This window comes from Streptomyces sp. NPDC014734 (assembly GCF_043083325.1).
In the GTDB taxonomy this organism is placed as follows: Bacteria; Actinomycetota; Actinomycetes; order Streptomycetales; family Streptomycetaceae; genus Streptomyces.
Map to the genome: position 1 here is coordinate 55,518 of NZ_JBIBYN010000019.1, position 54,006 is coordinate 109,523.

Below are 54,006 nucleotides of genomic sequence, written 5' to 3' on the forward strand. Positions count from 1 at the left end.
CAGGGCGCGGAACCGGTGGACGAACGCGGTCATCCGTCGCCGCCCGCGCGGAGCGCGTAACCGACGCCGCGCACCGTGTGCACGAGGCGCGGTTCACCGCCCGCCTCCGTCTTGCGGCGCAGGTACATCACGTACACGTCCAGAGAGTTGGAGCTCGGTTCGAAGTCGAAGCCCCAGACGGCCTTGAGGATCTGTTCGCGGGTCAGGACCTGGCGCGGGTGCGCCAGGAACATCTCCAGCAGGGTGAACTCGGTGCGGGTGAGTTCGACCCGGCGGCTGCCCCGGGTGACCTCGCGGGTGGCGAGGTCCATCCGCAGGTCGGCGAAGGCGAGCACGTTGTCGTCACCGGTGAGTGTGTCGGCCGTCGCGGACGCGTACGAGCTGCGGCGCAGCAGGGCCCGGATGCGGGCGAAGAGCTCGTCCAGTTCGAACGGTTTGACCAGGTAGTCGTCGGCTCCCGCGTCGAGCCCGGTGACCCGGTCGCCGACGGTGTCGCGGGCGGTGAGCATCAGGATGGGGGTGGTGGTCCCGGCGGAGCGGAGCCTGCGGGCCGCCGTCAGGCCGTCCATCCGGGGCATCTGGATGTCGAGGACGATGAGGTCGGGCGCGTACGACTCGGCCCGGGCGAGGGCGTCGAGGCCGTCGACGGCGACCTCGGTGCCGTATCCCTCGAACGCGAGGCTGCGTTGCAGCGCCTCGCGCACGGCGGGTTCGTCGTCGACGATCAGGATGCGCTGCGGATCGTCTTCGGCGGGGCTCATCGCTCTTCGTCCTCTTCTTCTCGTTCTCTTGTTCCGTACGGGTACCCGGCCGCGGGGGCGGGACACGGCGGGCGCGTCGTGCGGGCGGTCCCGAGCGGCTCGGGGCCTGCCCGCACGCGACGCTCCCCATGTTCCCAGCCTCGCACGCCCGGGGCTCGGGGCACGGGGGTGCGAGGCGACGGCCGTACGGAGAACCGCGGTCGGTGGGGTGATGGCCGGACGGGACGGGGTGATGAGACGGGCCGGTGGGGTGATGGCCGGACGGGACGGGGTGATGAGACGGGCCGGTGGGGTGATGGCCGGACGGTTCGGTGGGCCGGTTCGGTGGGCCGGGGTGCGAGTGGTTCGCGTCCGCGCTGTTGCCGGTGCGCGTGACGAGTCGTCGCCGGGGGCCGGCTACGAGCCGTTGCCCGACCGCAGGGAGTCGAGGTCGGCCTTGAGCGTGTTCACCGGGATGGCGAAGCCCAGACCCACGCTGCCCGCGTCGCCGCTGCCCGAGCCGTTGGACGAACTCGCCGAGTACATGGCGGAGTTGATGCCGATGATCTCGCCGTTCATGTTGATCAGCGCGCCGCCGGAGTTGCCCGGGTTGAGGGAGGCGTCGGTCTGGATGGCCTTGTAGGTGGTGGTGGAGTCCCCGGTGTCGCCGTTGAACTGCCGGCCGCCGAACTCGAACGGCCACTGCTCCCCGAACCCGCCCTGGCCCTGCCCCTGGCTCCGGCCCTGCCCGTTGTCGCTGTCCTTGGCGACCGTGACGTCGCGGTCGAGGGCCGAGACGATGCCGCTGGTGACGGTGCCGGTGAGTCCTTCGGGGGAGCCGATCGCCACGACCTGGTCGCCGACCGCGATGGCCGAGGAGTCGCCCAGCGTGGCCGTCTTCAGTCCGCTCGCGCCCTGGAGCTTGATGAGCGCGAGGTCCTTGTCGGCGTCGGTGCCGACGACCTCCGCGGAGTACGTCTTGCCCGTGCTGAGCGTCACCTTGATCGACGAGGCGCCGGAGATGACGTGGTTGTTGGTGACGATCTCGCCGTCGGAGGTGATGACGACGCCGGAGCCGGTGGACTCGCCCGCGTTCGAGGCGGCCTTGATCTCGACGATCATCGGCGAGACGGCCTTGGCGACACCGGCGACGGTGCCCTTGCTGCTCTGCGAGACCGTGGTGCCGGAGACGACGCCGCCGCCCACGGTGCCGGTGTCGCCGCGGGTCAGCTCGCCGACGAGAGCGGCGGTGCCGCCGCCGACCAGCGCCGCCGCGATCGCCACGGCCGCCAGCAGGGCCACCGGGCGGCGGGGCCGACGGCCGCGCGGTGCGGCCGGCTCGTCGGGCTCGTGGGGCGTGGGCAGGTAGGAGGGCGGTGGCGGGTACGACGCGTCACCGTTGCCGTACGAGGGGTACATCGGGTACTCGCCGCTCGGGCGCTGGCTCTCTGTCATGTCCAAAAGCGTCGCTGTCGAAGATGAGAGAAGCCTGAGCGCGCCCTGAGAAGCCCGGCAGAAGCTCGTATGTCCTGTATAAGCGCCGGACGGGCATCGGAGGCCGTGCGGCACCGTCACGGTCCCGGGGCTCACGCCCCGAGGCTTACGTGTCCGGGGCTCACGCCCCGAGGGCGGGCTCTCCGCAGCCGCACGAGCGCCGGACCACCAGCGCCGAGGGGAACTGCTTCAGCCGCTCCCGCCGCGACCCCGACACCCGCAACGAGTCGTCGAGCACCAGGTCCACGGCGGCCCGTGCCATCGCCGGGCGGTCCGAGGAGACCGTGGTCAGCGGCGGATCGGTCAGACCGGCTTCCTTCACGTCGTCGAATCCCGCCACCGCGAGCTCCCCGGGCACGTCGATCCGCAGCTCGCGGGCGGCCCGCAGCACCCCGATGGCCTGGTCGTCCGTGGAACAGAAGATCGCCGGCGGCCTGTCCGGTCCCGCGAGCAGCTTCAGCGCCACCTGATAGGCGTCGTAACGGTTGTACGGGGCCTGGAAGAGGCGGCCCTCCGTGGAGCGCCCCGACTCGTGCATCGCGCGGCGCCAGCCCTCGATGTGGTCGGCGACCGGGTCACCGACCACCGGGGTCGATTCCACACCGCCGAAGCAGGCCACGTACGCGTTGCCGTGCTCCAGCAGGTGCCGGGTGGCGAGCTGGGCGCCGCCGACGTCGTCCGTGACGACCGCGACGTCCTCGATCGCCTCCGGCCGCTCGTGCAGCAGCACCACTCGCGCGTCCCATGCCTCGATCTCGGCCGCGGCCCGCTCGCTGGGGCCCTGGCTGACCAGGATCAGACCGGAGACCCGCATGCCGAGGAAGGCCCGCAGATAGTGGACCTCGCGCTCGTCGCGGTAGTCGGAGTTGCCGACGAGCACCATTTTTCCGCGCTCGGCGGCGGCCTGTTCCACCGCGTGCGCCATTTCCGCGAAGAACGGCTGCCGGGCGTCCGGAACGATCATTCCTATGAGGTCGGTCCGGCGCGAGGCCATCGCCTGGGCAACCCGGTCGGGCCGATAGCCCAGTTCCTTGATCGCGGCGAGTACCCGCTCGCGCGTGGCCGGGGCGACCGGCCTCGGTCCGTTGTTGATGACATAGCTGACCACCGCGGTCGACGTACCCGCCAGTCTCGCCACATCGTCCCGCGTCACCTTGGCCACGCGCGGCAGTCTACGCGGATCGACCCACCGAGAGGCAGGCCGTACCAGGGCTCGTTCCGCGTACCCGGCCGTCGCGGGCTACTCCGAACGGGTAACGGACCCGGTGGCCGCCCCCGCCGCGCTCCGGGCACCGGTCCGCTCCCCGGCCTTCCCGGCGGCGCGTTCCGCCGTCTCGGCCCTCTCCGTTCTCTCGGCCCTTTCCGTCTTCTCCGCTCTTTCCGCCTTCTCCGCCTTCTCCGGTACGACGAAGCGGTAGCCGACGTTGCGGACCGTGCCGATCAGCGACTCGTGCTCGGGGCCGAGCTTGGCGCGCAGCCGCCGTACATGGACGTCGACCGTCCGGGTGCCGCCGAAATAGTCGTAGCCCCAGACCTCCTGGAGGAGCTGGGCGCGGGTGAACACCCGGCCCGGATGCTGGGCCAGATATTTGAGCAGTTCGAATTCCTTGAAGGTGAGGTCCAGGACCCGGCCCTTCAGTTTCGCGCTGTACGTCGCCTCGTCGACCGACAGATCGCCGTTGCGGATCTCCATCGGGGAGTCGTCGGACGTCAACTGCTGCCTGCCGGTCGCCAGCCGCAGCCGGGCCTCGACCTCGGCCGGTCCTGCCGAGTCCAGCAGCACGTCGTCGATGCCCCAGTCGGCGGTGACGGCCGCGAGTCCGCCCTCGGTCACGACGAGGAGCAGCGGGCAGCCCGGCCCGGTGGACCGCAGGAGCTGGCACAGCGACCGTACCTGCGGCAGATCGCGGCGGCCGTCGACAAGGATGACGTCGGCACCCGGGGTGTCGACGAGCGCCGGGCCCTCGGCGGGTGCCACCCGCACGCTGTGCAACAGGAGGCCGAGGGCGGGAAGCACCTCCGTCGACGGCTGGAGCGCATTCGTCAGGAGCAGCAGTGAACTCATCGACGCCCACCTGCCCGGGTCGTCGGTCGATGATCATGCACGGTTCGCTCGCCCATTACGTCGGTCCTCCTCGTTCCCTGCGAGAGGGGCACTCCCGGGCCCGGCCCGGGGGAGTATGCGGCACTTCTTCGATTGTTTGCGCGGGGTCCTGCTTCTGCCTGGTCCGGGTCCTGATCCTGGTGCGGTCTTTACAGGGGCCGACCCCGTTTCCGAGGCCGCTGAGCTTGTGGAAACGTCGCCGTAACAACGCCGGAAAAGCGCAAAAGGACCCGGGGGCTGCTCTGCCCGGATCCTCTTCCCAGCAGAATAGCCCACATGAGTTCTGTGTCCGAGGGACGATTTCCCGATTCCGCTGTTCCCTTGCTCACGCCCGGTTCTCCGCCCCTGTCCGGTCCGGGGCCGGGGTCCGGTTCCTCGCGCGCCTCCCTGCTGACCGACGACGCTGTCCGGATCGAGGCGGCGCACGAACCGCGCACGGCGGCGGACGGCGCGGCGGTGGACAGTGGTGTGGCGGACGGTACGGCGATCGTGATCGCGCACGGCTTCACCGGTTCGCTCGACCGGCCCGCGCTGCGGCGTGCGGCAGGCGTGCTGGGGCGGCACGCGGCCGTGATCACCTTTTCGTTCCGGGGACACGGCGGGTCCGGCGGCCGGTCGACGGTGGGCGATCGCGAGGTGCTGGACCTGGCCGCCGCGGTGCGGTGGGCGCGGGTGCTGGGGTATCGCCGGGTGGTGACCGTCGGGTTCTCGATGGGCGGCTCCGTGGTGCTGCGGAACGGGGCACTGCATGCCGCGGGAGCGGGCGACGGGGGAGCGGAGGGCGGAGCCGCGGCGCACGCGGACGCGGTGGTGGCGGTGAGTTCCCCCGCCCGCTGGTACTACCGGGGCACGGCCCCGATGCGCCGCCTGCACTGGATGGTCACCCGGCCCACCGGGCGGTTGGTCGGGCGTTACGGATTCGGCACCCGCATCGACCGGGACGACTGGAACCCCGTGCCGCTCGCGCCGTTCGAGGCGGCCGGGCTGATCGCCCCGGTCCCGCTGCTGATCGTGCACGGGGACCGGGACCCGTACTTCCCGCTGGACCATCCGCGGATGCTGGCCGAAGCGGCGGGCGACGGTGCCGAACTGTGGCTGGAGCACGGCATGGGCCATGCCGAGAACGCCGCCGACGAGGACCTGCTCACCCGCATCGGGGGCTGGGCGGTGCGGTGATTCATGATGGGCAGCTGACGCGAGACGAGAGGAGCGCCGCCATGCCTGTGGGAACGATTCGCTACTGGGCCGCCGCCAAGGCAGCAGCCGGGATCGCGGAGGAGCCGTACACGGCCGCGACCCTGGCCGAGGCCCTCGACGCGGTGCGCGAGCGGCACCCCGGCGAGCTCACCCGAGTGCTGCGGAGGTGCTCGTTCCTCATCGACGGAGACCCCGTGGGGGGTCGTGGGCATGAGACCGTACGCCTTGCCGAGGGCGGCACGGTCGAGGTGCTCCCGCCGTTCGCAGGAGGGTGAACCCCAGAACATGAGCAGCAACGATCAGCAGCATCCGTACGGCCGGACCCCGGGCGAGGGGTACGGGCAGGGGTACGGGCCGGGGTACGACGCCCCGTCGCACGGCCAGGAGCCCCAGCAGGCGCAGCCCTACGGCCGGCAGCCCCAGCCCCAGCCGTACGGAAACCAGCAGCCGTACGGAAACCAGCAGGTGCACGGAGACCAGTCGTACGGGAACCAGCCGTACGGACAGCCGCAGCCCCAGGCGCACGGAAACCAGCAGGCGTACGGAGACCAGTCGTACGGGAGCCGGCTGCCGTACGACGCCGGGGCCCTCGGCGCCCACGGACAGCAGGCTTACGGCGGTCAGTCCTACGGTGCCCCGACGCCCGGCCCGTACGGCCGGGACCGGGCCCCTGCGGCGAACGCCGGGCAGGCGTGGCCGATGGGGCAGGCGCAGACGTACGAGCCCGCCGAACCGTCCGGCCCCGGACACGGGCAGGGCCCCCACGACCCCGAGGTCGCCCAGACCTGGGAGGGCCAGACCTGGGACACCCAGTACCAGCCGGTCCTTCGACGGCCCGCCGGACAGGGCGACCAGAGCGATCAGGGCGATCAGGGCGCGGTGGCCGGGCCGGTACCGGTACCGGGGGCCGTTCCTGCCGCCGCCGAGACCGCGTACCTGCCGCCGTACGTCCAGCCGCACCCGCCGGGTGCCACCGGTTCCCACCCGCTGCCCCCCGAGGTCCCGGCGGGACCCGCCGGGACGGCGCCCACCGGGTTGGCGTCCACCGGATCGGTGGCGTCGTCCGGCGTGTCCCCGGCCGTCCCCGCGCCCTCGCCGGACACCGACGGATACGGCGCGCCCACCACCCTGGGCAACAGCCGCGTCACCGATGCCCAGCGCGCCCGCGCCGAGGGCCGTTCGCCGATCATCCCGCCGGGCATCCAGCCCGCGGGCATCACCGCCGTACTCGGGCTGCTGCTCGCCCTCGGCGCCTCGGTCGGCCCGTACGCCCTGCTCGTACCGGTGGTGCTGCTCCAGGCCGTGACCGCGGCCGGATGGTTCAGGCTGAACGGCATGTGGCCCGCCCGGCAGGGCATCGCGCTCGCGTTCGCCGGTGGGCTCGTCGCCGATGTCGCGCTGCTCGCCGCCGGCCGGGAGAACGGCCCGGCCGCGCTGCTCGGCGCCCTCGGCGTGTGGGTGCTGCTCACCGTGGTCCTCCAGCTCCGCAGCCGCGCGGACGCGGACGAGCGGATGTACGGGCTGATGGCCACCGTCGTCTCGGCCGCCCTCTCGGTCCTGGCCGCCGGGCATCTCGCGGCGGTGCCGGACGCGGTGACGGTGGGCGGGGTGGCGGTCGCGGCTGCCGCGGTCGTCCGCGCGCTGCCGTTGCCGGGGCCGGTGTCGGTCGTGGTGGCGCTGCTCGCCGCCACGGGCGCCGGGGCCGGGGCCGGGGCGCTCACCGACCTCGGAGCGCAGGGAGCGCTGCTGGGCCTGGGAGCGGGCGTGTGCGCGTTGATCGGGCTGCGGGCCGCGAGCTACGACTATCCCTCGCGGTTCGTCCACATGACGGCCGGTGTGGCGCTGCCGCTGACCGCCGCGGCCCCCGCCGTCTACCTGATCGGCCGTCTGCTTTCCCGCGGTTGAGCCGATCGGCGGTCAGCCGCCTGCCCGGTACTTCTCCAGGTCCCCGATCGGGGAGGCGGGGTACCAGGTGCACCAGTGAGGGGCGGGGCTGCGGTCGGGGGCGGGGTGCCGGGGTGGGAACGGGCGTGGTGGAAGTGGACCAGGGTGTCCCCGGCACGCCCCGGGACTCCCGTCTTTCCGGGATGTCCGCCTTTCCGGGACTCCCACCCTTCCGGGACGTCCGCCTTCGGGAACCGGAATCGGGAACCGAAAGGGGCGTCCGCTCGTCGATCAACCAGGGTGGGCCGCGTGCACAGCGGACGCGCGGGCGCCGTGTTCCGGTTGGGGCTCCGGCCGGACGGCAGGGGGGGGAAGAACGGGCATGCGCGCACTGCGGGTACTCCTGGTCGTCGTGGTGGTTCTCGGCGGGCTGTTCGTCGCCGTCGACCGGGCGGCGGTGTACTTCGCCGAGTCGGAGGTCGAGGGGCGGATCCGGGTCGAGGGCGCCTCGATCGGCTCCACGGACGTCTCCATCAAGGGTTTCCCGTTCCTGACCCAGCTCGCCGGTTCGCAGGTCGACGAGGTCGATGTCGAGCTCAGCGGCATCGAGACCGAGGCGGGCGGTCGCAGGCTCCGGATCAGCCGGATGAACGCCGCGCTGCACGAGATCAGGCTGACCAGCGGCTATACCGGCGCCACCGCGGCCCGCGCCGACGGCACCGCCGTCATCTCGTACGAGGACCTGACCAAGGCGGCGAGCGACGGGGTCGCCGTCGAGTACGGCGGCAACGGCAAGGTGAAGGTGACCGGGACCGTCGACGTCCTCGGGCAGCCGATCTCGCGCAGCGTGCTCTCCACCGTCACCCTGGTCGGCGGCCACACGCTCAAGGTGCACGCCGACAAGGTGCCGGGCGGGGGCATACCCGGGCTGGAGGGCCTGGTGCGCCGGAAGACCGACTTCCAACAGGAGGTCGGTGGCCTGCCCAGCGGGCTGAAGCTGCAGAAGATCCAGCCGACCGCCGAGGGCGTGGAGATCGCGGTGACGGGAACGGACGTAGAGCTCGCCGGCTGAGAGCCCTCTCGGAGAATCCCGGCCGGACAAGTCCCGGCCGTACAGTCCCGGCCGGTGAGTCCTGGTCGGAGAGTTCAGGCCGGTGAGTCCTGTCGGGCCGCTTCGCGGGGCTCACGGAGGCCGGGTCCGGCGTCCCGGCCCACCCTGCCGATCACATGTTGAGACGTTCGTGTCCGCTCCGCAGATGAGAGGCGTGCGCCGAGGCGACGCGAGCGGCGCGCGGGGCGCCGGGGCCCCCTCGTCATCCCATATCGCGGACGAAAGCATCTCAATATACGACACGACGGTGACACGGCCGTCCGCACGTCCCTACGATCGGTCCCATGCAGTGCTCCATTGGCGGTCTCCCTCAGCGGGGACGGGCGGATCTCACGAAGCGGCGGGCAGTGGACCTGTGCCGCGTCGCCGCCATGCTCTGTCGCACTGTCTGAGCGGGAGCCCTTCGGTACCCCGCGCCTTCCCGGCCCTTCGACCGGTTTCAGGGCCCCTGTCCCATCGCCTTTGCACGTGCGCCGCACCCTGCGCCGCCGTACATCCGCAGCACGCACCTCTCGCATCATCTCGCCGCAGACTGCCCCGGAGGAGAACAGAATGAGCCGCAGCGACGTCCTGGTAGACGCCGACTGGGTCGAGGCCCACCTCGATGACCCGAAGGTCGCTCTCGTCGAGGTCGACGAGGACACCTCGGCGTACGAGAAGAACCACATCCGGAACGCGATCCGGATCGACTGGACCAAGGACCTCCAGGACCCGGTACGCCGTGACTTCATCGACCGGGCCGGCTTCGAGAAGCTGCTGTCCGAGAAGGGCATCGGCAACGACACCACCGTCGTCCTCTACGGCGGCAACAACAACTGGTTCGCGTCCTACGCGTTCTGGTACTTCAAGCTCTACGGCCACCAGGACGTCCGGCTGCTCGACGGCGGCCGCAAGAAGTGGGAGCTCGACTCCCGCGACCTGGTCGACGGCGACCAGATCCCGTCCCGCCCGGCCACCGAGTACAAGGCCCAGCCGCAGGACGAGACGATCCGCGCCTACCGCGACGACGTCGTGAACGCGATCGGCAACCAGAACCTCGTCGACGTGCGTTCGCCCGACGAGTTCAGCGGCAAGCTGCTCGCCCCGGCGCACCTCCCGCAGGAGCAGTCCCAGCGCCCCGGCCACGTGCCGAGCGCCCGCAACATCCCGTGGTCCAAGAACGCCAACGACGACGGCACCTTCAAGTCGGATGAGGAGCTCAAGGCCCTCTACGAGGCGGAGCAGGTCGACCTGTCGAAGGACACCATCGCCTACTGCCGCATCGGCGAGCGTTCCGCGCTCACCTGGTTCGTGCTGCACGAGCTCCTCGGCCAGGAGAACGTCAAGAACTACGACGGTTCGTGGACCGAGTACGGCTCCCTCGTGGGTGTGCCGATCGAGCTCGGCGCCGCCAAGTAGTCGCGAGACTCCGCACGACCCGGAACAGCACCACCCCCGACGCAGAAGGACAGAAGACCATGTGTGGAGCAAAGGCCGGCGGCCCCGACGCCTCGACGATCAAGCCCGGTGAGACGACCATCCAGGGCAGCGTGACCCGTGACGGCGAGCCCGTCACCGGATACGTGCGCCTGCTGGACTCGACCGGCGAATTCACCGCGGAGGTTCCGACCTCGGCGACCGGGCAGTTCCGCTTCTACGCGGCCGAGGGCACGTGGACGGTGCGCGCCCTGGTTCCGGGTGGCAGCGCCGATCGCACGGTCGTGGCGAGCACCGGTGGCCTCTCCGAGGTCGCCATCGCCGTCTGAGACACGGACGGACGACGCACGCGGCCGGGGCCGACCCGGCGAAACGCACCGTACCGGCCGAACGGCCGTACGTACCGGCCGAAGGGCCGTACCCCAGGGGTTGGACGCTTCTGGCACGGGTACGGCCCTTCGAGCCGTTCGCGCGGGCGGGAATCGGGCCTACGCTGGAGGCATGTACGCCCGACGCCGTCGCGGCTATTTCCTGATGATGGGCGTGTGCATCGTCCTCTTCGTCTCGGCCTGGGCCTTTGTGAGGCTGTGGTCGATGCCCGCCGCGATAGCGATGTGCGTCGTGGCGATGGTCATCCCGCCCGTCGCGGCCATGGTCGCCAATCGACGGGGGCCGGAGGACCGCTGGTGGGACGATCCGTCCGGCGACCCGCAGTCGGACGAGTGGTGGGACGAACTCGACGGCAAGAAGCGGCACTGAGGCGCCGGAGGAGCCGGGCCGGACCGCGGTGGCGACCGTCGGGCAGGTGGCGGCCGTCGGTCAGGTGCGGTCGGTCCATCCGGTTCGGTGAGGCCGAGGGCCCCGGGCACACGTCAGTAGACGAGGGCCTGCACGTCGTCGGCCATGATCTCGCTGACGAACACCTGGGCTCCCGCGATCCGCACGCCCTCCAGGACGTCCTGCTCGGTGATGTCGCGGCGGGCCGCGCACTGCGTGCAGAGGGTGATCAGACCGGCCGCCCGGATCGAATCGATAAGGTCCGGCAGCGGCGCCGCGTGCGGCAGTTCGAACTCCGCGGCACGACCCGGCAGCGCGAACCACGAGGACTCCCCGGTCAGCCAGAGCGAGACCTCCACCCCGCTGGCGACGGCGACCGCTGCCACCGTGAACGCCTGCGAGCAGCGCTCGGGCGAGTCGGCACCGGCAGTCACCTTGATCACGAGCTTCTTCGACATGGCTCGAACTGTAATCGCCGGACGGGCCGGACGGGCCGGACCTCCGGGCCGCCGCCCGCCCACCGGCGGGGCACGCGCGGCGCGCACGCGTTCACTGCGGTCGCCGGTCGCCGGTCGCCGGTCGCCGGTCGCCCGGGACCCTCCGTCCGTCCCGGGCCGTCGCCGCCCGCCTCCGGCTGCCGCGGGCGGCCCCGCCGCACAATCCCCCCGCCGCACAAGCCCCGGACCGGCGCGCCGAGGGCCAACCCATTAGGCTGGAGCCCGGCGCCGTACCGCTGCCACACCGCTCGCTCCAAGGAGTTCTCGTGCTTGAGGCTTTCTTCTCCGCCCTGCTGGTCCTGGTCTGCGTCGGCGTTCTCGCCTTCGCCGGCTTGACCGTGAAGAAGCTGTACCAGGGCCAGCGCTGACCGCCACGGCATCTGCGAAATCCGCGAACCACCCGCCCCCTCCCTCACAGATCGACTGAGCCGCTCATGATCGAGATCCCGTCCGACCTCAATCCGGACCTCGTCCCGCTGGCCTTCCTCCTCGGCAACTGGGCGGGCGCGGGCGTCTCCGACTTCCCCGGCGCCGAGAAGTGCAACTTCGGCCAGGAGGTCTCCTTCCGTCACGACGGGCGGGACTTCCTGGAGTACACCTCGCACACCTGGGTGCTGGACTCCGAGGGCGCGAAGGTAAGGCCGCTGGAGTCCGAGACCGGCTACTGGCGCATCGACAAGGACCGCAAGGTCGAGGTCGTCATGGTTCGCGACCAGGGCGTCATCGAGATCTGGTACGGCGAGCTGGCCGATCAGAAGCCCCAGATCGACCTGGTGACCGACGCGGTGGCGCGGACCGCGGCGTCCGGCCCGTACAGCGGGGGCAAGCGGCTCTACGGCTACGTGAACAGCGACCTGATGTGGGTCGGCGAGAAGGCCACCCCCGAGGTGGAACTGCGCCCGTACATGTCGGCCCACCTGAAGAAGGTCGTCACCCCCGAAGAGGTCGAGGCGATGGCGAAGAGTCTCGGCGACCTGCCGGACGACGGCATCGCCTTCTTCAAGTAGCCCGCGTCCGACGTCGGCCCGCACCCGGTCATCGCGGCCCGCACCCCGGTCATCCGGCCCGGGGCATCCGGTCATGTGGTCAGGGGCATCCGGCCCGTCCGGCGGATCGTTCGTGCGGCCCGTCCGGCGGTCTTCCCGTTCGACGGAGGGCAAGTGGTCCGCCCGGACCTACACTGAGCGTGTGGTGAGCACCGACTGGAAGACCGATCTCCGGAAGCGCGGCTACCGGCTGACGCCGCAACGGCAGCTTGTCCTGGAGGCCGTCGACACACTCGAACACGCGACGCCCGACGACATCCTCTCCGAGGTGCGCAGGACGGCGTCCGGGGTGAACATCTCCACCGTCTACCGGACGCTGGAACTCCTGGAGGAGCTGGGGCTGGTCAGCCATGCCCACCTCGGGCACGGGGCGCCGACGTACCACCTGGCCGATCGCCACCACCACATCCACCTGGTCTGCCGTGACTGCACGAACGTCATCGAGGCCGATGTCGCCGTCGTCGCCGACTTCACCGCGAAGCTCCGCGACGATTTCGGGTTCGACACCGACATGAAGCACTTCGCGATCTTCGGCCGATGTGCCGACTGCACGGCGAAAGCCGCTTCCGGGAACGTGGGCCGGACGGAGTCCGACGGCACGGCACCGGAGGGCGGCGCGGCCGGTTCCACGGCGTAGAGGCGCGACGGACCGTCTCCGGGCGGACGGGCCACGCCCCGGCGCCCATGCTTCCGGCGCCCATGCTTCCGGCGCCCCGGAATCGCAGGCACCGGTCCGCCCTGTCCGCTCCCGGTCGAAGGCCATCCGACGGGCCCCGAGCCGCGTCGTACGCTGGTCGCATGAAGAGCCCCCTGCTGTCCCTGCCCGGCGCCGTCCCCGCCGAGGGCCGCGACGAAGGTGTCGCCGCGCACTACGGCGACCTGTTCCGCGAGCAGCGCGCCCTCGCCGACGGTTCCGGCCTCGTCGACCTCTCGCACCGCGCCGTCGTCACCGTCACCGGCGACGACCGGCTTGCCTGGCTGCACCTGCTGCTCACCCAGCACGTCAGCGAACTCGCCCCGGGGCAGGCCACCGAGGCGCTGATCCTCACCTCGCACGGGCACGTCGAGCACGCCCTCTACCTCGTCGACGACGGCAGGACCGTGTGGATGCACGCCGAGCCGGGCACGCAGGACGACCTGGTCGCCTACCTGGAGTCCATGAAGTTCTTCTACCGGGTCGAGGTCGCCGACCGCACGGAGGACTTCGCGGTGGTGCACCTGCCCGCCGGTTCCATCGCCGAGGCCCCGGAAGGGGTGACGGTACGGGAGACGGCGTACGGCCGGGACCTCTTCCTGCCCCGCGCCGACCTGGAGAAGTACGCGGCAGGGCACGGCCCCCTGGCCGGTGTCCTGGCGTACGAGGCGCTGCGCGTCGAGTCCCACCGCCCGCGCCTCGGTTTCGAGACCGACCACCGCACCATTCCGCACGAGGTGGGCTGGATCGGCACCGCCGTCCACCTCCAGAAGGGCTGCTACCGGGGGCAGGAGACCGTGGCGCGGGTGCAGAACCTGGGCAAGCCGCCGCGGCGACTGGTCTTCCTGCACCTCGACGGCAGCGAGGTCGTGCTGCCCGGACACGGCACCCCGGTACGGCTCGCCGCCGATGGTGCCGAGGGCCGGCAGCTCGGCTTCATCACGACGTCCGCCCGCCACCACGAGCTGGGGCCGATCGCGCTGGCCCTGGTGAAGCGGAACGTCGCGGTGGACGCGGAACTGCTCGCGGGCGACACGGCCGCCGCGCAGGAGACGATCGTGGAGCCGTAACACCCGGCCGCCATGGGCCGGGCCAAGCCCGTTTCCGGGGCGGGCGTCTCGTGCGCGCGGTCCGGGGCCGTTCCCGTTCCCGGGCCCCGGACCGGTCGGCGGCTCAGACCTCGACGATCACGGTGAACGGGCCGTGGTTCGTGAGCGAGACCCGCATCTCGGCCCCGAACCGGCCCGTCTCCACCCGGGCCCCGAGCGCCCGCAGTTGGGCCACCACCTCATCGACCAGCGGCTCGGCGACCGGGCCGGGCGCCGCCGCGTTCCAGGTGGGCCTGCGCCCCTTCCGGGCATCCCCGTAGAGGGTGAACTGCGAGATCACCAGAAGCGGTGCGTTCACGTCGGAGCAGGACTTCTCGCCCTCTAGAATGCGGACCGACCAGAGCTTCCGGGCGAGCTGGGCCGCCTTCTCCGGAGTGTCGTCGTGGGTGACTCCGACCAGCACACACAGCCCCTCGCCGACGATCTCGCCGACCACCTCGGGACCGCCCGTCGCGCTCGCTCCGTCGGCCACCGTCACGCTCGCGCCGTCCACCCGCTGTACCACTGCACGCATACAGACCAACCTAACCCGGCCAACCCGCCTTGGGCTGAACGGGTACAGAGCGGCCACACCGGCCCACCCAAGTGGCACCATGCTCGGAAGGCGGTGCGCCGACGCACCGGTCGAGGGGATGGACACAAGCATGAGCACCTATGGAACCGGACGGTCCCCCGGTGCCGTGCCGGTCACATGTACCGGCAGTGGCACCAGCGGCACCAGCGGCAACTCCAGCACCAGCACCATGCGCCCACCCGTTCAGCGAACCGGTCACGGAGGGGCCGACGGCCCGCACGCGGAGGCGCGGCCCGAACTCGCCGGTCTGCGACTGGAGGAGCTGCGTACACTGCGCCGCGACTCGCAGCGCGACGAGGCCGACCTCAGTTATGTGCGGCGACTGGTCCAGGGACGGATCGACATCCTGCGGGCCGAGCTGGCCCGGCGGCTGGACCCGGAGACACCGGTGGTGGACCGGCTCTCGGAGATCCTCGCCGACACCCCGTCCCGGCACCGTTCCTCCGCCCGGCACGTCACGCTCACCACACCGCGCAGCGACGAGTACCGGCGACTGGCGGCCGAGACGCTCGCCGAGGTCGAACTCTCCGACCTCGACGCCCGCACGGACGAAGAGCTGCGCACCGCGATGGGACGCCTGGTCGGCTATGAGCAGCAGGTCTCCCTGCGGCGTCACCAGTTGCAGCGCACCGCCGACGATTGCGGGGCCGAGATCGCCCGCAGGTACCGTGACGGTGAAGCACAAGTCGACGACCTGCTCGCCTGAAGCGATCCTTCCGGGGGCGGGTCCGCGTCCACTCCCGGAAGGCCACCATGACCCCCAGCGCCGCCGACGCCCCCTCCGCCACAGCGCCCGTCCACCCCGTACTCGCCGAGGTCGTACGGTCCGGCTTCGTGGAGGGCGGTCACCGCGGTTCCCTGGTCGTCCTGGCCGCCGACGGCAGTGTGGAGCGGATCCTGGGCGATCCGGCGGCTCCGGTCTTCCCGCGTTCCTCGAACAAGCCGATGCAGGCCGCGGCCGTGCTGCGGGCCGGACTCGACCTGTCCGGGGAGCGGCTGGCGCTGGCCGCCGCGAGCCACTCCGGCGAGGGCTTCCACCTCGACCTCGTCCGCACGATGCTCGCCGAGCACGGGCTGACGCCCGGCGATCTGCGGACCCCGCCCGATCTGCCGCTGGACCCGGTCGAGGCGGAGGCGTACCTCGCCGCCGGTCACGTCCGGGAGCGGATCACCATGAACTGCTCCGGCAAGCACGCGGCGATGCTCGCGGCCTGCGCGCCGAACGGCTGGGACCGGGATTCCTACCTCGCCCCGTCGCACCCGCTCCAGGAGCTGGTCCACCAGGTGGTGGAGGAGACGGCCGGCGAGCCGGTCGCGGCGGTCGGCACCGACGGCTGCGGGGCGCCGCTGATGGCGATCAGCCTGGTGGGTCTGGCGCGGGCCTTCCGGTCGTTCGTGCTGGCCGAGCCCGGAACGGCGGAGCGCCGGGTCGCGGACGCGATGCGGGCCCACCCCGAGTACGTGGCCGGGACGCGCCGCCCCGACACCTGGCTGATGCGGGAGGTGCCGGGCACGCTCTCCAAGATGGGCGCGGAGGCGGTGCAGGCGGTGGCGCTGCCGGACGGCCGGGCACTCGCCTTCAAGATCGACGACGGTGCCGGGCGGGCACTGGGTCCGGTGCTGGCCCGGTCGCTGCGACTGCTCGGCGTCGACACTCCGGTGGTCGACCGGATCGGCCGCGCGCCGCTGCTGGGCGGCGGGGACGAGGTCGGCGAGATCCGCGCGGCGTTCTGAGAGGTCGCACCGGCGGCGGCGTGCTTCCGGCACCGGTTCCGGAACCGGCGCCGGACCGGGAACCGGAACCGGGACCGGTGCCGGAGCGGGAGCTGGGACCGGTGCCGGATCGGGAGCCGGAGAGGGTGCCGGGAAGCACACCGTCGCCGCCGCCGGATCGGGTCGAAAACCCTGCGACATCTCGTGTGCGTACTCCTTAGCGTGGGGCGCATGCCCCTCGACCTTCGTACGCTCACCGCATCCGACTATCCCGACTGGCTGCGCGCCGTCAACACCGGCTTCCTGCGCCCCCCGACAGTGACGGAACAGGGGGTCGCCAACCGACTCCCGCACACCGACCTGACACGGACGCGCGGTGTGTTCGATGAGGGGCGCTGCGTCGCCACGTTCCGCTCGTTCGCACAGGAACTCACGACCGTCGGTGGGGCGAGCGTGCCGGCCGACGCGGTCACCAACGTCACCGTCTCGCCCACGCACCGGCGTCGTGGCCTGCTCAACCGGATGATCGCCGACGACCTGGCGGAGGCGAAGGAGCGCGGCGAGGTGGTCTCCACACTGATCGCCGCCGAGTATCCGATCTACGGGCGGTACGGGTTCGGACCTGCCGCGTGGACCACCGAGTGGGAGATCGACGTGCCGCGGGCGGGCCTCGACCCGCGTCGGTCGGGCCCCTCGGAATGGGGCGGGGGCCGGATCGACCTGGTGAGCGGTGCGGACGTGCGCAAACTGGGCCCGGCCATCCACGACTGGCTGCGCGCCCGGCAGCCCGGAGTGGTCAACCGCGACGCGCGCTGGTGGGAGGTGAACACCGGCGAGAACCGCCCCGACCCCGGTGCGTGGACGGAACCCTTCTACGCGATGTACACCGACGCGGACGGCGCGCCCACCGGGCTGATCGTGTACCGCGCCGACGAGCACTGGGGCGATGCCAAGCAACCGCTGAACCGTGCCACGGTGGTCGGCCACATCGCCATGACCCCGGCCGCGGAGCGTGCGCTCTGGCACTTCGTCTGCTCGATCGACTGGATCACCACGGTCCGCACCGGCCATCGCGCCCCCGACGACCTGCTGCCCCTCTTCCTCCCGGACCCGCGGGCGGCCCGCGTCGTGACCCAGGCGGACTGGCTGTGGGTACGTGTGCTGGACGTCGTGCGTGCCCTGGAGGCCCGCACCTACCCGGTGCCCGGCACGCTCGTCCTGGACATCCGCGACGACGCGGGCCTGGCCGGCGGCCGCTACCGTCTGGACGCCTCAGCGTCCGGCGCGAGCTGCGCACCCACCACGCGGAGCGCCGACATCGCCCTGGACGTACGGGAGGTGGGGACGCTCTACCTGGGTGACGAATCACCGGCCCGACTGGCCGCCCTGGGCCGGATCGAGGAGCTGACGCCGGGGGCGGTGGCTCTGGCGGAGGGAATGTTCCGGGCCACGCGGCGCGCCTGGTGCCCGGACATGTTCTGACGCCGGGATGTCCCGGCGGCCGGGACGTGAAGTCCGCTCGGGGCCGGAGCGTACGCTTCATGGTCATGAGCGGAGAGATTCCCGGTCCCGGGACCGGCCCCGGGACTCCGGCACGAGCGACGCGTACGGAAGACGCGACGCGTACGGAAGACGCGACACATGCGGTGCAGGCGGGGCATCCGGCGTGGGAAGGCCGTCCGGCGGCCGAGGGCCGTCCGGCACACGCGTCCGATGCGCCGATGAGCCTGCGCGAGCGGAAGAAGCAGCTGACGTACCAGGCGGTCTCCGACATCGCGATCGCGCTGTTCGTGGAGCGGGGCTTCGACAAGGTCTCGGTCGCGGAGATCGCGGCCGCCGCCGACATCTCGAAGCCGACGCTGTTCCGGTATTTCCCGACCAAGGAGGACTTGGCGCTGCACAGGTTCGCCGACCACGAGGACGAGTCGGCCCGGGTGGTCGCCGCCCGTGCCGACGACGAATCCCCGCTGGACGCGCTGCACCGCCACTTCCTCGACGGCCTGGCCCGGCGTGACCCGATTACCGGGCTGTGCGACGTGCCGGGGGTGCTGGCGTTCATGCGGATGCTGTACGGGACCCCGTCCCTGGCGGCTCGTATGGTCGCCTACCAGAACCGTTCCGAGTCGGCGCTCACCCGCGCGCTCGGCGGCCGGACGCGGGACAGACTGGCCGCGGGCCAGATCGTCGCCGTACTGCGCATCCTGGCCATCGAGAACTGGCGGCGGATCGACACGGGCGCGAGCGCCGACCAGGCGTACGAGGGTGCGGTCGAGGCCGCCGAGGTCGCCTTCGCGCAACTGCGGTCGGGGATCGCCGGATGAGCACCGCCGGATGAGCACCGCCGGATGAGCACCGGAGGATGAGCACCGGAGGATGCGAGCCGGAGGATGCGAGCCGGCGGATGCGAGCCGATGAATGCGAGCCGGCGGATGGTGACCGTCGGAGCAGCGGGGCCGAGGCCGGGGACGCGCTCGTCTCCGTGACGGTGCGGTGGTTCAGGCCCGGACGTCCGTGCCGTGCAGCACCGCTTCGGCGATCGCCCGTACCCGGTCGCGCGTGATGCCCGTGCGCTGCTCCATGGCGAGAGGGTGATCGGTGGGCTCCAGCTCGATGCGGGGCCGTCGGCCGATCGAGCGGGTGTGGACGTTCGTCCTGAGGTTGGTCGTGCGGGGCGAGTACAGCCCCAACTCGGTGCTCAGCCACCCGAAGTACGGCTGCTCCGACTCGCGGCCGGGAGTCTCCCAGACATCGAGGGCGCGGGTGAAGTTCGTCCGGCTGAGCGAGACCCATACGCCCCAGGAGAAGGGCTCGTCGCTGCCGAGGACGGGTATCTCGATCAGGCCCTTGACGAAGTAGTGCTCGTTCCTGACGACGCACTGGTCCGAGGAGAGCATGCTGTCGGAATCGCTCTCCAGGCCCGCGTCCCAGACGTCGGGCGCCATGGTCGAGTACCCCATCGGGAGTTCCGTGTGGTGTTCACCGCAGGAGGAGCAGGTGTAGCCGGGGTCGATAGCCATGGGCGGGATCCTAGTGCGGTGACCGGGAAGGTCTGCCGGGAAGTTCGTCGCCGCCGGTGCGGTGCGCCGCGGGGCGGAGCGTCGTCGGCGTACCGGACGTGCGCGGATGATGTGACGAGGCGGCGAGGCGGCGAGGTGCCGTGCGGTGCCGTGCGGTGCCGTACCCTGCCGGGCGTCGCGGGCCGGTGAATTCCCCCGGCCTCAGCACTGGTGCCGCGACGGGCGACGCCCGCCCCGTCGCCGACGTGCGCCCGGGACGGCCCTCAGACGGAGTGACCGAGAACGTCCTCGCGCACGGCCGCCCACTCCAGCGAGTGGCGGATGCCCTCGGCCAGCGAGTGGCGGGGCTCCCATCCCAGAACGCGCCGCGCCCGTTCGCTCCTGGTGTAGGCCCCCGCCACATCGCCCGGCCGAGCCGGTGCGTCGACAGCGGGCACGGGGGCGTCGACGACGCTGTTGAACACGTCGAGGAGCTCGCGCACGGTGGTGCCCGTGCCGGTGCCCACGTTGACGACGGCGGAGGAGGCCGCGCTCCCGGTCCCCGTTCCCGTTCCCGTTCCCGTTCCCGTTTCCGTTCCCGTTTCTGGGAGGAGGGTGTCGAAGGCGGCGAGGGCGGCCACGTGCGCGGTGGCCAGGTCCCAGACGTGGATGTAGTCGCGGATCCCGGACCCGTCGCGGGTGGGGTAGTCGGTCCCGGTGACCCGGAACGGCACCCCTTCCTCCCACGCCTGGATCATCTTGCCCAGCGCGTGACTCGGGCGCCGAAGCTGGAGCCCGGTGCGCATGCGCGGGTCCGCGCCGACCGGGTTGAAGTAGCGCAGGGAGAGCACGCGCAGCGGGCGGGCGGCAGCGATGTCGGCGAACATCGCCTCGCACACCGCCTTGGTGCGTGCGTACGGGCTCTGCGGCGCGATGGGGGAGTCCTCGTCGACCGTCAGGTCGGTGTCCGCGCCGTAGATGGAGGCGGAGGAGCTGAAGATCAGGCGGGTGCTGCCGTTGCGCAGCAGGTGTTCGGCGAATTCCAGGCTCTTCGCCACGTTCGCCCGGTAGTACCCGACCGGATCCGCCACCGAGTCCGGTACCACGATCAGGGCCGCGCAGTGCACGACGGCGTCGATGTCCGGGTGCTCGGCGAAGATCCGGTCGATGAGGGGACCGTCGGCGATGTCGCCCTCGTAGAACTCCCGTCCCGCCGCGAACTCGCGCCTTCCGGTGACCAGGCTGTCGAGGACGACCGGGGTGATGCCCGCGTCCGAGCAGGCGGACGCCACCGTGCTGCCGATGTATCCCGCGCCCCCGGCGATCAGAACCTTCATGCGCGTCTTCCTCTCCATGGCTTTCCGTGCCCCGTGCGGGCCGTCCCGCGGACCGTGTCGTCCACCGCCCGACGGCTCCCGGCCCGTGAATGTGACGAGGCCCGGGAGCATATCCAGCTCCCGGGCCTCTGCGTGCCACCCATTTGCGCACACCGGCGGCGTTTAAGGGTCGCGGATCAGTCTGATACCGAGTGTTCTGCCTTTGAACTACCGCGCCATGTGAGAGGCGCAGAGGGGACTTGAACCCCCATCCATCGGTGATCGTCCGCGCCCGGTCGATCCGGCGTTCGGCGGCGAATACTGAGACTGGAGCGAGAATCTGAGATTGAGGGGCCGCCTCTGCCATTGGGCCACCCCGGCCTGTAGTGCCGGGGGAGGGACTCGAACCCCCACCTGATACCCCGTGTTCAGCTTCAACTTCAGTTTCAGCTTGCGCTTTCGCGCACCCTCCCCGCTCAAAAGGAGGGAGATCCGGAGGCTACCCGAACAGGTAGCCGAACACCGCGTCGCCGACCCGCTGGTCGGTGACCTCGACGCCGTTGGCCTCCTCGCGGGCGAACTTGACGGCCTGCTGGAGCTTCTCGACCCGGTCGAGGAGCTCGTTCACCCGCCGGGCCGGCAGTGCGCCGGAGAACTTCACGGTCGTCCAGTACCCGACCGGGATGTCCTCGTAGTACACCTCGACCTGCGCCGGGTGCTTGTCCGTGGCCTCCGCCTTCACATGGTTGCGCGGCACCTTCCTGGTGCGGATCGTGCGCACCGGGTCGGTCTTCCACGAGTCCGTCGAGGCGTCGAGGTTCCACGACTCCGAGGCGTCGAGCACCGGAAGCTTCCGCACGAAGGTGTGCAGGTCGGTGAGTTGCTTCTCAAGAAAGAGCAGGTACGGCACCGGCACCTGCGGCAGCAGCACCGTTCCGTCGACGACGACATCGGCGGCGGCCGAACGGTTCGCCCAGTCCTTCGTCGCCGTGACGTCGAACAGCCGCGTCAGCGTCGCCGCCGTCGTGCGCAGTACGTCCTCCGCCTTCACCTGCACCCGGGTGGACTCGGGCGGCAACTGCTCGCCCTCCTCGTCCTTGGGCTGGTACGTGCGGGAGATCCCGGCGAGCAGCGCAGGCTTCTGCACCTCGTGATGGGCCTGGGTCAACTCCTGGAGAGACTTGGACTTGACGCCCTTCTCCACGGCGATTATCTGATTCAGCTTCGGCACACGAGGAAACTAACAATGTTTCGATAAGGCGCACATCAGGTTTTCCCGCTCCCGGCGGGAGAACCGTGCAGGCTTCACGCAGCCGTGCGTTCCTCCCGCCGGAGCTCCGTGACGTCGGCGACGACGCAGCTGATGTTGTCGGGGCCGCCGAAGCCGTTCGCGAGGTCGACGAGTTCGCGGACCGCCTGTTCGGGTTCCGCCGTCTCACGGAGCACCCGATGGATCTCCTCGGCCGGAACGACGGTCGACAGGCCGTCGGAGCAGAGCAGGTACCGGTCCGCGCCGCGGACGTCCTGGAGGCGCATGTCGGGGGTGGCGTCGGCCCCTCGTCCCAGGGCCCGCACCAGCAGGGACCGCTGGGGGTGGGAGGCGACTTCCTCCGGGTCGATGCGTCCTTCGTCGACCATCGACTGCGCCAGGGTGTGATCGTGGGTGATCTGGAACAGTTCGCCGTCGCGCAGGAGATGGACGCGGGAGTCGCCGATGTGGACGAGGGCCAGTTGCGATCCGGTCCAGAGCATCGCGGTGAGGGTCGTCCCGGCCGTCTCGGATGAGGTGTCGATGGCCCCGGTGGCGTCGTGCACCGCTTGCCGAGCCTGCTCCACGGCGTCCTCAAGGACGTTGAGGAGATTGCCCGCCGGGACGCTGTCGGTTTCGAGGTGCCTGAGCGCGTCGACGGCGGCCGCACTCGCGGGTGCTCCCCGGCCGCCGTAGCCGTCGGCGACGGCGAGCAGACGGGAACCGGCGTAGGCGGTGTCCTGGTTGCTCTCGCGGACCAGGCCCGTGTCGGACAGGGCGGCGTAACGGATTCCCAGGGGAGTGGTGGCAGGGGGCATGACGGGGTCCTTTCGGGACAGATGGTCGATGAGGAACGCGGCAAGGTCGCGTCGTGCTGCGGTGCCGGCCTCGACGCGGGCCCAGAACGCGCGGATCTCCCGCGCCGCGTCGGCCGCCTCCAGCGTGCCGACGTGCCGGATGTCGGCCAGCGGCATGCCCAGTCGCCGGAGCCAGGCGACGAGTCGGGCCTGTTCCAGCTGGTCCGGGGAGTAGAGGCGATAGCCGGTCACCGGGTCGACGCGAGCGGGTGTCAGCAGGCCGAGCCCGTCGTAGAGACGCAGTGCCTTCGGCGACAGCCGGGACGCCTTCGAGAACGCCCCGATGGTCAGCAGCCCCATGCGCGTCCCTCCTCTTTCCTTCCTCGTTCCTCCTCGTGCCGGGCGTTCCACCCGGCCCCACCGATGGTGTGGTCTTCCCCGAGGTGAAGGTCAACAGGGCATGCGACGGCACCTGCTCGCGAACCGAGGGGTGATGACGGTGTACGGCTCCGCCGTCAGACGTGCAGTTCGGGCGGGAAGCCGGTCCAGCGCAGCTCCGGGGGCAGATGCCGCATGTCGTTGTAGAAAAGCACAGAGGACGCCCTGCCGGGTGCGTAGCGGATGACCGTCAGCGCGGCGTTGGCGTGGTTGAGGCCCATCCAGCGCCACTCGGGCGCGTCGAGGGCGGCGCGGACCAGCCAGCCGATGAGGAAGTTGTGCGTGACGACAAGCTCGTGGCGGGGGCGATCTCCGTCGACCGGACCCGTGAACGCCGCGACTGCTTCCCGGGCGAGCGCGGGACCACGGTCGCGCTCCTCCTCCGGAACCTGAGCGAGGAAGCCGAGCATGGTGTCGGCCGCGTCCGGCGGCAGCTCCTCCCGTGTGGGCTCGTACGGGACGTAGTCACCGGCATGCTCCGACTGGTGCAGTGGGACGGCGTCAAGCTGCTCGCCGATCAGCCGGGCCGTCTGCCGTGCCCGGGGGAGCGGCCCGTGGTGGATCGCCGAGAGCGGGGTGCTCCGGAGCCGTTCACCGAGCAGAACTGCCTGGCGTCGGCCGCTCTCCGTCAGGGTCGTCTCATCCTCCGAGGCCTCACCGTGCCGCGCGAGGTAGAGGTGTCGAGTGGCTGTCTCCGTCATGTTCCGGGCCTCCGCCGTCATCTCTGATCTTGTATGCCGGAGAGGGACGCCGGGCAACCTCCGCGTGGTTCCGTCGCGGCCGTCCGGTGCCCTGTGCCCTGTGCCCTGTGTCCTGTGTCCTGTCCCGCTCAACCGTAGGCAGCCGTCCCCGGGGTGTGCATCGTGTGCATCGCGAAAGTCCACCGATCGGCCTGGCGTTCCTGGAGGGACGGGCCTGGCGGGATTCCACTGGGCCGGCGCACCGGCCTGTGCCGGCTCATGCGATGACGCGAAACTTGCAGCACTGCCCCTGCGGCAACCTCCCGATTGCCCTGGTGGGGTGTCAGCGCGCTGCTAGGTCTGCAAGCAGCTCGGCGGCGGGCTTGGGGTGGACGAGCCAGCGCAGGTGACTTCCTTCAAGTGTCCGGACGTCGAAAGGGTTGTCGGGTGTGAGTGCGTCGGCTTCGCGAATCATGCGGTCCTGCACGGCGAGCGGAAGGCTGGCATCGGTGGCCAGGCGCACATACATTTTGGGAATCCGGCCCCAGGTCGTGGCTTGTGCCCGGTCGGCGGACGTACCGGCGTCGAGGTTCTCATCGGGCTGGAAGGTGTTCAGGAAGACCCGGAACTCGTCATCGGTCAGGTCGGCGGCGATTGCTCGCTTGAGCGCGGCGAGCACCGCCGGGTCGGCGATGCGGAAGTTGGTCCGGAGCAGACCGAGTTCGGCTGGATTCCCGACGAGTGCGGCAGCGAAGGCTCCCGTGTCGACGCCCGCCATCTCCGGCTGGGCGTAGTAGCCGCTCACGTCCAGATCGACGGGGCACCAGGCGGAGACGTAGGCGATCCGGTCGATCAGGTCGGGCCGGGCGTTGGCGACGGCGGTGGCCGTGATGCCGCCCCGGCTGTGGGCGACGAGGATGGTGGGCCCGTTGCGCTTGGCCCGTTCGAGGACTTCGATCACGCGCGCGGCGTTGTCGGCGAGCGTGACGCCCTTGATGCTCCCCGGTTCTGCGGCGAGGGCGTCGAGGTCCTGGGGAGCCTGATAGGCCGCGGGGAAGGTCGCCTCGAATCCGTGCCCCGGAAGGTCGACCGCGACCGAGCGGTGCCCGAGTAGGGCCAGTTCGGCCTGCAGCGGTGCGAACGAGAACGAATTCGCGAAGGCCCCATGGACAAAAATGAAGGTCGGCAGATTCTGCATGTCTCAGCCTCCAACGGAACGATCTTCGGAGCAAGACTCAAGGGTGCACGGGGGCTTCGAGACGCCTGGCCGTGGCCTCAAGGGTGGCGCTGATCTCGCCGCCGCGAGGGCACCGCCAACAGCCTGTCCGCGCTGAAGTCGATCCGCGCCGCCCGGACCCCCAGTCCAGCGGCCACTGGGCCCGAGGTGCCGCCGAGCTGTCAGAGCCGCCGCTCCGGAGGGACTGGCCCGTCAAGCAGTTGTCGAAGGCAAGTTGGCGATCTCGGAGTCGTCAGCCGCAAGTCTCCGGTCGACGCGTGGATCAGGAGCGGCACCGCAAGTCGGCATCTACTAGTCAGCTTTCCTAACCTGTCGTCTTAGCTGGAATCGTAGTAGGTGTCTTAGCTTGTTTCATCCCTATGGTTCACGTTGAACCGGCAAGTCAGATCCTCCAGTTCGGAGTCTCAGGAGGTGAAAGCCAGTCAGCTCCCGTGCCACCATGGCCGCATGACAGCGACTGAATCCCCGCCGATCACACCAGCGCCGGCTGGAGCAAGGACCCTCTCCCAGGAGGAGACCATCCGGTTTCTCCTGGAGCGCTCCCACCGCCGCAACCGCACCGTCCCGATCCGCCGGGAGTTCGTGCAGATGGCCACCCCCGGGGGGCCTGCCCCCGGTGCGCTCCAGAGCCTGGTCCGCCGTTCTCAGGCGCGGGCTCTCGATCTCTATCTCCTGGTGAGCGCCGTCACAAGCGCGGGCGATTTCTCCGTCACCGAGTGGTCCACGACCTGGGCCCGCTCCGTGGGGCTCTTCGACGAGAAGTCCGGGACGGTCGGCGTCTCCAGGGCCTGGAAGGTCCTCCGCGACCTGAAGCTGATCAACAGGTCCAGGGGTAAGGAGGGGAAGTCCGTCATCACCAAGCTCCACGAGGACGGCTCAGGCACCCTCTACACGCCCCCGGGCGGCCGGGGGGAGAAGTACTTCCAGCTGCCGTTCGAGTACTGGGATGAGGGCCTGCACGAATCCCTCAGCCTGCCCGCGAAGGCCATGTTGCTGATCGCGTCGAGCCTGCGGAAAGAGAAGTTCGACCTCCCGCAGGAACGGCTCCCTGGTTGGTACGGCATCTCTGCCGATACCGCAGGCAGGGGGCTCAAGGAGCTCCAGGACAGGGCCGTGCTCGCCCACGTGGACGACGAGTGGTTCCCCACGTTGAGCACAAGGAGCGGCTATGCGTCGAAGCCCATCTACGAGCTGCTGCCCCCCTTCCATCTGCGCGGTATGGGCACCGCTCTGCCGGAATCGACGGCTGACAGCCCTGCCGGGAACCCGTCGGCGCCGTGACGTCTCCGACGCTCCACATGTCGCACCGCTCCACCCCTGGTTGGCGCCGGAAGGAGCGGTGCGACACCACCGCCAGTAGCAAACTGACAGATTGGAGAACCCCGATGAATCACCCTGCCGAGCAGAGTGGTGAGCGGCATTCCCTCTCCCATGATGCAACGCACCCGGCGCCCGGGCAGCACCCGCAGCAGCTGGCCGACTTCGCGGCACCCGCCGACTCGGCGCCGGTTCCCGGTGGGGTCACCCTGGTTGTCGACGGCGATCGGTTCCGCGTCACCGTCACAACAGCCGCTGGGGAAGGCGGCACGATCGCGGTCGGCGGCGGAGCGGAAAGGGAAGATGTCCACACCCGCTGGACCGCGAAGAAGGTCTGGGGCGCTTTCGTCACCCTCACCGGGGTCCTCGGCGCCATCGCCGGCGTGATCGCACTGTTCCTTTAGCCGTCAGCACGGGCGGGCGCCCGAGGAGCGTCCGCCTGCCCGCTCGGCGACACTCGCCGTGTTGTGCGAGCCCCCGAGCTGCGGTTACTGAGTGCTTCATTTGGCGAGTCCCGTTCACGCGCAGCTGCTCACCTATCCGATCAAGGTAGTGACACCTGTCGCTGTGAGGCGCAGTGGGCCGGGCGAGTGGCGTGACACACTTTTGCAAGCAGGCGCTTGCAAAAGTTAGCGAAGGTGGCGCACCATCGGGGTATGGCATCACTCAACGTCGGCAATCTCGGTGAGTACCTGCGCGAGCAGCGGCGCAACGCGCAGCTGTCACTGCGGCAGCTCGCCGATGCCGCCGGGGTGTCCAATCCCTATCTCAGCCAGATCGAGCGCGGGCTGCGCAAGCCGAGCGCCGAGGTCCTTCAGCAGGTCGCGAAGGCGTTGCGGATCTCCGCCGAGACCCTTTACGTGCGGGCCGGGATTCTGGACGAGCGGGAGCGCGAGGAGTCGGAGACGCGGGCGGTGATTCTGGCCGACCCGTCGATAAACGAGCGGCAGAAGAACGTGCTGCTGCAGATCTACGACTCCTTCCGCAAGGAGAACGGGTTCGAGCCCGGACCGGAATCCGGCGCCGGCGCCGGATCGGAGACCGGCGGCGAGCCCGGACCGGGGGCCGCGGACAACCGTCCCGGTGCGGACGACCGCCCCGGTGCCGACGGCCCACGTGCGGCCGGCGACGGCGGTGCGGCCGGCCCGGATTCGACGTCAAAGCCATCAAAACCCTCACACTGAGCCCGATGATCCGGGAGGACCACAGTCATGGCCATCACCGATGACCTGCGCAAGACCCTCACCGACCCGACCCCCCTCTACTTCGCCGCCGGTACGGCCGATCTCGCCGTCGAGCAGGCCCGCAAGGTGCCGGCGCTGATCGAGCAGCTGCGCGTCGAGGCGCCGGAGCGCATCGAGGCGGTGCGCAACACCGACCCCAAGGCCGTGCAGGAGAAGGTGGCCACGCAGGCCAAGGAGGCTCAGGCCACCGTGCAGGCCAAGGTCACCGAGGTGATCGGCTCGTTCGACAGCGACCTGCGCAAGCTGGGCGAGAACGCCCAGGACCTGGCGCTGCGCAGCCTGGGTGTGGCCGCGGAGTACGCGGTGCGGGCCCGGGAGACGTACGAGAAGGTCGCCGAGCGCGGCGAGCGGACCGTGAAGAACTGGCGTGGCGAGACGGCGGACGAGATCGTCGAGATCGCCGTGGTCGTCGAGCCGCGCAAGGAGTCGAGGCCGACGGGCAAGGAGTCCGGTCCGACGGGCACCGCGCGGACCGCACCGGCCGCCAAGCCGGGACAGGCCGGGACAACGGGACAGGCCGGGGCAACGGGACGGACCGGGGCAACGGGACGGACCGGGGCAACGGGACGGACCGGGGCGGCGGGTCAGCCCAAGACCGCGGGCCAGCCCAAGGCCGCTCCCGCGGTGAAGCCCGCCGGGCCGTCGGAGAGCAGGACGTCGGCCGCGCCCGTCAGGAAGGCCCCGGCGCGCAAGCCCGCCGCGAAGAAGACCCCTCCGCCGACCGCCGAGTAGCACCCTTCGGCGCCGCGGTCCGTCACCGGCGGTACCGCGGCGCCGAAGCGTGTACCGGACGCCGGGCGGGCGTCTTCGTGGTGACCGCCCCGTGCCCCGGTACCTTGGCCATGAGGCGCTCATCCATTCCTTAGGCGGTGCACACCATGTTGCTCACAGGATTCAGCACACTCATCTGGCTGCTGTACATGGTCATGCTCGTCCTGGCCGTGGTCGCGCTCGTGATGGCGGCCTTGGCCCGCGACGACGCCTACCGGGCCGCGGACAAGCAGCAGAAGTCCTTCTGGCTCATCATCCTCGGGATCGCCGTGGCGGTGAACCTCTTCGTGCCGGTGCTGTTCCTCCAGCTCGCCGGTGTGGTGGCGTCCATCGTGTTCCTGGTGGACGTACGACCCGCGCTCAGGGCGGTCTCGGGCGGCGGCGGCCGACGCGGTGGGTCCAGCAGTGACGGGCCGTACGGGCCCTACAACGGCGGGCGCTGACCGTACGCGGCGTTCGCCGCGCAGGTGGGCGGGGTCGATCCGGGGCGGGGGCGCGGGGCGCTCCCGCCCCGTTCGCTGTCCGGGCTCCGGCCGCGTTCGCCGTCCGGGCTCCGGCCGCGGGCCCGTTCCTGGTCGCGGTCGAGCAGCAGGACCGCGACGTCGTCGGTCAGTTCGCCGCCGTTGAGCTCCCGCACATGGGTGACCGCGGCCTCCAGGAGGTCCTCTCCGGTGAGCCCCTCCGCAAGCTGCCGGTTGATCATCGCGACCATGCCGTCCTGGCCGAGCCGCCGGGTGCCGTCCCCGACGCGCCCCTCGATCAGCCCGTCCGTGTACATCATCAGACTCCAGGAACCGCCGAGGTCCACCTGACGGCGCGGCCACCGGGCACGCGGCAGCAGCCCCAGGGCCGGGCCGCCGTCCTCGTACGGGAGGAGGCGTGCGGCCCGTCCGTGCCTGGCGAGCAGCGGGGCCGGATGCCCGGCCAGGCAGAGCCCGGCGCGGCGTCCGTCGGGGGCGATGTCCACGGTGCAGAGCGTCGCGAAGATCTCCTCGCTCTCCCGCTCGTGCTCCAGGACCTGCTGGAGTGTGCAGAGCAAGGCGTCACCGCAGAGCCCCGCCAACGTCAACGCCCGCCAGGCGATGCGTAGTTCGACGCCGAGCGCCGCCTCGTCGGGGCCGTGCCCGCAGACGTCGCCGATCATCGCGTGGACGGTCCCGTCGGGGGTGCGGACCGTGTCGTAGAAGTCCCCGCCGAGCAGCGCGCGACTGCGGCCCGGACGGTAGCGGGCGGCGAAGCCGAGCTCGGAGCCTTCGAGCAGCGGGGTGGGGAGCAGGCCGCGTTCCAGGCGGGCGTTCTCCTGGGCGCGCAGCCGGGATTCGGTGAGCTGGTCCTGGGCGAGGTCGGCCCGCTTGCGGGCGACGGCGTAACGGATGGCGCGGCCGAGCAACCGCCCGTCGAGTTCGCCGCGGAAGAGGTAGTCCTGGGCACCGACCCGTACCGCCTCGGCGGCCAGTTCTGTGTCGTCCTCCGCCGTGAGGACGAGGACCGCGTGACGCGGCGCGATCCGCAGGACGTGCCGGAGGACGGCGAGGGCGTCGGCCTCCCCGGTCGTGTCGGCTCCGTCGGCCTCCCGGGTGCCACGGGCCCGGACGGGACGGGCCTCGCCTCCGCTCGACAGGGCCAGGTCCAGCAGGACGCAGTCCACGTCGTCCGTGAGGAGCCGGCTCGCCTCGGTGAGATTGCGGGCGGTCCGGATGCGTACCCGGGTGCCGGTCGCGGCCCGGAGCTCGGGGACGGTGAAGGTGTCCGTGGGGTCGTCCTCGATCACCAGAAGGGTGAGGACGGTGCCGGGGGAGTTCTCCGCAGTGTGGAGGGGGCGTGACTGCGGTGCGGGTACGGGCATCGGTGTTCGGTTCCTTCCCTCCCCCCGAGGGCGCGGCGGGACGACGAACGACGCCCTGCCAGACGGGGACGATAGCGGGCCGCGGCCGGGGAACGGAATGGCTCACCGATTCGGCGGCCGTCATGTGCCGGGGCCATAAGCCGCGTCCCGTCACGGATCCGGCGTGATAGGCGGGACGGGAGCGGGAGACGCGTGCCCGGGCATGACAAAGGTCACGTGGCCGCCCGCGACGGTGCGAGCCGCGTTCGCCCGGATGGGGGCAGGGTCCGGGAGGTGGCAGACGGCAGGCCGGAGGTGGCAGACGGCAGGCGGCAGGAGAGACGGCAGGCGCAGACGGGACGACGTGGATCGGGAGCCCGGGAGCCCGGGAGCCCGGGCGGCGGGACGGGCGGCGGGGGTCCGTGGTCCCGCCGCCGCCGTCGTGGGTGAGGCCGTTACTTGTCCGGGCGGACCACGCCGAGTATCTGCATCGAGCCCGCGCCCGCCAGCGTGACGTTCCGGCCGGGGCGCGGGGAGTGGATGATGGCGCCGTCGCCGACGTACATGCCCACGTGACTGGCGTCGCTGTGGTAGATGATCAGGTCGCCGGGACGCATGTCCTTGATGGCGATGCGCGGCAGCAGCCGCCACTGCTCCTGCGAGGTGCGCGGGATCGGCCGGCCGGCCGCGGCCCAGGCCTGTGACGTCAGCCCGGAGCAGTCGTACGAACGGGGGCCCTCGGCCCCCCAGACGTAGGGCTTGCCGATCTGCGCGGTGGCGAAGGCCACCGCCTTCTTCCCGCTCGCGGTCGCCTCGCGGTTGATGTCCTTGAGCGCGCCGGAGCCAAGCCAGGCCGTCTGCCGCTGGTACGCGGCCTCCTGCTCCAGCTTGAGCAACCGGGCGAGCTCCTCCTTCTTCAGCTGGGACTCCAGCTTCTTCGCCGCGTCGATCTGGGCGTTTATCTTCTTCTTGGTCTCGGCCTGTTTCAGCCGGTTGGCTTCGAGCTTCTCCCAGTTGGTGCTCGCGTCCTGGGTGTACGTCTCCAGGTCCTGCTGGGTCCTGGTCAGTTCGCCGAGGACACCCTTGGCGGCCTGCTGCCCCTCCCGGACCCGGTTCACCCCGTCCAGGAAGAGCTGGGGATCGTCGCTGAGCATCAACTGCGCGCCGGGCGGCAGTCCGCCGCTGCGGTACTGCTCGCGGGCCTGGGCGCCCGCCCGGATCTTCAGATCGGCGATCTTCGCCCGGCCCTCGACGATCGCCCGGGCCAGCCTGACGATCTCGTTGGACTGCTTCTTGGCCCTCTCCGCGGCGAGGTTGTACGCGTCGGTGGCGGCCCCCGCCTTGCGGTACAGGTCGTCGATCTCCTCGCGCACCTCTTCGAGGCTCTTCGCCGGCGCCTCGGGCGACTTCGGGTTCGACGACTGCGGTGACTTCGACGGGTTCGACCCGGGCCCGGAGCCGGAAGCGGGCTGCGAAGCGGAGGGGTGCGGAGGCGCAGGGGCGGCGAAAGCCTGAGCCGGGGCGGCGAGCACGGTCAGAGCGCAGACCAGAGTGATCGCGGCTGCGGCACAGTGACGTCGGTTCACGGGAGCCCCCTCCGAATAAATCTGATTTACCGTCAGTAACTATTCATCGATGGCGCGATCGTGCCATGCCGTACCGCAAAGCAACAGAGGCTCACGCCCGTTGTTCCGACGGTCACACGGAACGACCGACGCCCCGGGGAGCGCCCCCGAGTGCCCCGGAATCCCCCCGCCGTGCCCCCGGGAGCCCACCCGTAACGCTGGTCGTAACCCCCATCATCTGGACGAACGACGCCCCGTCCCCGTTCCCGCGGGCCTCCGCGCAGCGAGGTGAGCCGACACTGTTCAACGGTTGTCGGTCTGCTGTTCGGGCCGGAGGGCATCCCACTTCACCGTGACTTCGCCCTGACGCCACCGTCGTGGCCCGTCCGTCAACGGCCAGTCGGCCGACAGGGCCCGCACCGCAGTGATCCAGCGCTGCCGGGCGCCGAGTGAGGCGTAGGGAGCGGCCGCGGCCCACGCCCGGTCGAAGTCGCGCAGGAAGGCGTGGACCGGTTCACCCGGCACATTGCGGTGGATCAGTGCCTTGGGCAGGCGCTCCGCCAGATCGGAGGGGCGGTCCAGGGAGCCGAGCCGGGTCGCGAACGTCACCGTGCGCGGGCCCTCCGGTCCGAGCGCCACCCATACGTGCCGACGTCCGATCTCGTCGCAGGTCCCCTCCACCAGCAGTCCCCCCGGTGCGAGCCGGGCGCACAGCCGCTGCCAGACCGCGGCCACCTCGGCCTCGTCGTACTGGCGGAGCACGTTCGCCGCCCTGATGAGGTCGGGGCACCGGGGGAGCGGGATCTCGAAGCCGCCGTGCACGAAGGCGAGGCCCTCGCGCTCGTACGGCAACGCCGCCGCGACCCGCTCCGGATCGATCTCGACGCCGACCACCGTGGTGCGCGGCTCGACCGTGCGCAGCCGCTGGAGGAGTTCCACCGCGGTCCAGGGGGCGGCCCCGTACCCGAGGTCGACGGCGACGGGGGCGTCGGCACGACGCAGGGCCGGGCCGTGGACGGCGGCGATCCAGCGGTCCATGCGGCGGAGCCGGTTCGGGTTGGTGGTCCCGCGGGTCGCGGTGCCGATGGGGCGCATGACAGCGAGCGTAACGACCGTGCGGAGCCCCGTGACGGGCGGCAGGCGACGGGCCACTCGGGCCACTCGGGGTGGTCGGGGATGGCCGGGGTGGTCGCGGGAGGCGACGTGGGGCCGCGACCGGGCTTCCGCGTCCCGGCGGGCGGAACGGAGATCGTAATGATTTGGTAAAGCGGAAATGAAAGAGCGGCATCCGCTGTTTCAGCCGACCGGAAGGGGCTCGGGTCCCTCCGGCGTCATGCCCTGAGTGAGGAGGACCGGACGACGTGAGTCAGTACGTCTCCCGGCTCGGCAGCAATCGCGCCACGCCGCGCCTCAGGTTCCCCGGCGGTCACCGCAAACCCCGCCGCATCGCGATGCTCTCCGTGCACACCTCGCCCCTGCACCAGCCGGGCACCGGTGACGCCGGCGGCATGAACGTCTACATCGTGGAGCTGGCCAGACGCCTCGCCGCGATCAACATCGAGGTCGAGATCTTCACCCGGTCCACCACCGGCGGACTGCCCCCGGTGGTCGAGATGGCTCCCGGGGTACTGGTCCGGCACGTCGACGCGGGCCCGTACGAGGGGCTCGCCAAGGAGGAGTTGCCCGCCCAGCTCTGCGCCTTCACGCACGGCGTCATGCAGGCGTGGGCAGGCCACCGCCCCGGCTACTACGACCTTGTCCACTCCCACTACTGGCTCTCCGGCCACGTCGGCTGGCTCGCCGCCCAGCGCTGGGGTGTCCCGCTCGTCCACGCCATGCACACCATGGCGAAGGTCAAGAACGCCGCGCTCGCGGAGGGCGACACCCCCGAACCCGCCGCCCGTGTCATCGGCGAGACCCAGATCGTCGACGCGGCCGACCGGCTGATCGCCAACACGGCGGAGGAGGCGGACGAACTGGTCCGCTTCTACGAGGCCGACCCGGCGGCCGTCGCCGTCGTCCATCCCGGCGTCAACCTGGACCGTTTCCGCCCGGCCGACGGGCGCGCCGCCGCCCGGGCCCGACTCGGACTTCCGCAGGACGCGCTGATTCCGCTCTTCGCGGGACGAATACAGCCGCTGAAGGCCCCGGACGTGCTGCTGCGGGCCGTCGCGGTGCTGCTGGACCAGGACCCCTCGCTGCGCACCCGTATGGTCGTACCGGTCGTCGGCGGTCCGAGCGGCAGCGGTCTCGCCAAGCCGGAGGGCCTGCAGAAGCTGGCGGCGCGGCTGGGCATCACCGACGTCGTACGGTTCCACCCACCGGTCGGCCAGGACCAGCTCGCCGACTGGTTCCGGGCGGCTTCGGTGCTGGTCATGCCCTCGCACAGCGAGTCCTTCGGCCTGGTCGCGATCGAGGCCCAGGCGGCGGGCACCCCGGTCGTCGCGGCGGCCGTGGGCGGGCTCCCGGTCGCGGTGCGGGACGAGGTGAGCGGCTTCCTGATCCCCGGGCACGACCCGGGGGCGTACGCGCGGGCACTTGCCCGGTTCGCGGACGCGCCGGAACTGGTCGACCGGATGGGTGCGGCGGCCGCCGCGCACGCCCAGCACTTCGGCTGGGGCACCGCCGCGTCCGCGACCGCCGACGTCTACACGGCGGCGATGCACGAACACCGCCGTCGCGTACGCTCGCACCATGGCTGACGTACCCGACGAAGCGGCACCGGCCGAGACGGCACAGGCCGGAACGGCACAGGCCGGAACAACACCGGGCGAGGCGGCGACGGCCGGAACAGCACCGGCCGGAACGGCGACGGCCGCGTCGTCGGCGCAGGCCGCTCAGGTCGCCCGGACCATCGAGGCGACCCTGAAGGGCGCCGAGCTCGCATGGGAGAGCCCCGGACCGGGCGACTACGTCGTCACGCTGCCGGGCACGCGCAAGCTGTCCACCACCTGCTCGCTGCGCGTCGGCAAGCACTCGCTCTCCCTCAACGCCTTCGTCATCCGCCACCCGGACGAGAACGAAGCGGCGGTCCACCGCTGGCTGCTGGAGCGCAACCTGCGCCTCTTCGGGGTGGGCTACGCGATCGACGGGCTCGGCGACATCTACCTCGTCGGCAAGCTACCGCTCTCCGTGGTCACACCGCAGGAGCTGGACCGGCTGCTCGGCACGGTGCTGGAGGCCGCCGACGGTGCCTTCAACACCTTGCTGGAACTGGGCTTCGCGAGCGCGATCCGCAAGGAGTACGCGTGGCGGGTGTCGCGCGGCGAGTCCACGCGGAACCTGGAGGCGTTCGCCCATCTGACCCGGCGCCCGCAGGACTGAACCCCGTCTCGTTCCCGCGCCTCGTCCTTGTTCTCGTTCCCGAGTCTCGTTCTCGTTCCCGCGCCTCGCCCTCGTCCTCGTCCCGCACCTCGTCCGGGCCCGCCGAGGCGCCGACGGTGCGGTGGAGGCGTCACCCGCTCGCCCGCAGCCCCGACTCCACGTCGTCCAGGGCCGAGACGAGCTGTGGGCCGACCTCCCGCCACGCCCAGTCCCGTTGTTCCCGGGAGACGCGGCGAGGAACGGTCTCCACGAGCATGACCAGGTAGAGATAGCAGCGGTAGAGCGCCAGCCGCAGGCGCACGGACGCGTCGAACACCGGCGCGCGCCCGGCGCCCTGCGCGTATCCGGCGAGGAGGTCGTCGTCCTCCTCCGCGTTCTCGAACAGGGCGAGCGAGACGAAGTCCGCGACCGGGTCGCCCCAGAACATCCGCTCGCCGTCGATGATCCCGCCGATGGTGCGGGCGCCGGGCTCCCCGTCGACGAGCACATTGCCCTGCCAGAGGTCGAAGTGGACCGGGGCGGGCCGGGTGATGTCGTCGAGGACGGGCGCGGCGGCGGCGAACAGGGCGCGGATGCCGGGCGTCGGGCGCGGCAGCCGGGCGCGGTAGGTGTCCGCGTCGGCGAGGACGGCGTCGGTCATCGCGGTGAACGCCTGCCGCCAGGTCGGGGCCAACGGCCCCAGTGCCAGGCCCGGGTGGCCGAACCCGCCGGTTCCCGTGACGCCGTGGACACGGGCGACGATCCGGCCCAGTTCGATCCGGAGGCGGCGCGTCTCGGCGGCCGACAACGCGGACTCGGCGGCGAGTTCGTTCCAGGGCCGCCCGGGGCAGGCCGACATGATCACGTACGGGCCGGTCGGCGCGTCGGGGACGAGTTCGGAGTGGAGTACCCGAGGCACCGGCGCCGCCCCGGCCGCACAGGCATGGAACGCGGCCTCGTTGACCAGCAGATCGCGCTCGTGGCTCATCAGGGTTCCGGCGATCGCGGGCGGCGGAACCTTCACCACCCACGCGTCGCCGTCGGCAAGCACGATCCGGGTGACGGTGTTGAACGTGCCTCCGGTGAGCCGCTCGTACACGACGATCCGGTCCTCCGCCACACCGACCGACCGGAGCACGGCCGAGGTGATGTCCTCTTCTCGCATGGGTGGGCTTGTCCCTCCGTGTCGTGACTTCGATGGATTGAGATCCCGGAACGGCTTTCACAGGATGATCACAGCACCGTCACGATCACCCCGCGCACTCTCTCTGTTGATCATCGAACCAACTTTCGCTCCTAGAGTTGGCCAAATCCCTAACCCCAGCTCAGAGATACGGATACGGACCATGCGCTCCATCGCCATACGCCGCACCGCCCTTGCCGCCACCGCGGCGTGTGTGGCCCTGCTCGCCACCGCCTGTGGCGGCGGTTCGGATTCCGCTGACAAGGGGGCGGATGCCAAGGGCAAGGAGTCCGCGGCCGCTAAGCCGGCCGCCAAGGCGCTGACCGCCGCCGAGCTGGAGAAGGTCGCGCTGACCCAGGGCGACGTCAAGGACCACAAGATCGCCAAGGCCACGGCCAAGGACGTCATCGCGAAGAAGGACATCAAGGCCGATAAGGAGGCCTGTGCCCCGTTCGCGAACGCGCTGATGGGCGCCGAGGTCGGCGAGCCGGCGGCGTTCACCAAGCGGACGGTCGTCAGCGAGCCCAAGAAGGACAGCCTCAAGGACAGCGCGGACTCGGACGAGGCGTTCAAGGCCGCGTTCGACATCACGACGACGCAGCTCGTGCTCGGCACGTACGACGGCAAGGGCGCGGAGGACTCGCTCACCGCCCTGCGGACCGCGGCCACCGAGTGCACGGGCGGATTCGCCTTCACCGCGGCGGGCGCGAAGCAGAAGGTCGCCAAGATCACCGAGGAGCAGGTCAAGGCCGGTGAGGACGCGGCCGCCTGGGCCGTGCAGCTCGAACAGGACGGGGAGAAGATCGAGTTCAAGCTCGTGGCGATGCGTCAGGGCTCCTCGCTCGCCTCGTTCTCCGCGATGAACCTGGCCGCGGCGGGTGGCGCCGGGACGTTCGAGCTGCCGACCGCGGTGGTCGAGGCCCAGGCCGCGAAACTGGCGTAGGCAACCGTGTCCGGACCGGTCCGGGCGGGGTGAGGGAAGGACGGGCGGGGATCCCGGGACCCCGGCACCGCGACGGCGTACCGGCGCCGGGACGGGGCCCCGGCATCGCGACGGGGTCCCGGCACCGCGACGGCGTACCGGCACCGGGACCGGGTACCGGCACTGCCCCCAGCCCCGTCCCCGGGGCAGCCCCCTTCCCGGCAACGGCTTTGGCCTCGTCCCCGTCCTCGTCCCCGTCCCCGTCCCCGGAGCCGTGCCCGTTCTCGGCCCCGTCACGGCAGCGGGACGAGCCTCACCACCGTCACGATCAGGACCGATCCGGACACGTAATAGAGCACGATCGCCCCGGCGACCGTCGCCTCGCGGCGGTCGCGCTCGCTCTTGACGGCAGTGGACCCGTGCCCGTACGGGTCGAGGCCCAGGGTGCGGGCCATCTCGCCCCGGAAGACCTCCCCGTCGCGCATCTTGGCCAGGGTGTCGTCGGCGGGCGGGGCGTAGGAGATGCGGAAACTCAAGCGACGGTCCGCCTCTCGGCCTCGTCCTGGGCCAGTCGGTCGAGGATCTTCTCGGCCTCCGGGTCGGGGACGGCCTCCAGCATCCAGTGCCGCATGACGGCCTGGATCTCACCCACCCCGGCGTCGTTGATGGCGCGGTCGAACTCCTCGCGTCTCTCCTCGGGCAGCGCGGCGCGGATGGCCGGAATGCTGTTGGGCACGTCGACTTCGGCGCCGCCGACGAAGGTCTTCAGGGTTTCGCCCATGGTTGCTCTCCCCGCTCTCCTTGCTCTCCGCGCACGGCCGCACGGTCTGCACGGCTCCGTACGGTCGACCTCCGCCCACGCGCGCACCGGGACGTGTGCACCGGCACGGCCGGTACGTGGGCCGGTGCTCGGCTCACGGTAGCGCCAGGCGGCGCGGTGGACGCGGAACGCGCACGATACGTTCGCCGCATGGCAGGAACATCATGGGACATAGTGCTGATCGGTGGGGCGTCGGGGATCGGCAAGAGCCGTCTCGCCGCGCAACTGGCGGCAGCACGAAACGCGTTCGTGGTCGAGTTCGACGACGTGGTCGGCGCGGTCGAGGCGATGACGACGGCCGAGCACCACCCCGCCGTCCACCACTTCGACGACATCCCGGACACCACCCGGCTCGCCACCGGTCAGGTGCTGGACCTTCAGATCGCCACCGCACGCGCCCTGGAGCCCGCGGTGCTGGGCGTGGTCCGCAACCGTCTGACCGTCGACGTGCCCGCCGTGGTCGAGGGCGACTATCTCACCCCGGCCGTCGCGGCGACGGCCGTCCACGAGGGAGCCGGTTCCGGCCGCCGGGTGCGGGCTGTGTTCCTGCACGAGGGCGACCCGGACCGGATCACCGCCAACTACGCCTCCCGGGAACCCGGAAGCGGCGAACAGCGACACCGGGCACAGGTCAGCGCCGCCTACTCGCGATGGCTCGCCGACGAGGCGGCCCGACACGGGCTGCCGGTCGTCGAATGCCGCCCCTGGGACACCCTCGTGGCGCGCGTGACGCGGGAGTTGGAGTAGGGCGGAGGCGCCCAGGACCGGCCGAGCGCGCCACCGCGCCACGACACCGTCACCGCCCACACCGGCACACCTCGCCCGCACCGGCCCGCACCGGCACACCTCGCCCGCACCGGCCCGCACCGGCGGGCCCGCGAAACCGTGGGCCCGCCCTATCGCCCCACCTGTTGTCGGTCGGACCCCGAGTCACGACCACCGGAACCCGCTACGAGCGGCCATGTCAGACCCCCGCCGTACGCTCGGCCCATGAGTGTTTCCGTCTACTACAGTGCCGGCCGTGCGGAGCCGTTGACCGGCTCAGAGATCTCCGCGGTCGAACGCGTCGTCACCACCCGCGCGGCGTCGTTCCCCTACGACGACGAGGAGAACCTGTACCTGTACGACGCGGACGGCGACGACCGCGGCGACGAGGTCCTCGCCGGGTCCACCAAACTGCCGACAGATCCCGACCGATGGATACCGGTGATCGCCCATGTGCTCGGCTCGGTGACCGAGCTGCGTCGCATCGTGGCCGACGCGGAGTGGCACGTGCACGTGGACGACGTCGACGTCCCCTGGGACGAGAGCGAGGGGTACGTCCTGCCGGGCCTGCCCGGCGCGTAGGCCGTCGCCCTGTTCGTTCCGGCGGGGGCGGGCCGTGCGAGACGACGAGCCCCCGCCCGCGGCACACCGCGAACGGGGGCTGTCGAAACCCGTGGCTACTTCTTCTTGCCCTGGGTCTGGCGGGCCCGTTTTTTTGACCAGGTCAGCGAGACACAAACTCAGTCTGACCTGCGATCGGGCTGTCATGGTTGGTCGTTGTTGGCCGTTGCTTGTCACCCTCGGAGGGCCCAGAGAGGGCCCGGCGGTGTCACCCAGGACCCTCACTCACGAAGAGGAGCAGCCTCCCACCCGGCTTGCGCGCACAGCCTTCTCTTCTCCCACCGGGAAACGTAAGAGGCCCCCGGAGGAAGGCGAATCCGGGGGCCTCTGACTTGCTGTGCACTCGGCAGGATTCGAACCTGCAACCTTCTGATCCGTAGGCGGGTGCTCCCCTGTCAGTCATCAGCGCCCAGGCCTCTGTTCCACAGATGCAGTGCGGTCACACGGCGACGCGAGTCCCCCAGTGTCCGCCACTGTGCACGGCCGTTGATGTCACCGGCTGATGTCAGGCAGCCCGAGTTAGCCGTTCTGCCCCTGTTTGTCACTGGCATGGTCTAGCGTCCGTCGCAACACTTGCCTCGCTTGCTCCACCCAGGTCATTCCAGCGCCCTCCTCCAGGTCACCGGCTGTGGGGTAGAGAGCGGAGCGCGGCAGATATGCCACCGCAGGAACCGATTAACAAATAGGAGTCAGAGATGAGTTGGGTCACGTGGGCATTTGGTGGGGTAGGCGTAGCGGTCCCCATCGCACTGATCGGCTGGTTCTATTTCGACCGAAAGAAGAATCAGGATCGACAAGTCCAAAAATCTGGAAATGATTCGATCAACTATCAAGCGGGAGGGAATATGAGAGTGGACGGAAACAGCGAGATCCGACGACAGCAACCATGAATCAGCGCCAAACAAGCGGGGATAACTCCACCAACTATCAAATCGCCGGTGACCTACACTCAGGGCTTTCTTATCGCGATGTCAAAGAGATCGCGAATGACGTCTTTCACCAGAATTTCACGCACCTCGCTACCGAGGCGGCAAGCATTGCAGAGGAGCGGGCCAGGCGCATTTGCGACAAGTTCCTCGATAGACTCACCGAAGAGTCACCCGAGTCGCTAGGGAATGCACGAAACCCTGATTTTCAGCGCGCTCTTTTCAGGGTCCAGGAGGAGTTTGCCACTACCGGCGACGAAAGCCTCGGCGATCTCCTCGTAGACATGCTTGTCGATCGATCCAAGCAAAATGGGGGTTCATTTAGGCAAGTAGTACTGAATGAAGCGCTCAAAACTGCACCCCGGCTGACCAGTACACACGTAGCGGTACTGGGGGCGGTATTCATGGCTCGCTATGTGAACGTGAGCACCAACAGCATTCCGCAACTCTACGCAACCCTTCGCGAATTTTGGCTCCCCCTAATCAAGGGCCTATCCCACCCATCAGACGCAAATATGGGGCACATCGCGTACGCCGGATGCGGGTCGATCAGCCTGGGTGAGGTGACATTTACGCAGCTTTTTCTCCAAAGATATCCTGGACTCCTTACGTTGGGATTCGAGGAGGAGCAGTACCCGTGGGTATCCGAGTTCAAGGATAAAGGGATCGTAATGCCATGCTTGCGCAACCCCGCGAAGCTCCAAGTGGCAGCAGTGAGCCTAACCGACCTCGAAAATAAACTGTCCACCATAGACTCCAAAGGTCATGCCGATGAGCTTCAGCAGCTCCTCGAAGGAAATCCCATGTCCGGTGAATTAATTCACGCCGAAATCGAAGCCCTCGACCCGGAATTCAAGAGGTTTGCCCAGACCTGGGGGAACTCCGCCATGAAGAGTTTCGACCTGACTAGCGTCGGCATCGCAATCGCTCACGCTCATTGCCGGAGGCTCCTTGGATCAGTCATGCCGTCCATTGACATCTGGCTGAGCTGATCGCTTTTCGGTCACCTTTGGGGCCTCTGTACGCCCATGTCGCAGCCAGGTTTGACGTCTGGCGATGTCTCAAAGCCATGATCAGCGGGGGCCGTGAGACGTTGCGCAAGCCATCCAGATACGCGCGGTCCCCCGTTCACTGCTCCGCCCTCCCGAACAGTGCGCACGTGGTGGAAACCCTGCCGGAGGTAGTACCGCTGTAGCGCCTCATTCGTCGTCCACGCGTCAAGGCGAAGCCACTGCGCGCCACTGCGGTACGCCCGGTCGCCTGCCCAGTCGAGTAGGCGCCCACCAAGGCCCTGCCCGGCATGGGCAGTGGCGCAGAAAGCGCACGGGTCCTCCCGGCTTCCGCATCGGCAAGCACGTGCGCTACGACCCCGCCGAAGTAGGGGCCTACGTCACTCAGCTCAAGAACGTCGACCGCGTCGCGGCCTGACGCGGCCCCACGCACCGCCAGGGGTGGCCGTTGAACGGCCACCCCCGATCCATTCTGAGAAAGGAATCCGCCTCCGATGGCAGGGAGCATCCAAGACCGTTGGTTCAAGACCACCACCGATGCCGGGGGTAAGGCACTTCGCGTCAAGACCGACCGCTACGGCAAAGGCATGCGCTACCGGGCCCGCTACTTCACGCCCGACGGGCAGCGAAAGGCCAAGTCCTTCCCTGACGGACAGAAGCGTCTCGCTGAGCAGTGGCTGAGCAGCATCACGGCGGATGTCGCCCGTGGCGACTTCGTCGACCCCAACGCGTCCCGTGTGACGTTCCAGGAGTTCGCTGAGAAGTGGCTCGCGAGCCAGAGCGGCGACCCGAACACCCGGGCGTCAATGGCGTCTCAGCTGAGGTTGCACGCCTTCCCTCGCATCGGCCCGCGTCAGCTTGGGTCGTTCCAGCCTGGTCACATCCGCGAGTTTGTGGCACAGCTCGAAGCGTCCGGCATGTCCGGCTCGTATGCCCGCGTCATCTTCTCCAACGTTCGAGCTGTGCTTTCCGCCGCCGTGGAGGACGGATGCCTTCGCCGGAACCCCCGCAACTCGCGCACGGTGGCCCTGCCTGCCATGGGCGCGCGACGGGTTGTCCCCTGGGAACCTGAACGTGTCTTCGGCTTACGTGCCGCCATGGTCGAGCGCTTTCGGCCCATGGTCGACGTAGGCGCCGGATGCGGCCTGCGGCAAGGAGAGATTCTCGGCCTCTCCGTCGATGATATCGACTTCGACACAGGCACCCTGCACGTGTTGCAGCAACTGAAGCTGAGCCTAAGCAAGGCCGTGTTTGCACCTCCGAAGGGAGGCAAGCTTCGTGACGTGCCCCTGCCCGACCCTGTGGCGGAGTCCCTGCGTGAGCACATCGAGCGGTTCCCGCCTGCGGAGATCAAGCTCCCGTGGATGCGGGCGAACGGCCAGCCGGTGACTCGGCGACTCATCTTCACAGGCCCCAACGGTGGGCACATCTGGCGTACGTCGCTGAATGAAGACCACTGGAAGCCCGCACCCGCGAAGGCCGGCGTCATCCCGAAGGCCAAGAGTCGCGAGCACGCCGCCGCCCGCGAGCACGGCATGCACGCCCTACGGCACTTCTATGCGTCCGTCCTTCTGGACGCCGGGGAGAGCATCAAGGCCCTTGCCGAATACCTCGGGCACTCTGATCCGGGCCTGACGCTGAAGGTGTACGCGCACCTCATGCCGAGCAGCCGGGACCGTGCTCGGAAGGCTCTCGGACGCGCGCTCCGGCCCCAGGATTCGGAGGACTGAGGGCCCAGAGCGGTCCCAGGCCATGAAAATGCCTCCCATCCGCGCCATTCGCGCAGGTGGGAGGCATGATCATGTTCTCTACTTCTTCTTGCCCTGGTTCTTCACTGCCTCGATGGCGGCCTTGGCGGCCTCCGGGTCGAGGTAGGTGCCGCCCGGCTTCACCGGACGGAAGTCGGCGTCCAGCTCGTAGACGAGCGGGATGCCGGTCGGGATGTTCAGGCCCGCGATGTCGGCGTCGGAGACGCCGTCCAGGTGCTTGACCAGGGCACGCAGGCTGTTGCCGTGGGCGGCGACCAGGACCGTGCGGCCGGTCAGCAGGTCCGGGACGATGTCGTCGTACCAGTACGGCAGCATGCGGTCGACGACGTCCTTCAGGCACTCGGTGCGCGGCCGCAGCTCCGGCGGGATCGTCGCGTAGCGCGGGTCGTCGCTCTGCGAGAACTCGGTGCCGTCCTCCAGCGCGGGCGGCGGCGTGTCGTAGGAACGGCGCCACAGCATGAACTGCTCCTCGCCGAACTCGGCGAGGGTCTGTGCCTTGTCCTTGCCCTGGAGGGCGCCGTAGTGGCGCTCGTTCAGCCGCCAGGAGCGGTGGACGGGGATCCAGTGGCGGTCCGCGGCCTCCAGCGCGAGCTGCGCGGTGCGGATGGCGCGCTTCTGGAGGGAGGTGTGCAGGACGTCGGGGAGCAGGCCGGCGTCCTTCAGCAGCTCACCGCCGCGGACCGCCTCCTTCTCGCCCTTCTCCGTGAGGTTGACGTCCACCCATCCGGTGAACAGGTTCTTCGCGTTCCACTCGCTCTCGCCGTGGCGGAGGAGGATCAGCTTGTACGGTGCGTCGGCCATGGCTCCGAGCGTAATCGAAGGCGTTCGGGCGCTGCGCGGCCGGTCAAGGGGCGGACAAGGGGCGGACAAGGAGCGTGAAGGCGCGGGCGGACCGGGGCGGGGCCGCGTCGATTGACGGTCGGCGTCAATCGACTGGCGCATCGGAATTCCGCATTCGTAATGTGTGGATCGCCGCCGGGCCTCTTACCGGTGATGCTCGTCGTTCCGTACGTCCCCGGGGGGAACCCGTATGTCTGTCGCCGGCCTCAGACGCACCGCACGCGAATCCGTGTCCGGTCTCCCCAGGGAGTTCTGGTGGCTGTGGACCAGCACGCTGGTCAATCGACTCGGTGCGTTCGTCGCCACCTTCATGGCGCTCTACCTGACCCTGGACCGGGGCTACTCGGCCTCGTACGCCGGCCTGGTGGCCGCGCTGCACGGGCTCGGCGGGGTGGTGTCCTCGCTCGGGGCCGGGGTGATGACCGACCGGCTCGGCCGTCGGCCCACCATGCTGATCGCGCAGACCTCGACCGCGGTGTCGGTGGCCGTGCTCGGGTTCATGGTCCACCCGGTGGCCATCGCGGCCGTCGCGTTCCTCGTCGGCATGGCGAGCAACGCCTCGCGGCCCGCCGTGCAGGCGATGATGGCCGACATCGTCCGGCCCGAGGACCGGGTGCGGGCGTTCTCGCTCAACTACTGGGCGATCAACCTCGGCTTCGCCGTCTCGTCGGCCGGGGCCGGGTTCGTCGCCGAGTACAGCTATCTCGCGGGGTTCCTCGGCGAGGCCGCGATGACGCTGGCCTGTGCCGTCGTCGTGTTCGCCAAGGTGCCCGAGTCGCGTCCCGAGAGGACCGCGGCGCCCGGCCGGGCGGACAGCGGCGGCGCGGACGAGGTCCGGCTCTCCACCGTGCTGCGCGACGGACGGTTCATGGGAGTCGTCGGGCTTTCCTTCGTCATCGCGCTGATCTTCCAGCAGGGCTATGTGGGCCTGCCCGTGGCCATGGGCGCCGACGGGTTCTCCAGCTCCGACTTCGGTACGGCCATCGCCGTCAACGGGGTGCTGATCGTGGTGCTCCAGATCCCGGTCACCCGGTTCATCCAGCACCGCGATCCGCGGCGGCTGCTCGTCGTGTCGTCGTTGCTGGCGGGGTACGGCTTCGGGCTCACGGCCTTCGCCGGGTCCGTCGCCGTGTACGCGCTGACCATCTGCGTCTGGACGGTCGCCGAGATCGTCAATTCGCCGATCCAGAGCAGTCTGGTGGTCCAGCTCTCGCCCGCCCGGGGCCGGGGCCGGTACCAGGGCATGTACACGATGTCGTGGTCCGCCGCCGCGCTGATCGCGCCGCTGATGTCGGGCGTGGTGATCGACCGCTTCGGGGCGGAGTGGCTGTGGGGGGCGTGCGCGGTCCTGGGCACCGGGGCGGCGCTCGGCTACTGGTTGCTGATGCGGAAGCTGCCGGGGGAGGCGGTGGCGAAGTCCGGAACCGGTCGCGTGGCGGAGACGGGCGGCGGCACGCTGAGCGATGGGAGCCGACGGTCCGACGGGAGCGGACGGTCCGGCCCCGCGCGGCCGACGTCCGAGAAGGCGCTCGCGGAGATGTCCGCGGAAGCACACGCGGAAGCGCCCGCGGAGGCCGGCTGACCGACGCCCCGCCCACGGCACACAGAACGCGGGGACGCGGAGAGCGGGGACGCGGAACGTAGCCCAGGGCCCACGGCCCCTGGAACGCGTCACACGGACCGCGGCCCCGCAGCCCACATCACACGGTCCACATCAACGGCCCACGGCCCACATCACACGGCGCAGGTCACACGGCGCAGGTCACGCCTCGCACGGAACGCGGTGGCGCCCCGCGCGGAGGAGATCGTCTCCGCGCGGGGCGCCCGTTCCGCTCCGTGGCGACCGCCGGTCAGCCGCAGCAGCCACCGCACTGGCACGGGGCCCCGGACTGGCAGCCGCAGCCGCAGCCCGAGCCGCAGCCGCAGGCGCCGAGCACGGGCAGACGTCCCGCGTCGGCAGAGGTCTCCTGCCGCGGGTCGGTCGTGGGGGAATCGGCCATGGTTCCTCCTCAAGGCGTACGACAGGGCCGTCCGCCGACAACGACGCGCGCACGGCCGGGGCGCACGGCCAAGGCGCGCCGCCCCACCCCATTGGATGCCCACCCGGGCGGGCGCATCAACGGCGCACGTGCGCAGAACGCATGTGCGACACATATGCGACCGCGTGCGCCCTCTGCTCGGGCCGTGCCCGCCCCCCAGCCACGCGTCCCCGGGCCCGGGCCGTGCCCGCCTCGGCCACACGCCCCCGCGTACGCGTCCCCGGCTTCGGATCGTGCCCGCCCCGGCTACACGCCCTCCACCGGAGTCTGCTGCTGGATCTCGTCCGCGTGCTCGCCCGTGACCAGGTAGACCACGCGCTTGGCGACCGACACCGCGTGGTCGGCGAAACGCTCGTAGTAGCGGCCGAGGAGCGTCACGTCGACGGCGGTCTCGATGCCGTGCTTCCAGCGGTCGTCCATCAGGTGCTGGAACAGTGTGCGGTGCAGCAGGTCCATCTCGTCGTCGTCCTGCTCCAGCTGAAGGGCCAGGTCGACGTCCTTGGTGATGATCACCTCGGCCGCCTTGGCCATCAGGCGCTGGGCGAGCTGGCCCATCTCCAGGATGGTGGCGTGCAGGTCGCCCGGCACCGCGGACGCCGGGAACCGCAGCCGGGCGAGCTTGGCCACGTGCTGGGCGAGGTCGCCCGAGCGCTCCAGGTCGGCGCTCATCCGCAGTGAGGTGACCACGATCCGCAGATCGGTCGCCACCGGCTGCTGCCGGGCGAGCAAGGCGATGGCCCGCGCCTCCAGGTCGTGCTGGAGGTCGTCGACCTTCTGGTCCGCGGCGATCACGCTCTCCGCGAGCTTGAGATCGGCATCGAGCATGGACGTCGTCGCCCGGCCGATGGCCGACCCGACGAGCCGGGCCATCTCGACCAGATCCTCGCCGATCGAGTCGAGTTCCTCGTGGTAGGCGTCACGCATGGAAGTCCCTCTCCAGTCCTCTGTGCAATGCCGGGGCCTGCTGTGAACCCCACGCTGTCACCATGGGCCGCCTACGCGTCGCCTTCCGGCCGCGCAAGTGAACCGCCCCTTGCTCCTCGGTGAACTCTGGGCGACGAGTGTTCGGATAGGCACTCGGATGGCTGGGAGAGTCCTCCCGGACCCGCATAACCTTGACGTATGGACGTGAACGCGGCAGTCGCCGCAGCTGCGGCGATCGGCGGTGCGTGTACCGGCGTGATCGCCATGCTCGCGTTCCGCTGGAGCGAGCGCGACCAGAAGAAACCGACGCGCACCTCCCTGCGGCCCGACGGCAACGCGGCCCTTCCCCCCGGCGTGGACACGGTGCTGTCCGTGCTCAGCTCCTCCGCGGTCGTGCTCGACGAGAGCGACAGTGTGGTCAAGGCGAGCTCCGCCGCGTACGCGCTGGGGCTGGTGAGGGGAGGGCGGCTGGCCGTCGACGCGATGCTGAACATGGCCAGGGACACCCGCCGTGACGGTGAGATACGGCAGGTCGAACTGGACCTCCCCCGTCGCGGCACCGGTCGCGGCGAGGCCCTGGCGGTCTCCGCCCGGGTCGCCCCGCTGGGCTCCCGGCTGGTGCTGCTGCTCGTGGAGGACCTCACCGAGGCCCGCCGCATAGAAGCGGTACGGCGCGACTTCGTCGCCAACGTCAGCCACGAGCTCAAGACCCCGGTCGGTGCGCTCTCGCTGCTGTCCGAGGCCGTGATGGACGCCGCCGACGATCCGGAGGCGGTGGAGCGGTTCGCGGGGCGGATGCAGATCGAGGCGACCCGGCTGACCAACCTCGTGCAGGAGATCATCGACCTCTCCCGGGTGCAGAACGACGACCCGCTGGAGGACGCCGAGCCGGTGCGGGTGGACGAGCTGGTGGCCGAGGCCATCGATCGCTGCCGTCAGCAGGCCGGGTCGAAGCAGATCACCATGGCGGCGGGCGGCACCGCGGAGCTCCGCATCTGGGGCAACCGCGGCCAGCTCGCCGCGGCACTCGGCAACCTCGTCGAGAACGCCGTCAACTACAGCCCCGCCCGTACCCGAGTGGGCATCGCCGCCCGGCGCGTGTCCGTACCCGGCGGGGACCAGATCGAGATAGCGGTGACCGACCAGGGCATCGGCATCTCGGAGAAGGACCGCGAGCGGGTCTTCGAACGCTTCTACCGCGTCGACCCGGCCCGCTCACGGGCCACCGGTGGCACCGGCCTCGGCCTCGCCATCGTCAAGCACGTGGCCGCCTCGCACGGCGGGGAGGTCACGGTCTGGAGCTCGGAGGGCCAGGGCTCCACCTTCACCCTGCGGCTGCCCGAGGCGGTTGCCGTACGGGAACGGGACCGCAGCTCGGGCGGACCGCTCATCGTCAATGGCGACGAGGGCCCCCACGGGCCCGTTCATCCCGACACCCTTGAACCATTCCCTGCCCCGGAGGTCCTTCCGTGACCCGAGTGCTCGTCGTCGAGGACGAGGAGTCCTTCAGCGACGCCCTGTCCTACATGCTCCGCAAGGAGGGTTTCGAAGTCGCCATCGCGGCCACGGGACCGGACGGCCTTGACGAGTTCGAGCGCAACGGCGCCGATCTCGTCCTGCTCGACCTGATGCTGCCGGGCCTGCCCGGCACCGAGGTCTGTCGTCAGCTGCGCAGCAGGTCCAACGTCCCCGTGATCATGGTCACGGCCAAGGACAGCGAGATCGACAAGGTCGTCGGCCTGGAAATAGGAGCCGACGACTACGTCACCAAGCCGTTCTCCTCGCGGGAGCTCGTGGCCCGTATCCGCGCGGTGCTGCGTCGCCGCGGCGAGCCGGAGGAGGTCACGCCGGCCGCTCTGGAGGCGGGCCCGGTCCGGATGGACGTGGACCGCCACGTCGTCACGGTCTCCGGCGGCAAGGTCGATCTCCCGCTCAAGGAGTTCGACCTGCTGGAGATGCTGCTGCGCAACGCGGGCCGGGTCCTGACCCGCATGCAGCTCATCGACCGGGTCTGGGGCGCCGACTACGTGGGCGACACCAAGACCCTGGATGTGCACGTCAAGCGCCTGCGGGCCAAGATCGAGCCCGACCCGGGGGCACCGCGCTTCCTGGTGACGGTGCGGGGCCTGGGATACAAGTTCGAGCCGTAGGCCGGACCGGGTACGCGACGGCGGAGGGCGCCCCCCGAGAGGGAGGGCGCCCTCCGCCGTCGTACGTCGTACGCGCGGAGCCCGGGCGGTCCCGTGCCGTCCGGCCCGCGCGCGGCGGCGTCAGTCCTCCGACGGGACGCCGGACCCCTCGTCGCCCGAGTCGTTCGCGCCGTTCTCCGTACCGCTCTCGGAGCCGGACTCGCCCGGGGCCCCCGAACCGGTGGCGGTGGCCGACGGCGACGCGGGCTTCGACGGCGCCACCGGCAGCGAGCTCGGGCCGAAGCCGGTGAAGTAGCTGGTCGACGGCACGACGAACACGCCGAGCGGGATCTCGCCGGTGGTGCTGAACTTGAAGACGACGTTCTGCACGTTGCCGTTCTGGGCGGCCTCGCGGCCGTCCTCGATCACGGCGGAGGCGTTGCCCTTGCCGCCGAGGACCACACTGCCGCCCGCGGGAACCTCGATGGGGCCGTTGCCCTGGGCCGCGTGCAGCTTCACCGAGGCGCTCGTGCCCGGCAGCGAGACGGCCTCCAGGGTCTGCTTCTTGGTCCCGCTGTTGAAGAGCGTCGCGGAGACGACGGCGGGGCCCTCCGCGCCGCGCTCCGGCTGGGTGATCACGTTGGCGTTCTGGATGCTGATGTCACCCGAGGTGGTGGCGGCGCTGTCCGGCTTGATCTGGAGCGTCGCTGCGTCATTGCCCGCACCGCACGCGGCGAGCGAGGCGATCGAGAACACGATGGCGGTGGCGGCGAGGGCGCCGTGTCGAAGGCTGCGGCTCACGGCGGCGGCAACTCCTTGAACGTGTCGGACTGCGGACGGGGGGAACGGGCGACGTAAAGCCGCCCTAAGCATGTGTCAGCGGCCTTAGGCTACCGAGCCGCCCTTCCCGCCCCGCACCCGACCCGCCCCTACACGCCGCCGCACTTCCCGAAGGCTCTTCCGGGCGGTGCCTCGCACGACGGTCTCGTTCGTGGCCCGCGGCCGGACGGCGGTTTCTCCGCCGGTGCACTCGGAATCGGCCGTCACGCACCGTTCACATATCGCCGGTGATCAATTCATGGAGTGCGTCATCGAGTGCGTGATGGAGAGCGCCGTGGAGAGCCTCATCGAGTACCTCATGGCGCGTGACGTATCGCCCGGTGTATCGCGTGGCGTATTCCGTGCGCATTAGTGAGCGTCACCCGGAGTCGATCAATTCCATTGATCACCCGCACTTGCCATCCGTACGGGTGATCGATGCTCGAACGGAGTGAGGAAAGTCTATCGTCGAGAATCCGGCAAAACGGGACGTTAGGTCACTTCGGAGAGGGGTTCGGGGGCGTGTGACGTGCGTGTTTCACCGCGCCCGCACAGCCGCTCCGACCTGCGAATACCGCCCCGCGCCAACCGCCCGCAGCACGTCCGTGTTGCTGTTGTCAAGCCCCGAGATATGCCCTGACCTGCGAAAACGCCATTCAGGAGAGGCTGTTCTCGTGTTATCCTTGATAGCCACGGAAGGGGTACCTGTCACATGACGTTCAAGGTTGGCGACACCGTGGTCTATCCCCATCACGGGGCCGCGCTGATCGAGGCTATCGAAACTCGCCAGATCAAAGGCGTGGACAAGACCTACTTGGTGCTCAAGGTCGCCCAGGGCGACTTGACGGTTCGTGTGCCGGCGGACAATGCGGAGTTCGTGGGTGTGCGCGACGTAGTCGGGCAGGAAGGGCTGGACCGGGTCTTCGAGGTGCTGCGTGCGCCGTACGCCGAGGAGCCGACGAACTGGTCCCGTCGCTACAAGGCAAATCTGGAGAAGCTCGCCTCCGGCGATGTCATCAAGGTCGCCGAAGTGGTGCGTGACCTGTGGCGTCGTGAGCGCGAGCGCGGACTCTCCGCGGGTGAGAAGCGCATGCTGGCGAAGGCCCGCCAGATTCTGGTGAGCGAACTCGCTCTCGCGGAGAACACGAACGAGGACAAGGCCGAGGCTCTGCTCGACGAGGTACTCGCGTCCTGAACCGGCTCGCGCCGGTCGTGGGAAATGTACTGCGGTGCCCGCTGACAACCGTATTCACGGTACGTCGGTCGGGCGCTGCGGCATGTCCGAAATCGGCAGCCGGATATGACCGACCGCACGCGAGAACGCATGCCCGGACTGCATGCCGGACCGTGCGCCCTGCCGCATGTCCGGCCGGATATGACCGGGTATGCGGTCGGCGGCCATTCCCGGAGCCGGTATGTCGGGTGACGTGCCGCAGTAGATTTGACGGGTACGCGACAGTTCGGCGGGTGTGCGGCGGTGCGGCCGCCGGATCGGGGTCGGGCAGACATCGTTCGAACGGATCGGGGTCGCGAAGACACCATTCGAATGTGGCCATGCCGTGGCCGGAACGCGACGGCAGTGGCCCGTCTCACCCGTGCGTTGGCTTCAGCGGCGATCCCCCCGATACTTTGCTCGCGATCCTGCGCAGGCGATCCGAGCGGCCGGGACGGGTCGTTCGGCCTCGACCGGGTGTCACGGAAAGGGTCCGGTCGAGTCCAGGTGTCGTGCCCGGCTCGCTTGTGGCCATACCCACGTCGGTCGTGGAAACAAACATGCCGAAGCTCCGGAGTGCAATCGATGTCTGATCAATCGCGTCCGAACCGCACCGCCGCCGTGATTCCCGCGGCCGGCCGCGGGGTCCGGCTCGGCCCGGGCGCCCCCAAGGCGCTCCGCGCGCTGGGCGGGACGCCGATGCTCGTCCACGCGGTACGGGCCATGGCGGCGTCCCGTTCCGTCGCGCTGGTCGTCGTCGTGGCGCCGCCGGACGGCGCCGCCGAGGTGAAGAACCTGCTGAACGAGCACGCGCTGCCCGAGCGCACCGACTACGTCGTCGTGCCCGGCGGCGACACCCGGCAGGAGTCGGTGCGCCTCGGTCTCGACGTCCTGCCCGACGACGTCTCCGTCGTCCTCGTCCACGACGCGGCCCGCCCACTGGTGCCGGTCGACACCGTGGACGCGGTGATCGCGGCGGTGCGCGGGGGTGCGCCCGCCGTCGTGCCGGCGCTGCCGCTCGCCGACACGGTCAAGGAGGTCGAGCCCGGGGCGCCGGGGGAGCCGGAGCCGGTCCTCGGCACGCCCGAGCGGGCCCGGCTGCGCGCGGTGCAGACCCCGCAGGGCTTCGACCGCGGCACGCTCGTGCGCGCGCACGACACCGTAGCCGTGGGCGGCGAGGGCGCCACGGACGACGCGGGAATGGTGGAGCGGCTCGGGGAGCCCGTCGTGGTCGTCCCCGGGCACGAGGAGGCGTTCAAGGTGACCCGGCCGCTGGACCTGGTGCTGGCCGAGGCGGTACTCGCACGCAGGAGGGCGAACGATGGCTTCTGAGGAAACGGTTCCCGAGCGGACGACCCACGACGAGCGGACCGGCCCGTCGGCCCACGACGAGCGGACCGGTCCGTCGGCTCGCGGCGAGCGGCCGGTTTCGGTGCCCGACGGCGAGCGGACCGGTCCGGTGATTCCGCTCGTCGGGATCGGCACCGACATCCATGCCTTCGAGGAGGGCCGCGAACTGTGGTGCGCTGGGCTGCTCTGGGAGGGCGAGGGGCCGGGCCTGGCGGGGCACTCCGACGCCGATGTCGTCGCGCACGCCGCATGCAACGCGCTGTTCTCGGCGGCCGGCCTCGGTGACCTCGGGCAGCACTTCGGGACCGGGCGGCCGGAGTGGTCCGGTGCCGCCGGGGTGACCCTGCTGACCGAGGCCGCGCGGATCGTACGCGCCGAGGGCTTCGAGATCGGGAACGTCGCCGTCCAGGTCGTCGGCGTGCGTCCGAAGGTCGGCAAGCGGCGCGACGAGGCGCAGCGGGTGCTGTCGGCGGCCGTGGGGGCGCCCGTCTCGCTCTCCGCCGCCACGTCCGACGGGCTCGGTTTCACCGGGCGGGGCGAGGGTCTCGCCGGTATCGCGACGGCATTGGTCTACCGCGTCGGCTGAATTCCTCGTACGGCCCTGACCTGGTGGTACTCACCGTCCACCCTTTGTTGCACATTGCTTGCACGTACGCTGGTACGGCAAGCGATGTGGCGTACGAGGGTGGTGAGGCTCGCAGATGAGCGCGACGACGGTGGTCCCGGCCCGGAGCGGTGCCGACGCGGACGGGTACGTCCTGCGCACCGCCGCCCCCGAGGACGTCGACGGGGCGCGGGCCGTGATGCTCGACACCGTCTACCGGGACTTCGGGTCCGGTTACGTGCCGCGCTGGCACGCCGACATCATCGACCCCGACGCCGCCTACCTGCGTCCCGGGCGGTGCACCCTGCTGGTCGTCGAATGCGACGGGGCGATCGTCGCCACCGGGGCCGTGCGCGACCGGGGGCCCCAGGCGCCGCCCAATCCGCAGTGGGTCGCCGACCGCTTCCCGTCCGGCACCACCGCCCAGCTCTGCCGGATCTACGTGGCGCCGGGGCACCGCAGGCACGGCCTCGCCCGCCGGATCGTGCGCGAGCTGTGCGACTTCGTCGCGCGGGCCGGCGGGTACGAGGCGATCTACCTGCACACCGATCCCGCCGTGCCCGGCGCCGAGCCGTTCTGGCGGTCGCTGGCCCATGAGGTGTGTGACGAGCGCGCGCTGCCCGGCGGCGGTCAGGGCATCGTCCACTTCGAGCTGCCGCTGCCCGCGCTGCCCGCCCCCGCACGCCGGAACGGCACCCCCGCCCGCTAGAACGACAATCGTTTTCATATAAGGTTCCCGTCATGCCCATATCCCGTCGCCGCTCCGCGCTGCCGCTGGCACTCTCCGCGACAGCCCTCCTCGTCCCGCTCGCCACCGCCTGTTCCTCGGGCGGTTCCGACGGCTCCGCGGACGGGCAGCGGCTCCGGGTCGCGATGGCGTTCCCACCCGCTCAGGCCATGTCCCCGTATGGGGACGACGCGGTCACCCTCAGCAGGCTCGCCGTGATCGAGGGCCTCACCGCGCTCGACCGGAACGGC

Annotated in this window: 58 protein-coding genes and 2 pseudogenes (2 of these 60 running past the window's edge); 36 read left to right on the plus strand and 24 right to left on the minus strand. The window is 70.4% G+C overall.

From position 1 onward, the window contains the following. The 5 genes from ACF1CT_RS26565 to ACF1CT_RS26585 all read right to left on the minus strand — a co-directional run. A protein-coding gene (locus ACF1CT_RS26565) for a sensor histidine kinase (protein ID WP_391786476.1) crosses the window boundary here: on the minus strand, positions 1–33 show its start. The gene continues 1,419 nt to the left of window position 1, outside the view; 33 of the gene's 1,452 nt are visible here — the first part of the coding sequence; the start codon lies at positions 31–33; its stop codon lies off the left edge, out of view. Then, the gene (locus tag ACF1CT_RS26570) at positions 30–761 is read right to left on the minus strand and encodes a response regulator transcription factor (protein WP_391786477.1); all 732 of its coding nucleotides are present in this window, start codon (positions 759–761) and stop codon (positions 30–32) included. The genes ACF1CT_RS26565 and ACF1CT_RS26570 overlap by 4 nt, the downstream gene beginning before the upstream one ends. Positions 762–1,157: 396 nt before the next feature. After that, the gene (locus ACF1CT_RS26575) at positions 1,158–2,195 is read right to left on the minus strand and encodes a S1C family serine protease (RefSeq protein WP_391786478.1); all 1,038 of its coding nucleotides are present in this window, start codon (positions 2,193–2,195) and stop codon (positions 1,158–1,160) included. Between the two features lie 160 nt (positions 2,196–2,355). Further along, entirely contained in the window at positions 2,356–3,396 is a 1,041-nt protein-coding gene (locus ACF1CT_RS26580) for a LacI family DNA-binding transcriptional regulator (RefSeq protein WP_391786479.1), read from the minus strand. A 78-nt stretch (positions 3,397–3,474) separates the two neighbouring features. Continuing rightward, positions 3,475–4,299, minus strand: a complete 825-nt coding sequence (locus ACF1CT_RS26585; RefSeq protein ID WP_391786480.1) for a winged-helix domain-containing protein — start codon at positions 4,297–4,299, stop codon at positions 3,475–3,477. 315 nt (positions 4,300–4,614) lie between these two features. Here ACF1CT_RS26585 and ACF1CT_RS26590 point away from each other — a divergent pair, with 315 nt between their 5' ends. From ACF1CT_RS26590 to ACF1CT_RS26625, 8 genes are all read left to right on the plus strand, one after another. Further along, positions 4,615–5,514, plus strand: a complete 900-nt coding sequence (locus ACF1CT_RS26590; protein ID WP_391786481.1) for an alpha/beta hydrolase family protein — start codon at positions 4,615–4,617, stop codon at positions 5,512–5,514. Between the two features lie 41 nt (positions 5,515–5,555). After that, positions 5,556–5,810 (plus strand): MoaD/ThiS family protein, encoded by a 255-nt coding sequence (locus ACF1CT_RS26595; protein WP_391786482.1) that lies wholly within the window; start codon positions 5,556–5,558, stop codon positions 5,808–5,810. Positions 5,811–5,820: 10 nt separating this feature from the next. Continuing rightward, positions 5,821–7,440, plus strand: coding sequence for a hypothetical protein (locus tag ACF1CT_RS26600; protein WP_391786483.1), 1,620 nt, complete (start codon positions 5,821–5,823; stop codon positions 7,438–7,440). 361 nt (positions 7,441–7,801) lie between these two features. Next, entirely contained in the window at positions 7,802–8,491 is a 690-nt protein-coding gene (locus ACF1CT_RS26605; RefSeq protein ID WP_391786484.1) for a DUF2993 domain-containing protein, read from the plus strand. 323 nt (positions 8,492–8,814) lie between these two features. After that, a complete protein-coding gene (locus ACF1CT_RS26610) occupies positions 8,815–8,922 on the plus strand; it encodes a putative leader peptide (RefSeq protein ID WP_350983699.1) in 108 nt (35 codons plus the stop codon). A gap of 160 nt (positions 8,923–9,082) precedes the next feature. Then, complete coding sequence (locus ACF1CT_RS26615) at positions 9,083–9,928, plus strand: sulfurtransferase (protein WP_391786485.1); 846 nt, start codon at positions 9,083–9,085, stop codon at positions 9,926–9,928. Between the two features lie 59 nt (positions 9,929–9,987). Continuing rightward, on the plus strand, positions 9,988–10,275 hold the full coding sequence (locus ACF1CT_RS26620) for a DUF1416 domain-containing protein (protein WP_376246115.1): 288 nt from the start codon (positions 9,988–9,990) through the stop codon (positions 10,273–10,275). Between the two features lie 172 nt (positions 10,276–10,447). Further along, positions 10,448–10,705 carry a DUF3099 domain-containing protein gene (locus ACF1CT_RS26625; RefSeq protein ID WP_376246118.1) on the plus strand — a complete coding sequence of 86 codons (258 nt, stop codon included), beginning with the start codon at positions 10,448–10,450 and terminating at the stop codon, positions 10,703–10,705. A 113-nt stretch (positions 10,706–10,818) separates the two neighbouring features. Here ACF1CT_RS26625 and ACF1CT_RS26630 read toward each other — a convergent pair whose 3' ends face one another. Then, entirely contained in the window at positions 10,819–11,181 is a 363-nt protein-coding gene (locus tag ACF1CT_RS26630; protein WP_391786486.1) for a DsrE family protein, read from the minus strand. A 473-nt stretch (positions 11,182–11,654) separates the two neighbouring features. Here ACF1CT_RS26630 and ACF1CT_RS26635 point away from each other — a divergent pair, with 473 nt between their 5' ends. The 3 genes from ACF1CT_RS26635 (at position 11,655) to ACF1CT_RS26645 (ending at position 14,030) form a co-directional block, all read left to right on the plus strand. Continuing rightward, on the plus strand, positions 11,655–12,227 hold the full coding sequence (locus ACF1CT_RS26635; protein ID WP_391786487.1) for an FABP family protein: 573 nt from the start codon (positions 11,655–11,657) through the stop codon (positions 12,225–12,227). A 181-nt stretch (positions 12,228–12,408) separates the two neighbouring features. Beyond that, positions 12,409–12,903 carry a Fur family transcriptional regulator gene (locus ACF1CT_RS26640; protein WP_391786488.1) on the plus strand — a complete coding sequence of 165 codons (495 nt, stop codon included), beginning with the start codon at positions 12,409–12,411 and terminating at the stop codon, positions 12,901–12,903. Positions 12,904–13,064: 161 nt separating this feature from the next. Continuing rightward, positions 13,065–14,030, plus strand: a complete 966-nt coding sequence (locus ACF1CT_RS26645) for a YgfZ/GcvT domain-containing protein (protein WP_391786489.1) — start codon at positions 13,065–13,067, stop codon at positions 14,028–14,030. Between the two features lie 103 nt (positions 14,031–14,133). Here the strand turns inward: ACF1CT_RS26645 and dtd are convergent, their stop codons facing one another. After that, on the minus strand, positions 14,134–14,583 hold the full coding sequence (gene dtd, locus ACF1CT_RS26650; protein WP_391786490.1) for a D-aminoacyl-tRNA deacylase: 450 nt from the start codon (positions 14,581–14,583) through the stop codon (positions 14,134–14,136). Between the two features lie 130 nt (positions 14,584–14,713). Between dtd and ACF1CT_RS26655 the strand changes: the two genes are divergently transcribed. The 4 genes from ACF1CT_RS26655 to ACF1CT_RS26670 all read left to right on the plus strand — a co-directional run bounded on the left by ACF1CT_RS26655 (position 14,714) and on the right by ACF1CT_RS26670 (position 18,677). Beyond that, complete coding sequence (locus ACF1CT_RS26655) at positions 14,714–15,349, plus strand: ABC transporter substrate-binding protein (protein WP_391786491.1); 636 nt, start codon at positions 14,714–14,716, stop codon at positions 15,347–15,349. A gap of 47 nt (positions 15,350–15,396) precedes the next feature. Beyond that, positions 15,397–16,377: an asparaginase gene (locus ACF1CT_RS26660; RefSeq protein WP_391786492.1), complete on the plus strand. Its 981-nt coding sequence runs from the start codon at positions 15,397–15,399 to the stop codon at positions 16,375–16,377. A 210-nt stretch (positions 16,378–16,587) separates the two neighbouring features. Further along, entirely contained in the window at positions 16,588–17,838 is a 1,251-nt protein-coding gene (locus tag ACF1CT_RS26665) for a GNAT family N-acetyltransferase (protein ID WP_391786493.1), read from the plus strand. 239 nt (positions 17,839–18,077) lie between these two features. Next, entirely contained in the window at positions 18,078–18,677 is a 600-nt protein-coding gene (locus ACF1CT_RS26670) for a TetR family transcriptional regulator (RefSeq protein ID WP_391786494.1), read from the plus strand. A 174-nt stretch (positions 18,678–18,851) separates the two neighbouring features. Here the strand turns inward: ACF1CT_RS26670 and ACF1CT_RS26675 are convergent, their stop codons facing one another. The 6 genes from ACF1CT_RS26675 to ACF1CT_RS26700 form a co-directional block, all read right to left on the minus strand. Continuing rightward, on the minus strand, positions 18,852–19,373 hold the full coding sequence (locus tag ACF1CT_RS26675) for a DUF2199 domain-containing protein (RefSeq protein ID WP_391786495.1): 522 nt from the start codon (positions 19,371–19,373) through the stop codon (positions 18,852–18,854). Positions 19,374–19,636: 263 nt separating this feature from the next. Then, complete coding sequence (gene galE, locus ACF1CT_RS26680) at positions 19,637–20,689, minus strand: UDP-glucose 4-epimerase GalE (RefSeq protein WP_391786496.1); 1,053 nt, start codon at positions 20,687–20,689, stop codon at positions 19,637–19,639. A gap of 478 nt (positions 20,690–21,167) precedes the next feature. After that, complete coding sequence (locus ACF1CT_RS26685) at positions 21,168–21,899, minus strand: hypothetical protein (RefSeq protein WP_391786497.1); 732 nt, start codon at positions 21,897–21,899, stop codon at positions 21,168–21,170. A 74-nt stretch (positions 21,900–21,973) separates the two neighbouring features. Then, entirely contained in the window at positions 21,974–23,074 is a 1,101-nt protein-coding gene (locus ACF1CT_RS26690) for a MerR family transcriptional regulator (protein WP_391786498.1), read from the minus strand. Between the two features lie 155 nt (positions 23,075–23,229). After that, positions 23,230–23,853, minus strand: coding sequence for a histidine phosphatase family protein (locus ACF1CT_RS26695; RefSeq protein ID WP_391786499.1), 624 nt, complete (start codon positions 23,851–23,853; stop codon positions 23,230–23,232). A 322-nt stretch (positions 23,854–24,175) separates the two neighbouring features. Continuing rightward, the gene (locus ACF1CT_RS26700) at positions 24,176–25,030 is read right to left on the minus strand and encodes an alpha/beta fold hydrolase (RefSeq protein WP_391786500.1); all 855 of its coding nucleotides are present in this window, start codon (positions 25,028–25,030) and stop codon (positions 24,176–24,178) included. A gap of 486 nt (positions 25,031–25,516) precedes the next feature. Between ACF1CT_RS26700 and ACF1CT_RS26705 the strand changes: the two genes are divergently transcribed. From ACF1CT_RS26705 to ACF1CT_RS26725, 5 genes are all read left to right on the plus strand, one after another. Continuing rightward, the gene (locus ACF1CT_RS26705; RefSeq protein WP_391786501.1) at positions 25,517–26,350 is read left to right on the plus strand and encodes a hypothetical protein; all 834 of its coding nucleotides are present in this window, start codon (positions 25,517–25,519) and stop codon (positions 26,348–26,350) included. A gap of 104 nt (positions 26,351–26,454) precedes the next feature. Continuing rightward, the gene (locus ACF1CT_RS26710; protein WP_391786502.1) at positions 26,455–26,790 is read left to right on the plus strand and encodes a hypothetical protein; all 336 of its coding nucleotides are present in this window, start codon (positions 26,455–26,457) and stop codon (positions 26,788–26,790) included. Positions 26,791–27,042: 252 nt separating this feature from the next. Further along, the gene (locus tag ACF1CT_RS26715; RefSeq protein WP_391786503.1) at positions 27,043–27,570 is read left to right on the plus strand and encodes a helix-turn-helix domain-containing protein; all 528 of its coding nucleotides are present in this window, start codon (positions 27,043–27,045) and stop codon (positions 27,568–27,570) included. Positions 27,571–27,597: 27 nt separating this feature from the next. Then, entirely contained in the window at positions 27,598–28,362 is a 765-nt protein-coding gene (locus tag ACF1CT_RS26720) for a hypothetical protein (protein WP_391786504.1), read from the plus strand. Between the two features lie 146 nt (positions 28,363–28,508). Next, positions 28,509–28,844: a DUF2516 family protein gene (locus tag ACF1CT_RS26725; protein ID WP_391786505.1), complete on the plus strand. Its 336-nt coding sequence runs from the start codon at positions 28,509–28,511 to the stop codon at positions 28,842–28,844. On the opposite strand, the gene ACF1CT_RS26730 is transcribed toward ACF1CT_RS26725, so the two are convergent. From ACF1CT_RS26730 to ACF1CT_RS26740, 3 genes are all read right to left on the minus strand, one after another. Then, a complete protein-coding gene (locus tag ACF1CT_RS26730; RefSeq protein WP_391786506.1) occupies positions 28,826–30,247 on the minus strand; it encodes a PP2C family protein-serine/threonine phosphatase in 1,422 nt (473 codons plus the stop codon). The two genes, ACF1CT_RS26725 and ACF1CT_RS26730, sit on opposite strands and share 19 nt — an antisense overlap. Before the next feature lie 434 nt (positions 30,248–30,681). Next, positions 30,682–31,812: an NlpC/P60 family protein gene (locus tag ACF1CT_RS26735; protein WP_391786507.1), complete on the minus strand. Its 1,131-nt coding sequence runs from the start codon at positions 31,810–31,812 to the stop codon at positions 30,682–30,684. Between the two features lie 282 nt (positions 31,813–32,094). After that, positions 32,095–32,886 (minus strand): class I SAM-dependent methyltransferase, encoded by a 792-nt coding sequence (locus tag ACF1CT_RS26740; protein ID WP_391786508.1) that lies wholly within the window; start codon positions 32,884–32,886, stop codon positions 32,095–32,097. Positions 32,887–33,152: 266 nt separating this feature from the next. Here ACF1CT_RS26740 and mshA point away from each other — a divergent pair, with 266 nt between their 5' ends. Together mshA and ACF1CT_RS26750 are read left to right on the plus strand one after the other, a co-directional pair. Beyond that, positions 33,153–34,493 (plus strand): D-inositol-3-phosphate glycosyltransferase, encoded by a 1,341-nt coding sequence (gene mshA / locus ACF1CT_RS26745; RefSeq protein WP_391786509.1) that lies wholly within the window; start codon positions 33,153–33,155, stop codon positions 34,491–34,493. Next, the gene (locus tag ACF1CT_RS26750; protein WP_391786510.1) at positions 34,486–35,115 is read left to right on the plus strand and encodes a YbjN domain-containing protein; all 630 of its coding nucleotides are present in this window, start codon (positions 34,486–34,488) and stop codon (positions 35,113–35,115) included. Before mshA ends, ACF1CT_RS26750 begins: the two co-directional genes overlap by 8 nt. Before the next feature lie 130 nt (positions 35,116–35,245). Here the strand turns inward: ACF1CT_RS26750 and ACF1CT_RS26755 are convergent, their stop codons facing one another. Then, positions 35,246–36,259 (minus strand): phosphotransferase family protein, encoded by a 1,014-nt coding sequence (locus ACF1CT_RS26755; protein ID WP_391786511.1) that lies wholly within the window; start codon positions 36,257–36,259, stop codon positions 35,246–35,248. Positions 36,260–36,440: 181 nt separating this feature from the next. Between ACF1CT_RS26755 and ACF1CT_RS26760 the strand changes: the two genes are divergently transcribed. Further along, a complete protein-coding gene (locus ACF1CT_RS26760) occupies positions 36,441–37,220 on the plus strand; it encodes a hypothetical protein (protein WP_391786512.1) in 780 nt (259 codons plus the stop codon). 272 nt (positions 37,221–37,492) lie between these two features. Here ACF1CT_RS26760 and ACF1CT_RS26765 read toward each other — a convergent pair whose 3' ends face one another. Next, positions 37,493–37,735 carry a hypothetical protein gene (locus tag ACF1CT_RS26765; RefSeq protein ID WP_391786513.1) on the minus strand — a complete coding sequence of 81 codons (243 nt, stop codon included), beginning with the start codon at positions 37,733–37,735 and terminating at the stop codon, positions 37,493–37,495. After that, on the minus strand, positions 37,732–37,980 hold the full coding sequence (locus ACF1CT_RS26770) for a hypothetical protein (RefSeq protein WP_376246191.1): 249 nt from the start codon (positions 37,978–37,980) through the stop codon (positions 37,732–37,734). The genes ACF1CT_RS26765 and ACF1CT_RS26770 overlap by 4 nt, the downstream gene beginning before the upstream one ends. A gap of 189 nt (positions 37,981–38,169) precedes the next feature. Between ACF1CT_RS26770 and ACF1CT_RS26775 the strand changes: the two genes are divergently transcribed. The 3 genes from ACF1CT_RS26775 (at position 38,170) to ACF1CT_RS26785 (ending at position 41,323) form a co-directional block, all read left to right on the plus strand. Continuing rightward, the gene (locus tag ACF1CT_RS26775; RefSeq protein WP_391786514.1) at positions 38,170–38,766 is read left to right on the plus strand and encodes a hypothetical protein; all 597 of its coding nucleotides are present in this window, start codon (positions 38,170–38,172) and stop codon (positions 38,764–38,766) included. A 243-nt stretch (positions 38,767–39,009) separates the two neighbouring features. Then, positions 39,010–39,366, plus strand: coding sequence for a hypothetical protein (locus ACF1CT_RS26780; RefSeq protein WP_391786515.1), 357 nt, complete (start codon positions 39,010–39,012; stop codon positions 39,364–39,366). 925 nt (positions 39,367–40,291) lie between these two features. Next, positions 40,292–41,323, plus strand: coding sequence for an LPO_1073/Vpar_1526 family protein (locus ACF1CT_RS26785; protein WP_391786516.1), 1,032 nt, complete (start codon positions 40,292–40,294; stop codon positions 41,321–41,323). Positions 41,324–41,334: 11 nt separating this feature from the next. Here the strand turns inward: ACF1CT_RS26785 and ACF1CT_RS26790 are convergent. Continuing rightward, positions 41,335–41,643: pseudogene (locus ACF1CT_RS26790) on the minus strand (GNAT family N-acetyltransferase); the annotation flags it as partial. On the opposite strand from ACF1CT_RS26790, the pseudogene ACF1CT_RS26795 reads away from it, so the two are divergent. Together ACF1CT_RS26795 and ACF1CT_RS26800 are read left to right on the plus strand one after the other, a co-directional pair. After that, positions 41,637–41,759 (plus strand): annotated as a pseudogene (locus tag ACF1CT_RS26795) (DNA-binding protein); the annotation flags it as partial. The pseudogenes ACF1CT_RS26790 and ACF1CT_RS26795 overlap by 7 nt on opposite strands. Before the next feature lie 76 nt (positions 41,760–41,835). After that, positions 41,836–43,071 (plus strand): tyrosine-type recombinase/integrase, encoded by a 1,236-nt coding sequence (locus tag ACF1CT_RS26800; RefSeq protein ID WP_391786517.1) that lies wholly within the window; start codon positions 41,836–41,838, stop codon positions 43,069–43,071. Between the two features lie 78 nt (positions 43,072–43,149). On the opposite strand, the gene ACF1CT_RS26805 is transcribed toward ACF1CT_RS26800, so the two are convergent. Further along, positions 43,150–43,911, minus strand: coding sequence for a phosphoglyceromutase (locus tag ACF1CT_RS26805; protein WP_391786518.1), 762 nt, complete (start codon positions 43,909–43,911; stop codon positions 43,150–43,152). A 229-nt stretch (positions 43,912–44,140) separates the two neighbouring features. On the opposite strand from ACF1CT_RS26805, the gene ACF1CT_RS26810 reads away from it, so the two are divergent. Then, positions 44,141–45,532, plus strand: coding sequence for an MDR family MFS transporter (locus ACF1CT_RS26810; protein WP_391786519.1), 1,392 nt, complete (start codon positions 44,141–44,143; stop codon positions 45,530–45,532). 268 nt (positions 45,533–45,800) lie between these two features. Here ACF1CT_RS26810 and ACF1CT_RS26815 read toward each other — a convergent pair whose 3' ends face one another. Continuing rightward, positions 45,801–45,950 (minus strand): hypothetical protein, encoded by a 150-nt coding sequence (locus tag ACF1CT_RS26815; RefSeq protein WP_391786520.1) that lies wholly within the window; start codon positions 45,948–45,950, stop codon positions 45,801–45,803. 285 nt (positions 45,951–46,235) lie between these two features. Beyond that, positions 46,236–46,913 (minus strand): phosphate signaling complex protein PhoU, encoded by a 678-nt coding sequence (gene phoU / locus ACF1CT_RS26820; RefSeq protein ID WP_391786521.1) that lies wholly within the window; start codon positions 46,911–46,913, stop codon positions 46,236–46,238. A 198-nt stretch (positions 46,914–47,111) separates the two neighbouring features. On the opposite strand from phoU, the gene ACF1CT_RS26825 reads away from it, so the two are divergent. Both ACF1CT_RS26825 and ACF1CT_RS26830 read left to right on the plus strand, forming a co-directional pair. After that, entirely contained in the window at positions 47,112–48,386 is a 1,275-nt protein-coding gene (locus tag ACF1CT_RS26825) for a sensor histidine kinase (RefSeq protein WP_391786522.1), read from the plus strand. Continuing rightward, positions 48,383–49,063: a response regulator transcription factor gene (locus ACF1CT_RS26830; protein ID WP_030977814.1), complete on the plus strand. Its 681-nt coding sequence runs from the start codon at positions 48,383–48,385 to the stop codon at positions 49,061–49,063. Before ACF1CT_RS26825 ends, ACF1CT_RS26830 begins: the two co-directional genes overlap by 4 nt. A gap of 120 nt (positions 49,064–49,183) precedes the next feature. On the opposite strand, the gene ACF1CT_RS26835 is transcribed toward ACF1CT_RS26830, so the two are convergent. Further along, a complete protein-coding gene (locus tag ACF1CT_RS26835; RefSeq protein WP_391786523.1) occupies positions 49,184–49,843 on the minus strand; it encodes a DUF461 domain-containing protein in 660 nt (219 codons plus the stop codon). Positions 49,844–50,573: 730 nt separating this feature from the next. Between ACF1CT_RS26835 and ACF1CT_RS26840 the strand changes: the two genes are divergently transcribed. From ACF1CT_RS26840 to ACF1CT_RS26860, 5 genes are all read left to right on the plus strand, one after another. Further along, the gene (locus ACF1CT_RS26840; RefSeq protein WP_006380568.1) at positions 50,574–51,056 is read left to right on the plus strand and encodes a CarD family transcriptional regulator; all 483 of its coding nucleotides are present in this window, start codon (positions 50,574–50,576) and stop codon (positions 51,054–51,056) included. A 603-nt stretch (positions 51,057–51,659) separates the two neighbouring features. Then, positions 51,660–52,406, plus strand: a complete 747-nt coding sequence (gene ispD, locus ACF1CT_RS26845) for a 2-C-methyl-D-erythritol 4-phosphate cytidylyltransferase (RefSeq protein ID WP_391786524.1) — start codon at positions 51,660–51,662, stop codon at positions 52,404–52,406. Next, positions 52,396–53,010: a 2-C-methyl-D-erythritol 2,4-cyclodiphosphate synthase gene (gene ispF / locus ACF1CT_RS26850; protein ID WP_391786525.1), complete on the plus strand. Its 615-nt coding sequence runs from the start codon at positions 52,396–52,398 to the stop codon at positions 53,008–53,010. The genes ispD and ispF overlap by 11 nt, the downstream gene beginning before the upstream one ends. A 115-nt stretch (positions 53,011–53,125) precedes the next feature. Then, complete coding sequence (locus ACF1CT_RS26855; protein WP_391786526.1) at positions 53,126–53,737, plus strand: GNAT family N-acetyltransferase; 612 nt, start codon at positions 53,126–53,128, stop codon at positions 53,735–53,737. 32 nt (positions 53,738–53,769) lie between these two features. Next, positions 53,770–54,006, plus strand: the 5' end (the start) of a protein-coding gene (locus ACF1CT_RS26860; RefSeq protein WP_391786527.1) for an ABC transporter substrate-binding protein. Its footprint extends 1,278 nt past the window's final position; the window shows 237 of its 1,515 coding nt (coding positions 1–237); its start codon is at positions 53,770–53,772; its stop codon lies beyond the right edge, outside the window.

Coding starts and splice junctions, on each gene's coding strand:
- ACF1CT_RS26570 (WP_391786477.1), bottom strand. CDS start 761: ATGAGCCCCGCCGAAGACGATCCGCAGCGCATCCTGATCGTCGACGAC.
- ACF1CT_RS26575 (WP_391786478.1), bottom strand. CDS start 2,195: ATGACAGAGAGCCAGCGCCCGAGCGGCGAGTACCCGATGTACCCCTCG.
- ACF1CT_RS26585 (WP_391786480.1), bottom strand. CDS start 4,299: ATGAGTTCACTGCTGCTCCTGACGAATGCGCTCCAGCCGTCGACGGAG.
- ACF1CT_RS26590 (WP_391786481.1), top strand. CDS start 4,615: ATGAGTTCTGTGTCCGAGGGACGATTTCCCGATTCCGCTGTTCCCTTG.
- ACF1CT_RS26595 (WP_391786482.1), top strand. CDS start 5,556: ATGCCTGTGGGAACGATTCGCTACTGGGCCGCCGCCAAGGCAGCAGCC.
- ACF1CT_RS26600 (WP_391786483.1), top strand. CDS start 5,821: ATGAGCAGCAACGATCAGCAGCATCCGTACGGCCGGACCCCGGGCGAG.
- ACF1CT_RS26605 (WP_391786484.1), top strand. CDS start 7,802: ATGCGCGCACTGCGGGTACTCCTGGTCGTCGTGGTGGTTCTCGGCGGG.
- ACF1CT_RS26610 (WP_350983699.1), top strand. CDS start 8,815: ATGCAGTGCTCCATTGGCGGTCTCCCTCAGCGGGGACGGGCGGATCTC.
- ACF1CT_RS26615 (WP_391786485.1), top strand. CDS start 9,083: ATGAGCCGCAGCGACGTCCTGGTAGACGCCGACTGGGTCGAGGCCCAC.
- ACF1CT_RS26620 (WP_376246115.1), top strand. CDS start 9,988: ATGTGTGGAGCAAAGGCCGGCGGCCCCGACGCCTCGACGATCAAGCCC.
- ACF1CT_RS26625 (WP_376246118.1), top strand. CDS start 10,448: ATGTACGCCCGACGCCGTCGCGGCTATTTCCTGATGATGGGCGTGTGC.
- ACF1CT_RS26630 (WP_391786486.1), bottom strand. CDS start 11,181: ATGTCGAAGAAGCTCGTGATCAAGGTGACTGCCGGTGCCGACTCGCCC.
- ACF1CT_RS26635 (WP_391786487.1), top strand. CDS start 11,655: ATGATCGAGATCCCGTCCGACCTCAATCCGGACCTCGTCCCGCTGGCC.
- ACF1CT_RS26645 (WP_391786489.1), top strand. CDS start 13,065: ATGAAGAGCCCCCTGCTGTCCCTGCCCGGCGCCGTCCCCGCCGAGGGC.
- dtd (WP_391786490.1), bottom strand. CDS start 14,583: ATGCGTGCAGTGGTACAGCGGGTGGACGGCGCGAGCGTGACGGTGGCC.
- ACF1CT_RS26655 (WP_391786491.1), top strand. CDS start 14,714: ATGAGCACCTATGGAACCGGACGGTCCCCCGGTGCCGTGCCGGTCACA.
- ACF1CT_RS26660 (WP_391786492.1), top strand. CDS start 15,397: ATGACCCCCAGCGCCGCCGACGCCCCCTCCGCCACAGCGCCCGTCCAC.
- ACF1CT_RS26665 (WP_391786493.1), top strand. CDS start 16,588: ATGCCCCTCGACCTTCGTACGCTCACCGCATCCGACTATCCCGACTGG.
- ACF1CT_RS26670 (WP_391786494.1), top strand. CDS start 18,078: ATGAGCCTGCGCGAGCGGAAGAAGCAGCTGACGTACCAGGCGGTCTCC.
- ACF1CT_RS26675 (WP_391786495.1), bottom strand. CDS start 19,373: ATGGCTATCGACCCCGGCTACACCTGCTCCTCCTGCGGTGAACACCAC.
- galE (WP_391786496.1), bottom strand. CDS start 20,689: ATGAAGGTTCTGATCGCCGGGGGCGCGGGATACATCGGCAGCACGGTG.
- ACF1CT_RS26690 (WP_391786498.1), bottom strand. CDS start 23,074: ATGGGGCTGCTGACCATCGGGGCGTTCTCGAAGGCGTCCCGGCTGTCG.
- ACF1CT_RS26695 (WP_391786499.1), bottom strand. CDS start 23,853: ATGACGGAGACAGCCACTCGACACCTCTACCTCGCGCGGCACGGTGAG.
- ACF1CT_RS26700 (WP_391786500.1), bottom strand. CDS start 25,030: ATGCAGAATCTGCCGACCTTCATTTTTGTCCATGGGGCCTTCGCGAAT.
- ACF1CT_RS26705 (WP_391786501.1), top strand. CDS start 25,517: ATGACAGCGACTGAATCCCCGCCGATCACACCAGCGCCGGCTGGAGCA.
- ACF1CT_RS26710 (WP_391786502.1), top strand. CDS start 26,455: ATGAATCACCCTGCCGAGCAGAGTGGTGAGCGGCATTCCCTCTCCCAT.
- ACF1CT_RS26715 (WP_391786503.1), top strand. CDS start 27,043: ATGGCATCACTCAACGTCGGCAATCTCGGTGAGTACCTGCGCGAGCAG.
- ACF1CT_RS26720 (WP_391786504.1), top strand. CDS start 27,598: ATGGCCATCACCGATGACCTGCGCAAGACCCTCACCGACCCGACCCCC.
- ACF1CT_RS26725 (WP_391786505.1), top strand. CDS start 28,509: ATGTTGCTCACAGGATTCAGCACACTCATCTGGCTGCTGTACATGGTC.
- ACF1CT_RS26730 (WP_391786506.1), bottom strand. CDS start 30,247: ATGCCCGTACCCGCACCGCAGTCACGCCCCCTCCACACTGCGGAGAAC.
- ACF1CT_RS26740 (WP_391786508.1), bottom strand. CDS start 32,886: ATGCGCCCCATCGGCACCGCGACCCGCGGGACCACCAACCCGAACCGG.
- ACF1CT_RS26750 (WP_391786510.1), top strand. CDS start 34,486: ATGGCTGACGTACCCGACGAAGCGGCACCGGCCGAGACGGCACAGGCC.
- ACF1CT_RS26755 (WP_391786511.1), bottom strand. CDS start 36,259: ATGCGAGAAGAGGACATCACCTCGGCCGTGCTCCGGTCGGTCGGTGTG.
- ACF1CT_RS26760 (WP_391786512.1), top strand. CDS start 36,441: ATGCGCTCCATCGCCATACGCCGCACCGCCCTTGCCGCCACCGCGGCG.
- ACF1CT_RS26770 (WP_376246191.1), bottom strand. CDS start 37,980: ATGGGCGAAACCCTGAAGACCTTCGTCGGCGGCGCCGAAGTCGACGTG.
- ACF1CT_RS26775 (WP_391786514.1), top strand. CDS start 38,170: ATGGCAGGAACATCATGGGACATAGTGCTGATCGGTGGGGCGTCGGGG.
- ACF1CT_RS26780 (WP_391786515.1), top strand. CDS start 39,010: ATGAGTGTTTCCGTCTACTACAGTGCCGGCCGTGCGGAGCCGTTGACC.
- ACF1CT_RS26785 (WP_391786516.1), top strand. CDS start 40,292: ATGAATCAGCGCCAAACAAGCGGGGATAACTCCACCAACTATCAAATC.
- ACF1CT_RS26800 (WP_391786517.1), top strand. CDS start 41,836: ATGGCAGGGAGCATCCAAGACCGTTGGTTCAAGACCACCACCGATGCC.
- ACF1CT_RS26805 (WP_391786518.1), bottom strand. CDS start 43,911: ATGGCCGACGCACCGTACAAGCTGATCCTCCTCCGCCACGGCGAGAGC.
- ACF1CT_RS26810 (WP_391786519.1), top strand. CDS start 44,141: ATGTCTGTCGCCGGCCTCAGACGCACCGCACGCGAATCCGTGTCCGGT.
- ACF1CT_RS26815 (WP_391786520.1), bottom strand. CDS start 45,950: ATGGCCGATTCCCCCACGACCGACCCGCGGCAGGAGACCTCTGCCGAC.
- phoU (WP_391786521.1), bottom strand. CDS start 46,913: ATGCGTGACGCCTACCACGAGGAACTCGACTCGATCGGCGAGGATCTG.
- ACF1CT_RS26825 (WP_391786522.1), top strand. CDS start 47,112: ATGGACGTGAACGCGGCAGTCGCCGCAGCTGCGGCGATCGGCGGTGCG.
- ACF1CT_RS26840 (WP_006380568.1), top strand. CDS start 50,574: ATGACGTTCAAGGTTGGCGACACCGTGGTCTATCCCCATCACGGGGCC.
- ispD (WP_391786524.1), top strand. CDS start 51,660: ATGTCTGATCAATCGCGTCCGAACCGCACCGCCGCCGTGATTCCCGCG.
- ispF (WP_391786525.1), top strand. CDS start 52,396: ATGGCTTCTGAGGAAACGGTTCCCGAGCGGACGACCCACGACGAGCGG.
- ACF1CT_RS26855 (WP_391786526.1), top strand. CDS start 53,126: ATGAGCGCGACGACGGTGGTCCCGGCCCGGAGCGGTGCCGACGCGGAC.